Source organism: Bradyrhizobium sp. LA2.1, assembly GCF_040547725.1.
Taxonomy (GTDB): Bacteria; Pseudomonadota; Alphaproteobacteria; order Rhizobiales; family Xanthobacteraceae; genus Bradyrhizobium; species Bradyrhizobium barranii.
In genome coordinates this window covers 1-55143 of the sequence record NZ_JBEPQI010000027.1, presented here as the reverse complement: position 1 = coordinate 55143, position 55143 = coordinate 1, and the positions used below count along the sequence as shown (strand labels likewise).

Sequence of the window (55143 nt, the reverse complement as noted above, 5' to 3'; positions counted from 1 at the left end):
ACGATCACGGCGACGGGTAAGGATGTCGCGAACAACAACGTCGGCATCGCCGCGCAGGTGCAGGGCGTGGTGTCGTCCGTCGACCTGACCCAGTCGCCGCCGCTGCTCACCATCGACGGTGCCAGCTACACCCTGAGCCAGGTGAAGAGCATCATCGCCACCAGCAGCAACTAAAGGCGCGCGCCTCGCCACACACGAGATGTGATCCCCGCGAACTCAGGGGATCCATCACCGCAGGACGTCGTTTTCGCGTGAGACCGTAACCCCGAGTCGTCGTCAAACTACTCGCTGGGGTTATGGGTCCCGGGCTCGCGCTACGCGCGCCCAGGGACGACAGTTGGGGCTTCGCCGGCTCCATTCGTTAGTAAAGTATTTACGAAGACCCCGCTCGGCCGGCTCGGATCATGGTGTCCAGCCCTCCGGGCCGGCTGTGTTCCAGCCATTTTCAACGAGAATTGTATTGAAGCCTTAGGCTTAGCGGATTTTTAAGCCCGCACGCGTAGGGTTACGGCGTGAGTTCAGTGGTTGAGAGTTTGTGAGTACGCCATGACAGAACCCCATCGCCCGAGGGTAAAATACGTCATCGGGCCGGACGGCAGTCCGCTGACGATCGCAGATCTGCCCGCACCCGGCACCAAACGCTGGGTCATCCGCCGCAAGGCCGAAGTCGTCGCCGCTGTGCGTGGTGGACTTCTCTCCCTCGAGGAGGCCTGCAGCCGTTATACCCTGACGGTCGACGAATTCCTCTCCTGGCAGTTTTCCATCGACCAGCACGGTCTGGCGGGTCTTCGCACCACCCGCATCCAGCAATATCGCCAGTAAGCGATCCGGAAATCTGCAGCTTTTGACGAAAATCGGCCTCGCACCGCGAGGCCGATTTTTTTCATGTTTCCTTTTGGCGCGACTTTTGTCCCAGCTCTTAACCTTCGTTAACCATATCGAAACCATCACCTAGGCAATAATTGCCCAGTCGACCGCTCGGTTGCGGGTCGAAGCTTCGGGGCGGTTGCTTGCAAGGTCTTGCGGACTTTTTGAAGGGTATCGGCGCCGCCCGGTTCGGGGCGATGATCGCGGTCACCGCCGCGCTCATCGGCTTCTTCGCGTTCGTCATCATGCGCGTGACCACGCCGCAGATGACGACGCTGTTCACCGACCTCTCGGTCGAGGATTCTTCCGGCATTATCAAGGATTTGGAGCGACAGGGCATCCAGTTCGAGCTGCGCAATGAAGGCAGCATCATCATGGTCCCCAAGGACAAGGTCACCCGCCTGCGGATGAAGCTCGCCGAAGGCGGCCTGCCCAAGGGCGGCGGCGTCGGCTACGAAGTGTTCGACAAGTCGGATGCGCTCGGCACCACCTCTTTCGTCCAGAACATCAACCATCTCCGCGCGCTCGAAGGCGAGCTCGCCCGCACCATCCGCGCCATCGACCGCATCCAGGCGGCCCGCGTCCACCTCGTGCTGCCCGAGCGCCCGCTGTTCTCGCGCGAGGCGCCGGAGCCGTCGGCCTCGATCGTGGTGCGGGTCCGCGGCTCGCTCGAGGCCCAGCAGATCCGCGCCATCCGTCACCTCGTCGCCTCCGCCGTCAACGGGCTGAAGCCGCAGCGCGTCTCGATCGTCGACGAGGCCGGCTCGTTGCTCGCCGACGGCGCCGCGACCGATCCGGAGCAGGCGGTCGGCGACGAGCGCCGCACCGCCTTCGAGAAGCGGATGCGCAAGCAGGTCGAGGACATCGTCTCCTCCGTGGTCGGCTCGGGCCGCGCCCGCGTCCAGCTCTCCGCCGATTTCGACTTCAACAAGATCACCCAGACCTCGGACAAGTTCGATCCCGAGGGCCGCGTGCTGCGCTCGAGCCAGACCCGGGAAGAGAGCAGCCTCACCGCCGACAACAACGGCCAGGTCACCGTCAACAACGAGCTGCCAGGCAACCAGCAGAACAGCGGTCCGACGGCGAAGGACCAGAGCAAGAAGACCGAAGAGACCAACAATTACGAGATCTCCCGCACCACGAAGACCGAGGTGACCGAGGCCGGCCGGGTCAACCGCATCTCGGTCGCCGTGCTGGTCGACGGCATCTATTCCAAGAACGACAAGGGCGAGCTCGCCTACACGGACCGCACCAAGGAACAGCTCGATCGCATCGCCACCCTGGTGCGCTCGGCGATCGGCTTCGACCAGAAGCGCGGCGACCAGGTCGAGGTCGTCAACCTGCGCTTTGCCGACGCCCCCTCCACCGCCCCGATCGCCGAGCCCTCCGGTTTCCTTGGCATGCTCCAGTTCACCAAGGACGACGTCATGTACTTCGTCGAGCTCGGCGTGATGATGCTGCTCGGCCTGGTCGTGCTGTTCCTGGTGATCCGGCCGCTGGTCAAGCGCATCCTCGCCTCCGAGGAGGTCGCCGCCGCGATCTCCGGCGCCCTCGCCGGCCCCGTCGCTTCGGAGGAGACCGCGCCTGCCGGGCAGGCGCTGCTGCCGGGCGGCGCCGCGAGCGCGATCGACGTCGCCACCATTCAGGGCCAGGTCCATGCCCAGTCCGTTCATCGCGTCGGCGAGCTCGCCGAGCGCAACCCCAACGAAACCGTCGCCATCATCCGCCAATGGCTGACCGAACCCGCGAAATAATCGAGAAGTGAACTGACATGGCCGGCAACCTGCAAAACGCCAACTCCAACGACATCACCAGCGTGATCTCGACGCTCGGTGCCCGCCAGGGCAGCCGCGCGGGCGGCAAGACCGAAGCGGTGACGGGACCCAAGCGCGCCGCGATTCTGATGCTGGCGCTGGGCGAGCAATATGGCGGCAAGATCTGGTCGATGCTCGACGACGACGAGGTGCGCCAGCTCTCGCTGGAAATGTCGACGCTCGGCACCGTCGAGGTCGATACGGTCGAGGACATGCTGCTCGAATTCGTCTCGCGCATGTCGGCTTCCGGCGCGCTGATGGGCAATTTCGACGCCACCGAGCGGCTGCTGCAGCAGTACCTGCCGCCGGAGCGCGTCAACGGCATCATGGACGAGATCCGCGGCCCCGCCGGCCGCAACATGTGGGAAAAGCTCTCCAACGTGCAGGAAGAGGTCCTCGCCAACTACCTCAAGAACGAATATCCGCAGACCATCGCAGTCGTGCTGTCGAAGCTGAAGCCGGAACACGCCGCGCGCGTGCTCGGCATCTTCCCCGAGGAGCTCGCGCTCGACGTCGTCAACCGCATGCTGAAGATGGAGGCGGTGCAGAAGGAGGTGATCGAGAGCGTGGAGAAGACGCTGCGCACCGAATTCATGTCCAACCTGTCACAGACCCGCCGCCGCGACGCCCACGAGGTGATGGCGGAAATCTTCAACAATTTCGACCGCCAGACCGAAACCCGCTTCATCACCTCGCTGGAAGAGGACAACCGCGAATCGGCAGAGCGGATCAAGGCGCTGATGTTCACCTTCGACGACCTCGTGAAGCTGGATTCCGGCTCGGCCCAGACCCTGATGCGCAATGTCGACAAGGACAAGCTCGGCGTCGCGCTCAAGAGCGCCAACGAGGACGTCCGCAACTTCTTCTTCGGCAACATGTCCTCGCGCGCGGCCAAGATGCTCCAGGACGACATGGCGGCGATGGGCCCGGTCCGCCTGCGCGACGTCGACGAGGCCCAGGCGCTGCTGGTCAACCTCGCAAAAGACCTCGCCGCCAAGGGTGAGATCATGCTGACCAAGAACCGCGCCGACGACGAGCTGGTGTACTGATGGGCGCCCCGGCAAAATTCCTGTTCGACACCGACTTCGCAGCGCCGGAGCGGTCGCCGCGCGAGAAGGCTGCAACCGCCGCCGAGATCGCCCAGAAGATCGCGGAAGCCGAGGCGCGCGCCTATCAGGACGGCTTTGCCGCCGGCCAGCGCGAAGCCAAGGCCGAGAGCGACCGCCGCGTCGCGCTCGCCATGGAAGAGATCAACATCGGTGTCCGCGGCGTCGCCGCCGGCATCGGCAACATCGAGACCAAGATGGAGACCGAGGCGGTCGACGTGGCGGTGGCGGTGGCGCGCAAGCTGTGCGCCGATCTGGTCGCTGCCGAACCGCTCGGCGAGATCATGGCGCTGGTCAAGGACTGCTTCTCGCACCTTGTCGCGACGCCGCATCTCGTCGTGCGCATCAACGACGCGCTCTACGACAGCGCGCGCGAGAAGATGGAGCGGCTCGCCAAGCAGAGCGGCTTCGAGGGCCGGCTGGTCATCCTGGCCGAGCCCGATATCGCCACCGGCGACTGCCGGATCGAATGGGCCGACGGCGGCGTCGTGCTGGAGCGCGGCGCCATCGTGGCCAAGATCGACGAAATGGTCGGACGCTATATCGCGTCCCGCAGGGGGAGCTAAGCCATGAGCGACACCGACGGACAGGTCCCGCTGCCCGATCTCAACGGCCCGATGCCGCCGACCGGTACGGACGTCGGCTACAACGAGGACGAATATGCTGCGCGCGCCGCCGCCGACCTCGAAGCCGTGTTCGACGTGCCGGTGCAGGTTTCGGCCGTGCTCGGCCGCTCCAAGATGGACGTCAGCGAGCTGTTGAAGCTCGGGCCCGGCACCGTGCTCGAGCTCGACCGCCGCGTCGGCGAAGCCATCGACATCTACGTCAACAACAAGCTGGTCGCCCGCGGCGAAGTCGTCCTGGTCGAGGACAAGCTCGGCGTGACCATGACCGAAATCATCAAGACCGAACGCAGCTAGTAGCGCAAGGAATGACGCGCGGCAGCGCGACCAGACGGACAGGAGACTGACATGCGGCTTCTCATCGTTGGCACATTGAAGGGCCAGCTCACCACCGCCACCAAGATCGCGATGGAGAACGGCGCCACCGTGACCCATGCCGAGGATCACGAGCAGGCGATGCGCGTGCTGCGCGGCGGCAAGGGCGCCGACCTCCTGCTGGTCGACGTCGCCCTCGACATCCGCGACCTCGTGATGCGGCTCGAGGCCGAGCACATCCACGCGCCGATCGTCGCCTGCGGCATCACCAACGACGCCCGCGCCGCGGTCGCCGCGATCCACGCCGGCGCCAAGGAATACATCCCGCTGCCGCCGGATCCGGAGCTGATCGCCGCGGTGCTAGCCGCGGTCGCCAACGATTCCCGCGAGCTGGTCTATCGCGACGAGGCGATGGCCAAGGTGATCAAGCTCGCCCAGCAGATCGCGGGCTCCGACGCCTCGGTGATGGTCACCGGCGAATCCGGCACCGGCAAGGAAGTGCTGGCCCGCTACGTCCACACCCGCTCGGCCCGCGCCAAGCGTCCCTTCATCTCGATCAACTGCGCCGCGATCCCCGAGCATCTGCTGGAATCCGAACTGTTCGGCCACGAGAAGGGCGCCTTCACCGGTGCAATCGCGCGCCGCATCGGCAAGTTCGAGGAAGCGACCGGCGGCACGCTGCTGCTCGACGAAATCTCGGAGATGGACGTCCGCCTGCAATCGAAGCTGCTGCGCGCCATCCAGGAGCGCGTGATCGACCGCGTCGGCGGCACCAAGCCGGTGCCGGTGGACATCCGCCTCATCGCGACCTCGAACCGCAACCTGGCGGAAGCCGTGCGCGAAGGCACGTTCCGCGAGGACCTGCTGTTCCGCCTCAACGTTGTCAATCTGAAGATCCCGCCGCTGCGCGAGCGTCCCCTCGACATCCTCGAGCTCGCCCAGCATTTCGTGAAGAAATATGCCGAAGCCAACGGCGTACCGGTGCGCCCGATCTCCGCGGACGCGCGCCGCGTGCTCTCGACCAACCGCTGGCAGGGCAACGTCCGCGAGCTCGAGAACACCATGCACCGCTCGGTGCTGATGGCGCAGGGCGACGAGATCGGCCCCGACGCGATCCTCACACCCGACGGCGACCGCCTCGACCTCGCCAAGACCGCCCCGGCCGTGGCGCATGCGACCATGGCCGCCGAGCAGGTGACGCGGGCGCTTGTGGGCCGCACCGTCGCCGACGTCGAACGCGACCTGATCCTGGAGACGCTGAAGCACTGTCTCGGCAACCGGACCCATGCCGCGAATATCCTGGGCATCTCGATCCGCACGCTGCGCAACAAGCTCAACGAATATTCCGACGGCGGCATCCCGATCACACCGGCGGGAACGCCGGGCGAATATCCGCGGATGCCGATGGTGGGGGCGTAGGTCTCCACGCTGGTTGAGACTGCAAATGCCCGGGCCAACTCCCGGGCATTTTGTTTTTGTTGGTGAGGCGCGTAGTCGCCACATTCTCAGTGTCGTCCCGGCGAACGCCGGGACCCATAACCCCAGGGAGGAGTTTCGCGAAGACCCGTCGTTCGGTACTCCTACCGGCCACATCGATAGATTCCGCGGTATGGGTCCCCGCGTTCGCGGGGACGACACCGGTGGACATGGCCGCACCGCATCCGGCGACTAGGTCGCGGCCGTGCAACGCCCTATAACCCCGCCTCGGAACAACGCGAGGATACACATGTCGGAAGCTCAAATCACGGACTGGCTGGCGTCGCAGCGGCAGGCGATGATCGATCTGCTGCGCGATGTCGTGAACATCGATTCCGGATCCTACGACAAGGAAGGCGTCGATGCGGTCGGTGCGCGGTTCGAGCGGCATTTTGCCGAGCATGGCATTCCGTTCCGGCGCGAGAGCAACGCCACCTTCGGCGATGCAATCCATGCCGATGTCGCCAAACCCGGCAGCAACGAGAAGCCGGTGCTGTTGATGGGCCATCGCGACACCGTGTTCGGCAAGGGCGAGGCCGGACGGCGTCCGTTCACGATTGAGGGCAAGCGCGCCTATGGACCCGGCGTTGCCGACATGAAGTCCGGCGTCGTGATGAACATCTTCGTGGCGACCGCCTTCCACAAGTTCGGCGGCAGCCCGCATCCGATCAAGGTGCTGATCACCTCGGACGAGGAGATTGGCTCGCCATCCTCGCGCCCGGTGATCGAGCGCGAGGGACGCGCCTCACGCGCCGTGTTCAATTCCGAGCCGGGACGGCCGACCGGCAACATCGTCACCGGCCGCAAGGGCGGCATCTTCATGCACTTTGCCATCACCGGCAAAGCCGCGCATTCCGGCGCCAATTTCGCCGCGGGCGTCAGCGCGATCGGCGAGCTCGCGCACAAGATCGTCCAGATCCACGCGCTGACCGATCTCGACAAGGGCATCACGCTGAATGTCGGTCTCGTCTCGGGCGGACAGTCGGTGAACACCACGGCGCCCTCAGCCGAGGGCCAGATCGACCTGCGTTACGTCGATCCGGCGGATCGTGCGAGGATCATGGCGGCGATCGAGAGGATCATCGCGACGTCCTATGTCCCGGGTACCAGCGCGACGCTCACGGTGAAGGGCGAGTTCGTGCCGGTGGTGCAGAGCACGGAGTCGAAGGCACTGTTCGAAGGCTATCAAGCGGCCGCAAAGCAGGTCGGCCTTACCACGCTCCAGGGCGAGTTTTCCGGCGGCTGCGCCGATTCCGGCTTCACCGCTGCGGTCGGCACGCCGACCATCTGCGGCCTCGGGCCGGTCGGCGGGCTCGCGCACACGCCGGAGGAATATCTCGAGCTCGACAGTATCGTGCCGCGCGCCCAGGCGCTGGCGCTGGCGATTTTGAAGGGATGAACACAGGTGCCGTAGGGTGGGCAAAGCGAAGCGTGCCCACCAATTCGGTCGTCGCGGATAGATGGTGGGCACGGCGCAAGAGCGCCTTTGCCCACCCTACGAGACTCGTCATTCGTGGTTGCACGTGGATGGCCGGGTCAAGCCCGGCCATGACGAGTCGAGAGAGCCGTCACGAATAACTCGGCGCGTCCGGCTTGCGGAAGATGTGGATGGGGTCGCCCGGCACGATCGGCTGGCCGCTGAACATGGCATAGGCGTAGAGCGCGAGGTAGCCGATCGCGAGCGCGCCGATGGCGTAGAAGGCCCAGGTGGCGACGCGCTTCATCGTTCTGCTCCATTGCCGTCCCGGACGGGACGGCTCTGGGCGCTTCTAGAGCGATGACGGGGAAAAGGCCAGCCTGCGGCCCACCCTAGCGCAGCGATCAAACGCCGCGCAGGCCGCGGGCGGGAACGCTGACCTCGGCGAGCCTCGCCGCGTCTTCGTCCTGGTCGACCGCCACGTACTGGCCGTGCCAATAGGCCAGTGCAGCATTGCGGGTCGAATTCCTGACGCTGCTGACGCGGCCGATGACGATGCCGTGCGAATGCCGCTCGACGATCTCCTCGACCTCGCAATCGACCGCGGACAATGCACCGACCAGCAGCGGGACGCCCGAGACCGCCGTCACCCACTGGCTACCCGCAAAGCGATCGGCCCCCTTCAGCCCGCCCTTGCCGGCAAAACGCTCGGCGACGTCGAGCTGGTCGGCCGCGAGGATGTTGACGCCGAAGGCGCCGTAGCGGCGGATCAGCGGGAAGGACGAGGCATCGCGGTTGATGCTGACCAGCAGCGTCGGCGGATCGACCGCCAGCGAGGTCACCGAGGTGACCGTCATGCCGGTGATGTCCTTGCCCCGCCCGGCGGTGATGACGCTGACGCCGCCAGTGAGGTGGCGCATGGCGCCGCGGAAATCGGCGGACGAGACGGCAGTTTCAATCATGAGATCGCGAGGCACTACATTCATGGCATGGTCCCCGAAGCGGGGTTCCCCTGTATTTAGGTACGATCGTCCGCCGACAAAAGATGGCTCAGGATCGAGCCTTCGAGGCTTGCGAGCTCGGCGGAGCCACGTTCGCGCGGCCGGGCGGCGTTAACCGTAACATCATGGGCGATGCGGCCCTCGTCGATCACCAGCACCCGGTCGGCCAGCGCGACGGCCTCGGCGACGTCGTGGGTCACCAGGATCGCGGTAAAGCCCTGGTCGCGCCAGACCCGCTCCAGCAGCCGCTGCATCGAGATGCGGGTCAGCGCGTCCAGCGCGCCGAGCGGCTCGTCGAAGGCGAGCACACGCGGATGGGAGACCAGCGCGCGGGCGAGCGCAACGCGCTGCTTCTGGCCGCCTGACAGCACCGACGGCCACTGATCACGCTTGTCGGTCAGCCCAACCTCGGTCAGCGCCTTCTCGGCGCGCGCATGCGCATCACTGGATGAGCGATTACGGCCGAGACCGACCTCGACATTGGAGAGCACCCGCGCCCAGGGCAGCAGCCGTGGCTCCTGGAACATCACGCGGATGTCCTCGGGCTGGACATCCTGGCCGAAGCTGATGCTGCCGGCGTCGATCTTTTCCAGCCCGGCGATCAGCCGCAAGAGCGTGCTCTTGCCGCAACCGCTCTTGCCGACGATGGCGACGAACTGGCCGGCGGGAATGTGCAGGTCGATGCCGCGCAGCACCTCGTTGTCGCCGTAGGATTTGCGCAAGCCACGGATGCTGAGCGGCAGGCCTGTCGTCTGCGCCGGGCGCTCCTCGCGCACGACGCGTGCCTGCGGCACGAAATTGGCGCGGCTGGCGAGCTCGGTTTCGGGAAGGGCCGTACGAAGAGCTGTCTGCATGTGATCCCCAGTATTTCTGCTCAGCGTTTCTGGAAGGCGGGGTGCCAGGAGAGCGTCAGGCGCTCCAGCACGCGGGAGGCGCTGTCGGCGAGCTTGCCGAGCAGGGCGTAGATCAGGATCGAGAGCACGACGACGTCGATCAGCATGAACTCGCGCGCCTGCATCGCCATGTAGCCGAGGCCTGAAGACGCCGCGATGGTCTCGGCGACGATCAGGGTGAGCCACATGATGCCGAGCGCAAAGCGGATGCCGACGAAGATCGAGGGCAACGCGCCGGGGAAAATCACGCGGCGGAACAGCTCAGTGTCGGTCATGCCGTAGATGCGGCCCATCTCGATCAGCTGCGGATCCACGGTGCGGATGCCGTGCAGCGTGTTGAGGTAGATCGGGAAGAACACGCCGAGCGCCACCAGGAACAGTTTTGCGCTCTCGTCGATGCCGAACCACAGAATGACCAGCGGGATCAGCGCCAGATGCGGCACGTTGCGCACCATCTGCAGCGTCGTGTCGGTGAGCTTGGCCGAGAGCTGCGACAGGCCGTTGGCGAGACCGAACGCGAAACCGATGCCGCCGCCGATCAGGAAGCCGATCGAGGCGCGCCAAAACGACACCCAGATGTTGCGGACGAGCTCGCCGGTGAGCAGCAGCTTCCAGCCCGCGAGCACGACGTCGCTCGGCGCCGGCAGCACGCGAACCGGCACGAAGCCGGTGATGCTCGCGACCTGCCAGATCGCGATGATGGCGAGCGGCACGATCCACTGGATCAGGCCGTCGACCCGCGGCAGGCGGAAGCTGCGCGGAAGTGAAACGCTGTCAATCAGGCTCATGACTCGGACACTCGCTGCTGCGGACGGTAATCGCTGCCGACGGTCTCGCCAAAGGGACCGCCGTTGAAGTGCAGCTTGGTCACGTTGCTCGGCTGCTCCAGCGAGAGCAGCGGGAATACCAGCTCGGCAAAGCGATACGCCTCCTCCAGATGCGGGTAGCCCGACATGATGAAGGTATCGATGCCGATATCCTGATACTCCCTAATGCGCGCCGCTACCGTCTGCGCGTCGCCGACCAGCGCCGTGCCTGCACCGCCGCGCACGAGACCGACACCGGCCCACAGGTTCGGGGCGATCTCGAGCTTGTCGCGCTTGCCGCCATGGAGCTGCGCCATGCGCTGCTGACCGACGGAGTCCATGCGGGCAAAGTTCTTCTGCGCCAGCGCGATGGTGTCGTCGCTGACATGCCTGATCAGCTCGTTCGCGGCGCGCCAGGCCTCTTCGTTGGACTCGCGAACGATCACGTGAAGACGAATGCCGAAGGAGAGCTTGCGGCCGCGCGCAGCTGCGACCTCCCTCACCTTCGCGATCTTCTCGGCAACCAGAGCCGGCGGCTCACCCCAGGTGAGATATTTGTCGACGGCGTCGACGGCGACGTCGATGCCGGCATCGGACGAACCGCCGAAATAGAGCGGCGGCCGCGGCGACTGCACCGGCGGAAACAGCAGCTTGCCACCCTCGACATGGATGTGCTTGCCCTCGACATTGACGGTCCTGCCGGCGAGCAGGTCGCTATAGACGTTGAGAAACTCGCGGGTGACCTCGTAGCGCTCGTCATGGCCGAGGAAAATGCCGTCGCCCTTGTTCTCGACGGGATCGCCGCCGGTGACGACGTTGACGAGAAGCCGGCCGTTGGTGACGCGGTCGAGCGTCGCGGTCATGCGCGCCGCCACGCTCGGCGACTGCAGGCCGGGGCGGACAGCCACGAGGTAGCGCAGCCGCTCGGTGAACGGCGCGACCGAGGAGGCCACGATCCAGGAATCCTCGCAAGATCGCCCGGTCGGCAACAGCACGCCGTAATAACCGAGCTGGTCGGCGGCCTGCGCGATCTGGCGCAGATAGTTGAAGTTGACCTCACGGCCGCCGATGCCGGTGCCGAGATAGCGGCCGTCGCCGTGGGTCGGCAGGAACCAGAGGATGTTGGTGTTGGACTGCTTACTCATGTGCTTGCTCACGATCCTGGCTTCCGGGCCACGTCGGAAATCTTGATGGATTTGGGGATCAGGTTGAGCGCGAAGAACGCATCCGCAACCTGCTGCTGATCGGCGATGACGGCATCGGTGATCGGCTTGATGCCATAGGCCTGCCGCTTCAGCGCCACCTCGACCACAGGGACAGACAGGCCGATCGCCGGAGCCAGCTGCTCGGCGACCGCATGGATGTCGCCCTTGGCCCAATCGTCGACCGAGCTCAGCTCAGCCAGCACGGCGTCGACGATCTTCGGGTTGGTGTCGAAGAACTTCTTCGAGGCGAAATAGAACTGGTAGTTGGCGACGATGCCGGTGCCGTCGGCGAGCGTGCGCGCGCCGGCGGCGGCTTCCGCCGCGGCCTGGAACGGATCCCAGATCACCCAGGCATCGACCGCGCCGCGCTCGAAAGCGGCGCGCGCATCGGCCGGCGCCAGGAACACCGGCTCGATCTCGGAATATTTGATACCCGCCTTCTCCAGCGCCTTGACCAGGAGATAGTGAACGTTGGAGCCCTTGTTGAGCGCGACCTTCTTGCCCTTGAGATCGGCGACCGATTTCAGCGGGCTGTCCATCGGCACCAGGATCGCCTCGCCCTTCGGCGCCGGCGGCTCGTAGGCGACGTACTGGATCGGCGCGCCGGCGGCCTGCGCGAAGATCGGCGGGGCTTCACCGGTGTTGCCGAAATCGATCGCGCCGACATTGAGCGCTTCGAGCAGCGGCGGGCCGGACGGGAATTCGGTCCACACCACCTTGTAGCCGTCGGCGGCGAGCTTCGGCTCCAGCGTGCCCTTGCTCTTGAGCAGCACCAGCTTGCCGTATTTCTGGTAGCCGATGCGGACGACCTTGGCTTGGCTGTCCTGGCCGTAGGAGGTGCCGACAGCGGCGGCGACGATGCCGATCGACAGCACGATGGCCGCGATCAGACGCTGAATGATACGCCTCATGTTCAAACCCTTGTGCGTGGGAAGAGTGGTCGGCACGATCAGGCTGCCGGGTTGCGCCAGACGATGTCGCGAACGACGATCGGCTTCGGGATCAGGCCGAGCTTGTAGAAGCGGTCGGCGACGCCCTGCTGGGTCACGACGATGTCGTCGGTGACGGGGCCGACCACGAAGTTCGCGCGCTCGGCCGCGACGGCCTGGATGTCGAGCGGGACGCCGGTGACGGCGGCGAGCCATTTGGCGACCTCGCCGCGGTGCTGTTCGGCCCATTTGCCGGTCGCGGTCGTCACATCGACGATCTGCTGCAGGATGGAGCCGTGGGTCTTCGCGAACTCACGGTTGGCGATGTAGAAGGAATTGGTCTTGGTGACTTCGCGCGCATTGATCAGGATGCGGCCGCCCTGCTTGGTCTCGCCGATCGCGAAATAGGGATCCCAGATCGCCCAGGCCTCGATGCTGCCATTGGCGAAGGCGGGACCGGCATCGGGCGGCGTCAGATAGACCGGCGTGATGTCCGCATAGGTGAGACCGGCCTTCTCCAGCGTCTGCACCACGACATTGTGGGCGCTGGACCCCTTGGTGAAGCCGATACGCCTGCCCTTCAGGTCGGCGATGGAACGGATCGGCGAGTCCTTCGGCACCAGGATGCCCTGGCCGTTGGTGATGGGCTGGCCGGCGGCATAGACGATCGCGGCACCCGCGGCCTGGGCGAACACCGGCGGGGAATCGCCGACCGAACCGAAGTCCACACTACCGACGTTCATCGCCTCCATCATCGGCGGGCCCGAGGAGAACTCAACCCATTTCACGTCGATGCCTTGCGGATTGAAATGCTTTTCCAAGGAAGCCTGCTGGCGCGTGATAACCAGCACGCCTGTCTTCTGATAGCCGATACGAATTTCCTTCACCGCGGCCTGCGCGTTCGCGCGGGAGGCGAACGCCGCCGCGACTGCGGTTCCAGCGGACAATTTCAAGAAGTGACGACGCTGCATTCCAGACTCCCGGCCACACGCGGCCGTCATTCATTGAGGTCTGGGGAATGATGGTGCGGGGAGGGAAAGGTGTCGAGACGCGCGGGAAAATAGCGATGCGAGCACTACGCGTGTGGCGAAGTGCATGATTAATCTTTCAAGCGGCCGCGCTGATGCAGAGGGATTCTTTTCCGCACGCGAATGTGAGAGCCGCGGGAATCCGGCCGACGCTCGCAGCGCCGGAGCAAAAATGTCGAAAACAACCCCATGCACAGTAGCCGACAATAGTCCGATCAATTACTTGCGCATTATCCGAAGTTCGTTTGACACGTCGGGCAAAACAGGGGCATTATGGCATCATGGCAGCGCGTGGGTGGAGGCCCCCTGACAAGGCCCGGTCAGTGCTCGCGCACCCAGGGATCGGACGAGAAATAGCAATTCTCGAGCACCATGCGATCCCTGGCGCGGAAACTGACGCGACATCGACGCCACACCTTTGTCTGACGTTTGCCGTCGTCTGACGTATCGACGTCGGAGATCCACACGATCGGCCGTCGCCAGCGGTAACGTCCGTCCCGATCCCAACCGTCGCAACCGCCGCGGCCGCATGCGATGTGGACACTGGTCATCGTCCCATCTGGCCTGAAGCACCAGGTCCGCGAACCCCACTCCTTGCCGGGCGGCGTCTGGGCGTAAGGCACAAGCGAGGTCTGCGTCCAGCAGCCGGAAATGGAGGACGGTCCGGCGGCGCGCGCCGGTACGACGACCAGCAACGCGATCAGCGCCGACGCGGCAGCCAGAGACGATTCAAGCCACGGCTTGGGCCAGAACTGGATGGACATGACGCCAATGAACATGACGTCATGTGTGTCGCCGGAGAACGATGCGGTTCAATCGTCCGACGACACAAGTTCGCCGTCACGGCGACCGTCGTCTGGTCAGTGCACCCACCTCACCGGCAGGTTCAGCAGGCCGCGGAACGCCCAGCCGCCGATCCGCACAGGCTCATCGTCGGCAAGTTCGAGACGGCTCGCCCTCGCGAACACCGTCGGCAGCGCGACGTCCGCGATCATCGCGCGCGAGGCCCAGGCGCCGGCACAGAAATGCGGGCCGGCGCCGAAGGCGACGCTCTTGGACGTGTCACGCCGCACGTCGAACTGGTCGGCGCGCTCAAAATGCTTCTCGTCGCGATTGGCGGAGCCGAACATCAGGAACACGCGCTCATCTAGCTCGAAAGAGACGTCGCGGATCGTCCACGGCTTTGCGATGCGCCGCGGCGACATGCCGATCGGCGAGATCCAGCGGGCGTATTCCTCGAAGGCTTCGAGCCAGGACACCTCACCCTCGCGCACGAGATCGAGTTGCTCAGGATGGCTCAACAGCGCCCACACCGTGCCGGCGATCGCCTTGCGCGGCTCGTTCTGGCCGCCTGATATCGCGAGTTTTACATTTGCGCGCACGCTCTCCATCGGCATGCCCGCAGCGAGGAGTACGCCGAGGATACTTTGATCGGGATGCTTGCGCATCACGGGCAGAATGTCGTCGATCGCAGCATCAATGCCCGACGTCGCCGCATGACAGCGCGCCTCGACGGCGGGGTCGCCGGTGTAGTTCGCGATGCCTTCGATCATGCCTTGCGACCACGCGTCCATGTCCCGGAAGCCGATATTGGTGAGGCCGGTGATCGACTTCAGGCATTCGCCGGAAAACGGCAGCGCGAAGTCGCGCATGAAATCGATCCGCCCCGGCTCGATCGCACCGATGATGCGGTCGGCATGGGCCTGGAACAGCGCGGTCCAGTGCGCCTTCACTGTCCTCGGCGACACCGTCGGAAACATCGCGCGCCGCTCGATTTGATGCGCCTCGCCGTCCTTGCGCATCATGTTGTGGCCCATCAGCCGGTTCATCAGGCCTGCGGGCTGGTGCGAGGAGAACACGTCGATCTGCTTCTCGGAGATCGAGATGTCGTCGCGGCTCGCCAGCAATGTCGAACCGAGTTGCGGCACGAAGGCAATCGGCGCTTCCTTCCGCATCTTCGCGAGCATCGGATAGGGATCGGCCCAGAACGAAGCAGGGTCGATGTCGATGCGCGGCGCGGTGCTCAAGCGTTGCTCCCTTGTAATTTCCTCGATCCCTCAAGTTACCGTTTTCGGAGGCGTCTGTCTGTCCCCAGCGATTGGGACAAGCCGGCAAAGATTCAGCCAAGCATCGGGAAAGAATCGGGCCGCCGTAAGGACGGTCTGTATGGCCTGCGCCTACAGCTTCTCACGGCCGGGGATCGAGCCGCCATCCGCGAAGCCCACGTAAAGCATCTACCGATCGCGTCTAAGGGCCAGGGACGGACGCGGCCTTATCAAGCGAAAATCCACGATTTCGCAGAATCGTTTGGATCGTCTTGTCGTGCTGATTCAGCTTTGCGGCGGCAAGCACCTCGGCTGCAAACGCCTTTGGCGCGCTGGTCTTGGACGGGTGGTCCAACAAAGACCACCATGCCTTCATAAGAATCGGATCGATCACATCCCCAGTTAGTCGATTGCGCATTTCCCAGAACGCACCGCCCCAAATCTCGCCGCTAGTCCAGGGATCATCTTTCAAAGCCTTTGTCGTCTTGAACTTCAGCCTGTTGTCGAGGCAACGGAGATATGGCTGACCCGGGCGGATGATCTCAGCGGAAATTTCACCTACCCGTGGGTTGTTCAAGAAGCTTGCTGGAAAGTAGTCGGCAAGACCCGACTCGATTCCGGCGAAGTTTCCCGTCCATGGATTGTTGGTTTTGGACGTTAGAGCGTGATGGCTATATTCTCGCAAGGCCACAAAAACATCGCGGGCGATCCTGGAGTCAATTTCGAGCGTGTTGTTTTGGTACTGGGCATAGTGCCCGGGCACCGCACCAATCTTGATCTTCGCCTGAACCAAGTCGGGCGGCGAACCAATCTTGTCGAGGTAAGCAATGTATGCCTCGAGTTTTCCCTGTAGCTCGGTTTGAATGTCGGCCGTCAGATCAGTTGTAGACTCAAAGGCAAATCGTCCCGGCGATGGTAGCGACGGACCTTTGCCCGGCTGCCGACGATCAAGATATTGTCGAAGAGAGATTGCCTGGTCCTTCTCAACGACCAAGCCTGCTCCGAGCAAGAATTCCAAGTTCTTGGCCGCGGCTTCCGTGTCGCCGGTCTTGATCATTTCAAGAATGCGCGTGGACTCCGCCTTGCTCGTCTCAAGCTTTAGCTGGGTCCTCCCGTTGAAAAAGGTGACCAAGAGGTTTCCCAATGCAGCCAGAGCGGCGGCGCAAATCGCGACAAAGAGAGGATTGAACCATTTAGAGCTGACTTGCTCGCCTTCCCGAAGCGAAAGCTCCCGCTCCTTTAGAGCAAGCTCGCGCACCCGCATCTCACGTTCGTCGCGCCATTTTTCCTTGTCGAGTTCAAGCCGAAGGGCCTCAGTACTCGGCTCGTTCTTGGCTGCCTGTGCAAGGCTTTTGGAATTCGCAAGGGCAAGGACAAGCGCCGCGATTGGCAAAGCCGCCACCGCACCGGCTAGTTGCGTGACAAACTCGCGACGTCTCATGTCGGGACTCGCTCCTCTCAGGAGTTGACAATGCGCGCGTAGATCTGTCTGCGAAATGCCTCACATTCCGAGGGCCGTAAGCGGGGCATTTGAAACCTAAATCTTCCAATTCAAATGCCGGCCTTACCCGTCACCCCTCGATAGGGCGGGGATGATACGATGCTATCCCAAGTCATCGAAGCGATAAACCGCTCGCTTTAGTCGATTCGCGATTCCCCGACGGCGGACATCGGCAAGCGCATGAGCGAACGTTCGTTAAGTGCCCGCAACTGACTTAAACGCGACGACTTGAATTGCCTCCTTGTCCTCGGTTGCAGACCGAGGACCGAGGACTGAGTTACCGGGCTTCGGCGATCTTCGGTCCGGATGACAACATCTGCGCGTTAGCCGCCAGGGGCCGCTTCGACGGCGATGCCGGGTCCGGCAACCGGAAAGCGGCGTCGGCTGGCGCTCCCTGGGAGGGCCTGCGGGCGGCGGTTGCCGGAAGCACGATCACTTTCGCTCCGATCTTCACCCGCTCGTAAAGGTCCGCGACGTCGTCATTGGTCAGCCGGATACAGCCGGACGAAACCTTCTTCCCGATCGTATCGGGATTGTTGGTGCCGTGAATGCGATATTCGGTCTCGCCGAGATACATCGCCCGGGCGCCGAGCGGATTGCCCGGACCGCCCGCCATGAACCGTGGCAGATAAGGCTGACGCGAGACCATCTCCACAGGCGGATGCCAATCCGGCCATTCTGCCTTACGGGCCACAGTCTGTTCACCGGACCATGTGAAACCTTCGCGGCCGACACCGATGCCGTAGCGCATCGCCTGCCTGTCGTTCAGAACGAAATAGAGGAATGTGTTTCCGGTATCGATGATCACGGTGCCCGGCGCCTGACGGCTGGCGTAGTCAACCACCTGCCGGACAAGTGCTCCGGGAACGCCAGCGTCGGCTTTGGGTGGTTCGACCAGAGGCGCCGGGGCCGGGATCGGAGCCGGGACCGGAATCGCAGCCGGAGCTGGCGCTGATGCACGAACTGGAGTCGACACGTAAACCGGAGTTGACGACGCCTGGGCCTGTTGTGCGGACGGTTTTCGTATCGGTTGCACGTCCGCCGGGCTAGACAGCAAGCTATACCCCACGACGGCGACGGCCACGGCGCCAATCGCAACTCTCGCGGCCATGGGGATTGCGAGGGCCTCTGCCTTCTTACGTTTGGCCCGCTTACTCATGTCTTTCCCCAGGTCACCATGCCTGGAAGAGGTACCCGGCAAAATTTAAGAAACTTCGAAGCGATGTCGCTCAGACTGGAACCGTTGGCGATGGTTAACGCCCAACTCTTGTTCGGCGACGTGAAAATTGGGCGTACCGCTTGATATTGAGGTTGCGATGCGGACGACGCGCTTCTCATCGCGGAACGCGTCGGGGTCTGAATCGCCGGGCGGAGCGAACGCGCTCCGCTCCTTCATTGACGGCGGCTTCGGGCCACGAGCGGAAGTTGTTCAGACGGACTTCCCGCATCTATCCGCCGCCATTCGGCCGTCGTCGCAGACCTACAGGCTGTGCGACTCCGCGCGGTCAGTTTTCCGCTTTCTTGGCCTCGTTCAACGCACTAATGATTGCCTTGATGGTGCCTTCCGCAGCCGCGGCATTGTATCCGACATGGTAGCCATGGAAAACGTGGATTGGCTCGTGATCTTCGAAGCTGTGGTTCGCCCCCTTCCACAGCACCGTCTTCACGGGAATCGACCGCTTGCTCTCGGCCATCTGGCCGCAGAGGATGGGGCTGGTCGCCTCGTCCTTCTCTGCTAGGAAGAGATGGACCGGGGCGTAGAACTCGACGTTCTTCATCAAATAACAGGACGGCTGCATCGCGAAGCCGCCCGCGAACATGTGCTCGTGCAGGTCGCCGATCGCCCGGTTCATGATGATCAAGGTCGTGGTCGCACCGTTGCTGCGGCCAAGGACGTAGACCCGCTTGGGATCAGCGATCCTCTGTCCGATGAGCCAGTCCAGCGCCGCATACGCATCGTCAGCCCGGCGCCGAGCCCAAGTCAACTGGCTGGGATCCGAGCAGACGCCGTCGGGTCCCAATCCCCGGCTGCCGAAGCTGTCGAGCAGGAGAACACCATAGCCTGCCCCGACCAATCTGCCGCCGTAGTCGCGCCCCCATTTCCTCTCGACCCGGCCGAACCCGTCGCAGCCGTGCAGCATGATCACGAAGGGGATTGGTCCCTTGGCGCCCTGCGGCCGCATAATGTCCGCCGACAGTTCGCCCTCGGCCCTTACCTTACCCTTTTCCTCGACGGTGCCGTCCATGAAGTTTTTCGACCTGCCGTCGATGTATTCGTTGCCGGGAATCCAAGGCAAGGACTGCGCTGAAGTATGCCAAGGTATCTTGACCATCTCAGCACGCGCAGATGAGAACGACAAAACAGCGACTATTGAGAGTATGATTTGCCTCATTGGAAATTGCACCTTTGCCCCCTTGATTCTGGTCAACACCATATCCGACTTGGGAAAGCGTAAGTATCCTTGAAGAGGATTCGCGCCGCGGATGTCGGCTTCGCGTCAAAAGGCGACGATCCCCGTGGGCGGACCGCATGTCCGCTTTGCCCTCGGAAGCGGATATCGCGGACTTAGTATCCCCTCAGTTCAGACCGCGCGGACCCGCGAGCAGGCGCAGCACAATCGCAAACAATTCGTTCTGCGAGGAGATGCCGAGCCGCTCATAGGCGCGCTTACGGTAGGTCAGGGTCGAATGCAGGCTGATGCCCAGCGCCTGCGAGATCGCCTCGGAGCTGAAGCCAAGCAGGATGCGGCGGCAGACGTCCTGCTCGCGCGGCGTCAGTGCGGAGAGGGGCGCGCGCGTTGCGAACAACGCGGCGAGGTTCTGGTCGAGCGTCGCGGTGGCCGCCTGCTGGAAATGACGCGCAACGCTGGCGCCGATCGCAGGCGCAATGGCCTGAAGCCGCGCACGCTCGACGTCGCCAAAGCGGCCCTGGGCCGTAATGCGGTAGAAATTGACATAGAAGCAGGTGTCGCCGACCCAGATCGCCGTCGCATATTTGTCGACGATATCAGAGTCGTTGAAGAAGATTTTCCGGTAGCGCGCGCCATACATGCGCGGCGCGAACGACGGCAGCATGATCGGCGCGCTGCCCTCGCCTTCGAACAGCGCATCACGATTGGGGTCGGATTCGTGGAACTGACCGGCATAGGCCGCGCCGAGATCGCTGCCGATCGGGATGTTGCCGGCATCGAGCAGACAGCTCGCCGCGCCGGTGCGCGTCAGCGCGAACACCATGCAATGGCCGACGCCGGCCTGCCGGCGCAACGTGTCGATCAGGACATTCGGGAAATCAGGTCGGCCGATGGCGAGCACCGCCGGCGCGATGTCGTTCGCCGCTGGAGTTGGGGCCATGCCGTGGGGCCGCATTGGTTTCCTCCGCAAAAGTTCTTTTGGCGGACGATATCAGCAGCCGGGTTTGACCGAAAGTCGGAGACGGCGGCTTATGCCGCTTCCGGGTCCCGGCTCTGCGCAGCAACGGTGCGCTGCTGAGCCGGGGCCCATGCCGCCGCAGCGGGACTACCCCTACCCCGCCGCGGCCTTCGCCGGCGCGACGTTGATCGCGAGCTTGCCGTAGCGATCCGTAAACGCCTCGGTGTCGATCTCCTCCAGCTTGATCTCGCCGCTCATGACACCCTGCTTCCACGCCGCCTGGGCCGGATCGTTCTGGAACTCCGGCATCACCTCACGGCCGAACAGCTCGAGCGATTCGCAGATGTGCTCGTGGCTGTTCTTGCCGGCCTGGTTGAGCAGGATGACCTGGTCGATATGGGAGGACTGGAAGCGCTTCAGCTTCCTGCGGATCGTCTCGGGCGAGCCGATCAGGCCGCCGCGCAGCGCCGCCTCCTGTGCTTCCGGATTGTCGCGCTTCCACTTGTTGTACTCGTCCCACATGTTGACGGTGTAGGGCGCGGGACGCTGGCGATTCTGCGAGGCGCCGTAGAAGCGCAGCGCGAACTGGAAGAAGGTGGCGCCGTCGGCGCGCGCACGCGCCTCCTCGTCGGTCTTGGCGCACATGAAGAACGAGACCAGCGCCATGTTCGGGTTGATCTCGTAGTCGGCGAGCTTGTGCAATCGCTTGGTCATTGCATTGTAATAGGCGTGCACCCAGGCATGCGCGGCATCCGCGCTGACGAACTGGAAGCCCAGCGCGCCAAAGCCGTGGCGGCCGGCGCGTTCGATGGTCGGCAGTTGCGAGCACGCCATCCACAGCGGCGGATGCGGCTTCTGCACCGGCTTCGGCACGACATTGCGCAAGGGAATGTCGAAGTACTTGCCGTGGTGCTCGCTCCCCGCATCCCTGAACATCGGGAAGATCGCCTGCACGGCCTCCTCAAAGACCTCCTTCTTGGTCTCCATGTCGCGGCCGAACGGCGTCAGCTCGGTGATGGAGGCACTCTCCCCCATGCCGAATTCGCAGCGGCCGTTGGAGAGCAGGTCGAGCACCGCGACGCGCTCGGCGACGCGCGCCGGATGATTGGTGGTGAGCTGGAGGATGCCGTGGCCGAGCCGGATGTTTTTCGTGCGCTGGCTGGCGGCGGCGAGGAACGATTCCGGCGAGGGTGAGTGCGAGTACTCTTCGAGGAAGTGATGCTCGACGACCCAGGCGTGGTCGTAGCCGAGCTTGTCGGCAAGTTCCATCTGCGAGAGCGCGTTCTGGTAGAGCTTCAGCTCGTCGCCGGCCACCCAGGGCCGTGGCAGCTGCAGCTCATAGAAGATGCCGAACTTCATGACGCCTCTCCCGCTTATTCTTGTTGCGCTCATCTTAGTGAGCGGGGAGGCGCTGTCTACGCGGTCGCAATTCCGCCGCGCGGGAGAACGCGCTTTTCGGCGCGGCGGCCATTCAGCACCACGCCGATGAAGGTGAAGCGCACCAGCAGATGATAGCTCGCCAACATCGGGAGAATCGCGACGACGAGAATGATGGCGAACTTGATCGGCCCGGGCCAGTCGAGCTGCGACAGCACGACCTGCAGCGCCATCACGATCGGCATGTGGATCAGATAGAGCCAGTAAGACGCATCGGCGAGGTAGCGCCGGGTCGGGCTGAAGCCGGACATGAAGCGAAGTGCGAGGCCGAGGACCGCGAAGGTCGATATCCATATCGCCGGTGCATACAGGATGGCGGAGACAAGCCTGAGCGTGGCGAAACTAACCGGCAGTTTCGGCGCACCCGGCACGGACATCATCACCCCGACAAGCACGAAACTGATCAGAATGAGGCCGAGCGCCGGCAAGAGATTCCACAGCCAGCGTCGCTCCAAAATCCGCAGTAGATCGGTCTGCCGATGCAGCAACCAACCGAAGCCGAAGGCAGTGCCGAAGCCGACCCACGCCTGGAGGTTCGTGACGAGCGATTGATCCGGCGTCCTCACGCCCATCACATTGATCCATCTTTGATCGAGGCAGAAAGCGATGCCGATCGGGATCGCCAGAACCAGGGGCGCCAGCGGATTTCGCATAATCTGCGCAAAGAGGCGGTCGACAACCGTTCGCAGCGTGCCTGATACATCGAGCCAGACAATTGCGCCGCGCAGCAGGAGCATGGCGACATATAGCTCCAGCAGCACATAGAGAAACCAGAGATGGGTCAGGGGGAAATTCGGCAGCACCGGCGGCCAGCGAGGTGCGCCGGGGATCGGGCCGCCGTTCGGAAAGCCCGCGGCCCATATGACCACCAGGGCCATCGGCGTAAACACGATCGGCCAGCCGACCACTAGCGGCAGTCCGATCCTCTGCAACCTGTCCGTGACGAAGCCCCAGATTCCCCGGCGATGAAAGCTCATGCGAGCGAAGAAACCCGCCATCAGGAAGAAGGTCGTCATCCGGAAGACGTGGATGACGAAGAACAGCAGGCCCAGGGCCAGGCTTTGATGGGTATCCTGTATGATCCAGATCCTGGTCGGGGCCGGCACGAACGACAGGGTTGCGTGCAGGACGATGCCGAGCAGCAGGGCAAAACCCCTGACCGCGTCGAGCGCGTGCAACCGTTCCGATGCGGGGGCGATGGCGGTTGATCGGGACATGGACGGACTCGGCTTGCTGGTGAAAGGCTTGTTTCCGGCAATCTGCCCGATCAAGACGGGCGAGGGATCAAGGACACACCGACTGGCCGCCAACCCGCGCTTGCCGTGATCGACCGTGGACTACGATCATGGCGATGCTGGTATTGATATGACTTGCACCGAGACGTTCATCCGGCTGAATGCATCCGCCGGACCATCCCACGTCCCGGAAAGCGGAGAGGCCCTTTCCTGTTCGCGCGTCACGGCGACGGGTATGTGTTCACTGCCGACGATCTTGTTGTTGGTGGGATCATAGCCGCGCCACCCGGCTCCGGGGATATAGATCTCGGTCCAGGCGTGCGTGGCGCCGTGTTGTCCCTCGGCCATCTGGATGTAGCCGGTGACAAAGCGCGCACCAAATCCCCAGTAGCGGGCAGCTTCCATCATGAACACCGCATAGTCGCGACAGGTCCCGCTGCCGAGCCGCAGCGTTTCGTTGGGTGATTGAACCCCGAGAGCCTCGCGGGAAACGTATTTGAACGATCGGTAGATGTGAGTATTCAAATTGTTCAGAAGGTCCAGCGTGCCGATCAACTGACCGGGTTTGTAGAGATCGCGCAACCATTCGAGCAGGGCGGTGGCGTCGTAGAGATAGCTCGGGAGACGATACACCGTCAGCTCAAGCTGCTCCTCCGGGGGATATTGGAAGGGAAATGAACTGGCGAATGGCGCAATCCGCCATTCAATGGGGTCGTCGTGGTAAAGGTCGACGTCGACCTCGCTTGCGATCCTGAGCGTGTCGGATAATTCCAAAAAGGTCACGACTGCGATGGCATTGTCGTAATTGTCGCGCAACCAGCGAACTTCGGCGTTCGGCTCGATATCGATCGACCCTCTCACGATGTGGACGTCATGTCCCTCGCGAGGCCGCATCATGGCTCGATGAGTGCCGAAGGTGACCGGCTGATTGTAAAAATATTCGGTCTTATGAATGATTCGGATTCGCCTCATATGTAGCTCCCGCCACGTTGCAGCGATGGATGTTGCGGCGCCCGCTACCACTGGTAGTAGGTCGCGGGCATTTCCGAGGCAAGAGAAGATGTATGCGGCCTGACCCCCGAGCCGCAAAGCATCTTCGCTTTTGGGTAACGATCGTTGCCGCTTGCTTCTCTCGCGCGCACGGAGCGCCGCGGCTCGGTCCGTTGGCCGCGCCGCGACATCCGGTCAAGTCGACGGGTTGATCCAGATCAACGCGTTAGCAGCCCTGCTCCATTTAAAGTGCAGCAAGGCAACGGCCCGGATGCCGTCCCGATTCCAGCACCATTTCAGAGAGACCGAATATGTCGGCCCCTGACGACACGACTTCGCGCGTGCGCCGTAAGCGCATGGAGATTTTCGCTTTCCTGTTCCTGACCGCGGTCGTGATGCCCGTCCTCGCGGTCGGAACGGTCGGCTCATACGGGCTCGGCGTCTGGATCTACCAGATGTTCGCCGGTCCTCCCGGCCCGCCACCCTCCCCGCATTGACCTCCGAACAGCGAAAGACAGGCATCATGGCCCAATCCACACTCAACCGCCGCGCATTGATCACCGGCCGGGTGCTCACCGCCGACCGCGTCGTCGCGCCGCCAGGTTGCGAGATCGCCAGCATCATCGTGCAGGCCCGCCCCGAGCGCCTGGACGAACTGGAAGCCGAGATCGCCGCGATGCCCGGCTGCGAGATCCACGGCCGCGACCCGCGCGGAAAACTCGTCGTCGTGACCGAAGCGCCGGATGCCGGCAGCCTCGGCACCCTGCTCAACACCATCCAGTCGCTGCCCAACGTCTATTCCGCGGCGCTGGTCTTCCACGCCATCGAAACCGCCTAACGGACGGGAGAGCCATCATGACATCGCCGAAGCTCGACCGCCGCCAGATGCTGAAGCTCGAGGCCGCCGCGATAGCGGCCGCCGCTGCGGGCATGCCGGCACCGGCGCTCGCCGCCAATCTCGTCGCCGAGCGCGACAACAGCGAACTGAAATGGGACAAGGCCGCCTGCCGCTTCTGCGGCACCGGCTGCTCGGTGATGGTCGCGACCAAGGACAACCGCGTCGTCGCCACCCATGGCGACATCAAGGCCGAGGTCAATCGCGGCCTCAACTGCGTCAAGGGCTACTTCCTTTCCAAGATCATGTACGGCCACGATCGGCTGACGCAGCCGATGCTGCGCAAGACAGGCGGCAAGTACGACAAGAACGGCGAGTTCACGCCAATCAGCTGGACCGAAGCCTTCGACATCATGGAGGTGAAGTGGAAGGAAACGCTGAAGAAGCGCGGGCCCAACGGTCTCGCCATGTTCGGCTCCGGCCAGTGGACGATCTGGGAAGGTTACGCCGCCTCGAAGCTCTACAAGGCCGGCTTCCGCACCAACAACATCGACCCCAATGCGCGGCACTGCATGGCCTCCGCCGTCGCCGGCATGATGCGCACCTTCGGCATCGACGAGCCGGCCGGCTGCTATGACGACATCGAGGCCACCGACGCCTTCGTGCTGTGGGGCTCCAACATGGCGGAGATGCATCCCATTTTGTGGACGCGCCTCGCCGACCGCCGGCTGTCCGCGCCGCATGTCCGCGTCGCCGTGCTGTCCACCTTCGAGCACCGCTCGTTCGACCTCGCCGACATCGGCATGGTGTTCAAGCCGCAGACCGACCTCTACATCCTCAACGCCATCGCCAACCACATCATCAAGACAGGCCGGGTCAACAAGGATTTCGTCGCCGCGCATACGATTTTCAGGCGCGGACAGACCGACATTGGCTATGGATTGCGGCCCGAGCATCCGCTCCAGAAAAAAGCGACGGGCGCGGCGAAAGCCAACGACTCCACCGACATGAGCTATGACGAATTCGTAAAATTCGTCTCGGACTACACGCTGGAGAAAGCTGCCGAGATGTCCGGCGTGCCGATGAACCGGCTGGAGGCGCTCGCCGAGCTCTACGCCGATCCGAAGACAAAAGTGGTCTCGTTCTGGACCATGGGCTTCAACCAGCACACCCGCGGCGTCTGGTGCAACAACCTTGTCTACAACATCCATCTCCTGACCGGAAAGATCTCCTCGCCCGGCAACAGCCCGTTCTCGCTGACCGGCCAGCCTTCGGCCTGCGGCACCGCGCGCGAGGTCGGCACCTTCTCGCACCGCCTGCCGGCCGACATGGTCGTCACCAACAAGGAGCATCGCGACAAGGCCGAGCATCTCTGGCTGCTGCCGGAAGGCACCATTCCCGACAAGAACGGCGCCCACGCCGTGCTGCAGAGCCGGATGCTGAAGGACGGCCTGATCAACGCCTATTGGGTGCAGGTCAACAACAACCTCCAGGCCGGTCCCAACGCCAACGAGGAGACTTATCCGGGCTTCCGCAACCCCGACAATTTCATCGTGGTCTCGGACGCCTATCCGTCGGTGACGGCGCTGGCCGCCGATCTGATCCTGCCGACCGCGATGTGGGTGGAGAAGGAAGGCGCCTACGGCAATGCCGAGCGGCGCACGCAGTTCTGGCACCAGCTCGTCAACGCGCCCGGCGAGGCCAAGTCCGATCTCTGGCAGCTCATGGAGTTCTCCAAGCGCTTCAAGATCGAGGAAGTCTGGCCGGAGGAGCTGATCGCCAAGAAGCCGGAGGTTCGCGGCAAGACGCTGTTCGACGTGCTCTACAAGAATGGCCAGGTCGACAAGTTTCCGACCTCGGAGATCGAGGAAGGCTACGCCAACACGGAATCCAAGGCGTTCGGCTTCTACGTGCAGAAGGGGCTCTTTGAAGAGTACGCCTCGTTCGGCCGCGGCCACGGTCACGACCTCGCGCCGTTCGAGGCCTATCACCGCGAGCGCGGCCTGCGCTGGCCCGTCGTCAACGGCCAGGAAACCAAATGGCGTTTCCGCGAGGGCAGCGACCCCTACGTCAAGCAGGGCACCGACGTGCAGTTCTACGGCTATCCCGACGGCAGGGCGCGCATCTTCGCCCTGCCCTACGAGCCGCCGGCGGAATCGCCCGACAGCGAATATCCGTTCTGGCTCTCGACGGGCCGCGTGCTGGAGCACTGGCATTCCGGCACCATGACGCGCCGCGTTCCCGAGCTCTACAAGGCGTTCCCAGAGGCGGTCTGCTTCATGCATCCCGACGATGCGTCGGAAGCAAAACTCCGGCGCGGCGACGAGGTGAAGGTGGAATCCCGCCGCGGCTTCATCCGCGCCCGCGTCGAGACCCGCGGCCGCGACCGGCCGCCGCGTGGCCTCGTGTTCGTGCCGTGGTTCGACGAATCCAAGATGATCAACAAGGTGACGCTGGACGCCACCGATCCGATCTCGCTGCAGACCGATTACAAGAAATGCGCCGTGCGCATCGAGCGGGTGAACCTGTCATGATGAAACGATTTGGCATAGCCCTGCTCGCGGTCGCGATCGCCGCGGGCGCGAGCTCTCTCACCGCACAGACGGTGACGTCAGGCCTGCGGGGCCCGGCCCCCCTCAATGACGAGGGCGCGGCGCCACCGATGCTGCCGAACCGCAATACGTCCGAGAGAGAGGTGCGCAACTACCCGGAGCAGCCGCCGGTGATCCCGCACACCATCGACGGCTACCAGATCGACCTCAACGGCAACAAATGCCTGTCCTGCCATGCGCGGGCACGCATCGCGGAATCGCAGGCGCCGATGGTTTCGATCACGCATTTCATGGACCGCGACGGCCAGTTCCTGGCCTCGATCTCGCCGCGGCGCTTCTTCTGCACGGAATGCCACGTGCCACAGAACACCGCCACGCCGCCGGTGAGCAACGATTTCATCGACATCGACACACTGCTGTCGCGCGCCAGCCCCGGTGGCCGACGATGACGACGGCTGCCGACGAGCCCAAGGGAAAGGTGGAAGCCAAGCGTAGTTTTATGCTGCGTTGCTGGGACTTCGCGCGCGAGCTCTGGCAGGTGCTGATCCGGCCGAGCTCGGTGTTCGGGCTCGGCGTGCTGGTGCTCGCGGGCTTTGCGGCCGGCGTGATCTTCTGGGGCGGCTTCAACACCGCGCTGGAACTGACCAACACCGAAAAATTCTGCACCGGCTGTCACGAGATGCGCGAAAATGTCTTCGCCGAGCTGAAATCGACGATCCACTTCACCAACCGCTCCGGCGTGCGCGCGACCTGCCCGGACTGCCACGTGCCGCACAACTGGACCGACAAGATCGCGCGCAAGATGCAGGCCTCCAAGGAGGTCTGGGGCAAGATCTTCGGCACCATCGACACCCGCGAGAAATTTTTGGACCACCGGCTCGAGCTCGCCGCGCATGAATGGGCGCGTTTCAAGGCCAACGATTCCCTGGAATGCCGCAACTGCCACAGCGCCGATTCCATGGACATCACCAAGCAGTCGCCGCGGGCCTCGGTGGCGCACCAGCGCTTCCTGTTCACCAAGGAAAAGACCTGCATCGACTGCCACAAGGGCATCGCCCACCACCTGCCCGACATGCGCGGCGTTCCCGGCTGGCAATAGGGGCGGCTGGGCCGCTTGAACCCTTGGGCCGAATGGTTAGTTTCGAGGGATGGCGAATCGCCTCGATTCTGCCCTTCCTCAAGACAGACATGGCCACTTTCACCCCGCATCAGGATGCCGCGCTAAAAGCCGTTGCCGACTGGCTCAAGGCAAAACCCGGCCGCAACGGCACGCCGCCGGTGTTCCGCCTGTTTGGCTTTGCCGGCACCGGCAAGACCACGCTGGCGCGGCACATCGCCGAAGGCGTCGACGGCGAGGTGAAGTTCGCCGCCTTCACCGGCAAGGCGGCGCTGGTCATGCGCAACAAGGGTTGCGACGAGGCCTCCACCATCCACTCGCTGATCTACCGCGCCCGCGAATCCGGCGAGGAGCAGCCGAGCTTCGAGCTGTGGGACGACGCGCCGGCCTCCAAGGCCAAGCTGATCGTGATCGACGAATGCTCGATGGTCGACGCCGAATTGGGCCGCGACCTGATGTCGTTCGATTGCCCGCTGCTGGTGCTCGGCGACCCCGCGCAGCTGCCGCCGATCCAGGGCGGCGGCTTCTTCACCAACACCGAGCCGGACGCGATGCTGACCGAAGTGCATCGCCAGGCCCAGGACGACCCGATCGTGCGGATGTCGATGGATGTGCGCGAGGGCCGCGAGCTCGACATCGGCCGTTACGGCGAGAGCGAGGTGGTGTCGCGCAAGGAGCTCGACCCCGACCGCGTCATGGGCGCCGACCAGGTGCTGGTCGGCCGCAACAACACGCGCCGCGCCTACAACATGCGGGTGCGCCAGCGCCAGAACATCGAGGATGTCTTCCCGGTCGCCGGCGACAAGCTGGTGTGCCTGCGCAACAACCGCAAGAAGGGCCTGTTCAACGGCGGCCTGTGGCGCGTGAAGTCGCGCAACACCTCGCGCTCGAAATCGCGCATCCTCAGCATGCGGCTGTCGCCGGATGAAGACTTCGGTCACAAGGTGACAAAGGTCTCGGTGCGCGCCGATTGCTTCGAGGGCGGCGTCGAGGCGATTGCCTGGGAGCAGCGCAAGCCGTATGACGAGTTCGACTACGGCTATGTGCTGACCGTGCACAAATCGCAGGGCTCGCAATGGGACGACGTCGTGCTGTTCGACGAGAGCTTTGCGTTTCAGGATAGCCGGGCGCGGTGGCTGTACACGGGGATTACGCGGGCGGCGAAGCGGTTGAGCATCGTTGTTTGACGCTGCCGTAGGGTGGGCAAAGGCGCAACGCGCCGTGCCCACCGTCTCTCCACACATTCAATAGAAATGGTGGGCACGCTTCCGCCTTCGCTCTTCGAACTACGGCGGACAAGTCGCTTTGCCCACCCTACGGCACTGTTGTAGCCCGGATGGAGCGAAGCGTAATCCGGGGGTTCGGGTCCGCGCTCGCGATTCCCGGATTTCGCTGCGCTCCATCCGGGCTACGGTCTCTGCAAGACCTCACTTCCCCGCCACGAAATAAAAATCCTCGCGTCCCGGCGGCGAGCCGTATGAAAACGGCTGCTGCTCGTGCTTGGTGGCGGACCAGACGTCATCGCGGACGATGTCGAACAGTTTCCGGATCTCGACCTTCGGCACCTTGATCTCGCGGGCGAGCGCGGTGGCGAAGGGGCTGTCGGCGCCGCCATCACCGTCCAGCGCGGTCTCGCCGTGCTTGGCGGCGTAGACCACCATGAAGCCGGCGCCGGGCTCGATGTTGGAAAAGCCCTTGTCCACCAGCTTGAGCGACAGCGTGCGCTGCATGGCCGGCGCAAAGGGATTGTCGCGGCAGGCATCCAGCATCACCAGACGCACTTTTCTCGCAGCGCCCACCGCGGCGATCACCTGCTCCAGCGCAACCGCCTGGGTCTCGGCGTCCCTGTCGGCGGCAAGCTTGGCGTCAACAGGGACGAGATAGTTGACGCCGCCGATCTCGAAACCGTGGCCGGCGTAATAGACCACCGCCCAATCCGCATTCTCCGCTTCGGTGGCAAACGTCTGCAGCGCTTCGAAGAACTTGTCGCGGGAGAGGTCGTTGACGGAGATCACGGTCTGGAAGCCGACATCGCGCAGCACGTTTGCAATCATTTTCGCGTCGCGCGGCGGATTGGGCAGGGCGTGGACGTTCTTGTAGGCGCCGTTGCCGATCACGAGCGCCACGCGGCGCCCGGTGGACCCGGCCGGCGCCTGCGGCGTCAGTGCGGCCAAGCGCTCCTGCGCGATGGCGCGGGCCCGCGCGACGTCGGGCTCGTCAAACTTCGTCAGCGAATAGGCCGCCGCGCGGTAGTCGGCGCGGGCCTGGGCGAGATCTTTCCTGCGCTCGTAGATCTGGCCGCGGCCGGAATGGGCGCGCACACTGTTCGGATTGAGCTGGATGACCGTGTTGTAGTCCTTCAGCGCGGCGTCGAGGTCGCCCTTCATCACGTTGACCTCGGCGCGATTGTTGATCGCGAAGGTATTTTTGGGCTGCTTCTGGATCAGGCCGTCGCAGTCGGCGAAAGCCTGGTCGTACTTGCCCATCATGCCGTAGGTGATGCAGCGGTTGCCGGCGATCTGCGGCGCGGCCGGGTCGATCTTCTCGGCTGCCGCAAAGTCGGCAATCGCGCCGTCGAAATCCTTGTTCAGCGTGCGCATGCGGGCACGATTGGTCCAGCCGAGCAGGAACGTGGGCGTGTATTTGATCGACAGGTTGAAGTCGTCGAGCGCGCTTTGCAGCGCGCCGCGGCGCAGATGGATGGTGCCGCGATTGTTGTAGGCATAGCCGAAATTCGCGCGCTTCAGGATGGCGAGATTGTAGTCGGCCATGGCGAGATCGTCCTCGCCCTTGCGCTCATGGGAGAGCCCGCGCAGGTTGATGGCGCCGACATTGTCCGGATCGAGATCGATGGCGGACGACAGCGCCTCGATGGCGCGGTCATAGTCGCGCTTGTTGATCAGCGCATTGCCACGCACGACGAGCGCGAGCGACTTGTCCTTGCCGCCGAGCTTATCGGCCTTCAACAGATTGTCGCAGGCCGTCGCGCGGGCCTGGGCCTCCGCCTGGCGGTCGCGACAGGTGGCGAGGTCCTCGCCGGCTTGCGGCTCGGCCGCGGCGATGGCGGCATTTGAGATCAGGATGGCGAGGGTCAGGGGAATGACACGCAGCATGTTGTCAGGTCAGCTCCAGCCACCACATGATTGAGTCGAGCGCGATCGCGCGCGTTCATCTAGCCCGGAGTTCCCGGCCTCGCCAAGCCGCGCCGTCTGAGGCTATTTTTCACAGACTCGTGTCCGTTTCCCCGTAACAATCGCCGTCTGCGCCCGTATCTCAGATGTCCGAAAACGCGGCCAAACGGGCTGTTCGCCCGTCCCCGGTCGCCCTACACTGTCAGACCTTCCGAAGAGGATCGCCATGCGCCGCACCGCCCTCGCCTCGCTGCTCGCCGCCACCACCGCACTGACGCTGGCCTTCGCCGTACCGTCCAGGGCCGCGGAGGATGCCGTCGTGATCCCCGCGCCCACCGTGGATGCGTCGCCCGCAACCGGGATCCAGACCGCCGTCATCGCGGGCGGCTGCTTCTGGGGCGTCCAGGGCGTCTTCCAGCACACCGCCGGCGTCGTCAATGCAGTCTCCGGCTATGCCGGCGGCACCAAGGCGACGGCCGATTACCAGACGGTCTCGAGCGGCCGGACCGGCCATGCCGAGTCGGTCGAGATCAAGTTCGACCCGAAGAAGATCTCCTACGGCAAGATCCTCCAGATCTACTTCTCGGTGGCGCACGACCCGACCCAGCTCAACCGGCAGGGCCCCGACACCGGCACGCAATATCGCTCGGCGATCTTCACCACCTCCGACGAGCAGAAGAAGGTGGCGGACGCCTATATCGCCCAGCTCAACGGCGCCAAGGTATTCAGCAAGCCGATCGTGACCAAGGTCGGCGCGCTGGAAGCGTTCTACCCGGCGGAGGCCTATCACCAGGACTATCTGACGCTGCACCCGAACCAGCCCTACATCGCCTACAACGACATTCCGAAGGTCGAGAACCTGAAAAAGCTGTTCGCGGATAACTACATTGAAAAGCCGACGCTGGTGAGCGCCAGCAAGGCCACCAACTGATCGCAAGATCACCGAAAACAAGTTCACCAAACAAACGGGAGACCCATGCCCGACACCAAGACGAAAACCACCGACGACAAGGTCATCAAGAGCGAAGAGCAGTGGCGCAGCGAATTGTCGCCGATGCAGTACGCGGTGCTGCGCGAGAAGGCGACCGAGCGTCCCTTCTCCGGCGAATATGAGCACGACCACCGCGCCGGCACCTATGTCTGCGCCGGCTGCGGCAATGTGCTGTTCGAGTCCGATGCCAAGTTCGATTCCGGCTGCGGGTGGCCGAGCTTCACCCAGCCCGCGGTCGATAGCCATGTCGACGAGGAGCACGATGCCAGCCACGGCATGGTCCGCACCGAGGTGCTGTGCTCCAAGTGCAGCGGCCATCTCGGCCACGTCTTCCCCGACGGCCCCGGCCCGACCGGCCTGCGCTACTGCATCAACTCGGCCGCGCTGAAGCTCGAGCCCAAATAACATTGCGCGCCGCCCGGTTCCGTCATGGAACCCGGCGGCGCGATGTGCTTTTCTCTTCTGGCGGTGCGGCCGATGCGCGCAATCCGGCAGCCGCCAGGGAGGATGCCATGACGCTTGGGACCATCCTGATCATCCTGGTGATCATCTATCTGCTGGGCGGCATGTCCGGCCGGTTCGGTGGTTACGGCTATGGCATGGGCCATTCCGGCATGGGGATCGGCGGCGTCGTGCTGGTGGTCCTGGTCGTGCTGCTGCTGCTTGGCAAACTGTAAACCATCTAACATATTGAAATTATTTGGTTTACGGCGCTCGCGGAGCTGCCATGCGCGGATTCATCATCTCCCATCGCGGGGGTCGCATTTCTGTCAAAACAGCCTATATTAGAGGGCGAAAATGACATGTGCGGCGGGCCCACTCGATGGTGGCCCCTGCCTTTCAAAACCCCACGCGCTTAAAGCCCCAGACAAGATCACGAGGTCTTTGACCATGCGTCCACTGCGTCCGTTCAACTTCAACACTTCTGCCGAGCTCTTCCCCGCCGCAATCCGCAAGAAGAAGCGTGCAGGCTTCACTTATCGCCGGTTCGGCACCGCGGCCGAAGCCGTGCAGTTCGCGATGGAGCAGTTGCCGACGGATTCGCTGAACGGCGCCTATCTTCAGGTCGAGGAAGCGCGCTTCGACCAGAACGGCATCCGCTCGCTCTACGAGAGCGAAGCCTTCCCGCTGCCCCGCCGCCCCCGGCCGGCGCCGGCCCCCGAGACCGACGCCGACGCGGCGTAAGTTTTCGCCAAGCCCGATGTGCGCTGAAAGCGCGATGGCCGAAAGGCCGTCGCGCTTTTTGCGTTTGGAGGCTCTGTCTTCTCTCTCTTCCCGCAAGCGGGGAGAGGCGAAGAAAGAAGCGCCACGCTAAATCCGCGGCTGCTTGTCGAGCCAGCGGCGGAGCAGGCGGACGTTGCGCATGTTGGCGCGGAACATGACGTCGAAGGCATCGCCCGCGAACGGCACCATGCCGACCACGCCGTCGACCGCGACATTGCCGAGCATGCGCGCGGTGAGATACCACGGCGCGCCCAGCGCGCGGGCCTCGCGCACCAGCCACAGCGAGATCGCGGTGGTGATGATGTCGCCGACGATCGGGATCAGCCCGATCAGGCCGTCGATGCCATAGCGGATATTCGTGCCGGGCAGGATGAAGGCGACATCGAGCAGCCTTGCGATCGCCTCGATCCGCGCCACCCGCTGCTCCCGCGTCAGATTGCCGAACGGGTTTCCCTGGCCGAACTCGAAGCGAAACTCGCGAAACCCCTGCTCCAGTGTTTCGGGACGGATCTCATGGCCGTCCTGGTCGATGATCGGCCCGCGCGCTTCGGTGTCCGAAAAACTCCCGCGCGCGCGGGACCCGGAACGGGGTCTGTGCGGAGCAAGAGTGTCGTCATCGGACATGGTCATGGCCTTTGGAAAACGCACTGGTGTGGCGGAAGTTGCCGCCCCTCGCCCGAACGTCGCGCGTTCAGGTCTAAGCCGCAGCCGGCTGCGGCTCCTCGACATATCTATGCACGAGCCAGGATGAAAGCACCGCCGGCACGAATCCGACGAGGCCGTACAGGATGAATTGCACCGTGCCCGAATCCGGCCCGCGCGAGCTGTAGGTCAGCGACGCCAGCACGAAGGCGAACAGGCCGACCAGGAGCATCCGCAGTGCCGGGCCGATCCGGCGGACATGGATCAGGATGTCGTCGACCGCACCGATCATCAGCGAGGGCAGGAAGCCGAACAGATAGCTGTATTGCAGCGATTTGAAGAACACCGCGAACAGCTTGCCGACCTCGCCGAGATTGGTCTGGGCCCAATAACCGGACTGATAGGTCGTCGTCAGCAGCAGCAGGAACCCGCCGACGAACGGACCGACCAGCGCAAACACCAGATAGCGTTTCATCAAGTATCCTCATCCTTCGCCGCAGTTATAGCAGCGACGCGGGAACCTTGAATAGCGGGGCGCCGGCCCGTCCTGACGGGAACAAGCGGCAAGGCGACGAGTTCAGACAGGACTGAAATTCATACCTGCAGTCAGATTGGAGTTTGTCGATGTCCCGGAAATCCGTCCTTATGGCGACGCTCGCCCTGACAGCCCTGAGCGGCATGTCGATCACGCCTGCTCTCGCGCAGGGCCACATGGGTACGCCGCAGGAGCAGAACGCCTGCTCGCGTGACGCCTCGCGGTTCTGCCGGAAGGACCTCGGCAATGACGGCGCTGTGCAGGCGTGCCTGCAGGCCAACCGGGCCAAGCTGTCGAAGTCCTGCAGCAAGGTGTTTCAGAGCCACGGCATGTAAGGCCGGGAACGATCCCCGGCGCACGGAGAGTGAAGCCATGTTGCGCGAGGAACAGCTCTCGATCCTGCGGGACATCAGCCAGTCGGTCGCCTTTGCCGACGACCGGCACGGCAAGATCGGCGAGCTGATCGCCGACGGCTACGTGATGAAGGACGGCGATCTGTTCGAGCTCACTGCGAAAGGCGTCACGGCCGTCGAGGAACACCCCGCAGCATCAGGCGCGAGCGATGCGGAAGAAGCGAACGCGTCGTCCGATCGGTTGATCTGATCTCGCGCCGCATGCTGCGTGACGGACACGCAACAACTGCGAATTCATTCGAGCGGACCATTGCAGCCGTGTGACAATCGCGCATACTCGAATCGGGCGGCGCAGCACTTTTCGATTCGAACACCACGAGAGATCGAGCGACCACATGCGGGACCAAAGTTCCCGGCGTGAAGGCTGTGACATGCGGCAGATCAAGCCGCGTGCGGCGCCCCAAAACCAAGTGGTCCAACCCACGGAACTCGGGGACGCATTCGTCATGACACGCTACACGACCATCGTTTCGCTCTTCGCTTTCGCAACCACCGCCATCGTACTCCAGACATCGCCCGGCCTCGCCTTCTCGTCCGAAGCACAGCAGATGTGCACAGGTGATGCGATGCGGCTGTGCTCCAGTGAGATTCCCGACATCTCGCGCGTCAGGGCCTGCATGGTGCAGAAGAAGGCGCAGGTCAGCCCTGGCTGCCGCGCCGTGATGGACCGCGAGCACGCCGCCGCGCGCAAGCGGGAGGCAGCGGCGCAATAGCGCCAGCCATCCTTAGTGTCATGGCCGGGCTTGTCCCGGCCATCCCCGCCTTAGACCGCGGCACGAAGACCGTGGATGCCCGGGACAAGCCCGGGCATGACGACCTCTCTCGACAGGAAGAGAGGAGCCCTAATCGCCCCACTGCGCGAACGCATCGTTGAAGGCGCGCTCGCCGGGTGCGCCCTTCTCGATGGCGATGATGGCGCGGCGCTGGTTGGCGTAGACCAGCGGCACGTCGAACCATGAGCGCTCTTTCAGGAGCTGGACGTTACGGGCGCGGTCGGCGTCGACATTGGAGAGGCCGACCAGGAAGAAGCCGTCGGTGACCTTGACCGCGAGACCCGCGAGCGGCGTGCCGCGCGCCTGCTCGTTCGACTTCATCAGGATGCCCGGCACGTTGGAGATGCTGCCGCCCGGAAAGTCCGGCGGCAGGATGAAGGTCAATTCCGCGGTGTGGCTCGCCGGCAGCGACGAGTCGGTGTTGCGGCGGAACGACATCGTCATCTTGAACTTGCGGTCGGGGATCTCGATGTCGGCGCGCACGGCGACGTCGGCCTTCTGGTTGCCCGAGGCCTTGATCGGTTCGAGCCGCCACACCACCGAGCCGACATATTGCTTGCCCTTCGGGTCGGACGGATCCTCGTCATAGAGCACGACCTTCTGCGCCACCGGCGCGACCGGCTGGTCGCTGGCCGAAGGCTGGCCGACGCGATCCGGAATCTTGGGCTTGCTCTGCGGCTGGGCCGGATCCTTCGGCGCCTCCACCACCTGGGTCGGCGAGGACTTGAACAGGCCGCTCACGGTCTGGATCAGGGGCTTGCCCCAGAGGATCCCGGCGCCGACCAGGATCAGCACGATGCCGACGGCGATCGCGCTCTTGAACGGGAAGGCGGAGCCGGTGCGGGCGCGCTTCTTGGCTTCGCGCTCGGGCGCGACGCGCGGACGCGACGATGGCGGCTGCGGCGTGTAGCGCTCGGCCTCCTCGATCGACTCGTCGTAGGAATAGGGCGCGTCCTGCTCGCCGGCGCGATTTTCCAGGCTCGGCTCCAGCCGGTCGAACTCCGGCGAGGGCGAGGGCACATTGGCGTAGGTGCGACGCGCGGCGCGGTTGGCCTGCGCGGCAGCGCCGCCGAGATCGTTCACGTCGGCCGTGATGTCGCGAAAACCGCGTACGCCCGGTGCCGGCGGCTGAGGCGGTGGCGGTCCGATGTCGGGCGGACGGCGCCCGGGCGGGCGATCACGTCCGGCCGGCGGAGCAGCCGGCGGCTCCGGCATCGGCGGCGCTGCCGGGGGACCCGGCTGGCGCGGCGCGTCGAAACGCGGGGCCCGCGGCGCGCGAGGGGCGTCGCCCTGGTCATCGACATTGAAGGACGGGCGGTCGGCACGCGGCGGCGGTGGAGCCGGACGGGTGCGTGGAGCGGTCGGCTGAGACGGCGGCGGGTTGCCTTCGGCGGCGCGGGTGCTGGCCCGGCGGAAGGCGTCTCCGCTGCCGCTGCTGCGGGCGCCGCCACTGGGGCCACCGGGGCGCGAGGCCTCCCGGGCGCGCTGGGCGGCCTCCGATTCGACCTTGCGGACGGCCTCTTCCAGCGACAGCCGTTCGCGGGTGATCTCGGATTCGGAGAGCGGCGGCTGCACGCTGCGGAGCTGCGCGATCAGGGCCGTGCGCGCGCGCTCATAGAGCGCGCGACGGCTTTCGCCGGGAGCGTTGGGGTCCAGGGCGGAAATAGCGCGGGCGATCAGCGGATAGTAATCAGCCATTTCAACTCAACTAGCGCACGTCCCGGTAAGATATCGTTAAGCCTCAAACGGATTTTGCACCAGAATAGTATCCTCGCGTTCGGGGCTGGTGGAAAGCAGTGCGACCGGGCACCCCACCAATTCCTCGATCCGGCGGACATATTTGATGGCCTGGGCCGGCAGGTCCGCCCAGGAGCGGGCGTTGGCGGTCGGCTCCTTCCAGCCCTCGATGGTCTCGTAGATCGGCTCGACCCGGGCCTGGGCGCCCTCGCCGGCCGGGAAGTGGTCGATCTCCTTGCCGTCGAGCTTGTAGCCGGTGCAGACCTCGATCGTGTCGAAGCCGTCGAGGATGTCGAGCTTGGTCAGCGCCAGGCCGTTGATGCCGCAGGTCCGGACCGCCTGGCGGACCAGCACGGCGTCGAACCAGCCGCAGCGGCGCGGACGGCCGGTGTTGGTGCCGAACTCGCGGCCACGCTCGCCGATCTTGCGGCCGGTCTCGTTGTCCTGCTCGGTCGGGAACGGGCCCTGGCCGACGCGGGTCGTATAGGCCTTGCACAGGCCGAGCACATAGCCGACCGCACCGGGGCCGAGGCCCGAGCCGGTCGCGGCCTGCGCCGCCACCGTGTTGGACGAGGTGACGTAGGGATAGGTGCCGTGGTCGACGTCGAGCAGCGCGCCTTGCGCGCCCTCGAACAGCATGCGCTTGCCTTCGCGCCGCTTGATGTCGAGCAACCGCCACACCGTCTCGGCATAAGGCAGCAGCTCCGGCGCCAGCGCGGTCAATTCCTTCAGGATCACCTTGCCGTCGAACTCCGGCAGGTTGAGGCCGCGGCGCAGCGCATTGTGATGCGCCAGCAGCCGGTCAATCTTGTGCGGGAGCGTGTCGAGATCGGCGAGATCCATCAGGCGGATGGCACGGCGGCCGACCTTGTCTTCATAGGCCGGTCCGATGCCGCGGCGGGTGGTGCCGATCGCGGTTGCCGCATTGGCGGATTCGCGGTGCGCGTCGAGCTCACGGTGCAGCGGCAGGATCAGGGTGACGTTCTCGGCGACGCGCAGATTGTCCGGCGAGATCGCGACGCCCTGCGAGCGCAGCTTGGTGACCTCGTCGAGGAAGGCTTGCGGATCGAACACCACGCCGTTGCCGATCACCGACAACTTCTGGTCGCGCAGCACGCCCGAGGGCAGCAGCGCGAGCTTGTAGGTCTTGCCGTTGATGACCAGCGTGTGGCCGGCGTTATGACCGCCCTGGAAGCGGACGACGATGTCCGCCTGCTCCGACAACCAGTCGACGATCTTGCCCTTCCCTTCGTCGCCCCACTGGGCTCCGACGACGACAACGTTGGCCATTCGCGGGTAATCCTCTGAAGATTTTAGATGCGCCAGCCCAGCTGACGGCCGGAGCCGTTCGCACGCGAGGCAGCCAACCGGATAAAGGAAGCAGCCTCTCTAGGCAAGCAAGAACGGGGCTTTTTCGGGGCTCAAGACGCACTTTAACCCTTTGATATCCCCGTAAAATCCAGAAGCCTTCCATGGCCATTTCGTAAGCTTCGGCCAAAGCGCGAGGCTGATCCGCCGCTGCATGGTCGCGATGCGTCCGCCCCCCGTTGATGCCACTTCGATTTCCGTGTCTTTGGGCATGCCGGGCTATCAGCCGGCCCGAGCTTGCCGGGCCGGTGCCTCGGCGTACTCCACGCGGGGGCCATAACAACCACAATGTCCGCCACCGGCCAGACCACGGGCTCCGAATCATCCAGTCACAGCTGGATCGCCAACCAGCCTTATCTGCTCCTCAGCATCACCGCGCTGTGCTGGGCCGGCAACGCCATTGTCGGGCGGCTCGCCGCCGGCCACATCCCGCCGGTGACGCTGTCGTTCCTGCGCTGGACCTTCGCCTTCCTGCTGGTGCTGCCGTTCGCCTGGAAACATCTCGCCCAGGACTGGCCCGCGATCCGCAGCAGGCTCGGCCTGATGATCGTGCTGTCGATCACCGGCATCGGCGCCTTCAACACGCTGCAATATTGGGCGCTGGAACATACCCAGGCGCTCAACACGCTGCTGCTGCAGTCGGCCGCGCCGCTGGTCGTGGCACTGTGGTCGCTGGCGATCCTCGGCGTCCGCCTCACCGCGGCACAGGCGTTCGGCGTGGCTCTCTCGATGTGCGGCGTGCTGACGATCCTGCTGCATGGCGATTTCACCACGCTGTCGAACATCGCGTTCAACAAGGGCGACCTCATCTTCATCGTCGCGCTGATCATCTTCGCGCTGTATTCGGTGCTGACCCTGAAGCGGCCGCCGATGCACGGCCTGTCGTTCCTCGCGTTCACATTCGGCGCCGGCGCCGCCTGCCTGATTCCGCTCGAGATCTGGGAGCTGTCCGCGCGTCCGGTGATGAAGCTCGACGGGCCGAACCTGCTGACGCTGTTCTATGTCGCGGTGTTCCCGTCGACGCTCGCCTATCTCTGCTTCAATCGCGGCGTGCGCCTGATCGGCGCCAACCGCGCCGCGCCGTTCTTCCACGTCGTGCCGGTGTTCGGCTCGATCATGGCGATGGCCTTCCTCGGCGAACACCCGCAGGCGTTCCACTTCATCGGCTTTGCGCTGGTGCTGGCCGGCGTATTCGTGGCGTCACGGAAGCAGGCGACTTAACTCAACATCGTAGGGTGGGCAAAGCGAAGCGTGCCCACCATGCCAGTTGAAACGGGAAGGATGGTGGGCACGGCGCGCGAAGCGCGCGCCTTTGCCCACCCTACGAATCTCGGTGTGAACTCATCCTGAACTTGCTGTACGCTTCGTTCGTCGCGATGATCACGTGCTCGGCGCAGCCGTTGACGCGATGCGGATCGGCCTGCGTCTCGTAAGCCTCCGACGTCATCATGTCGATGAAAGCTGCAACCGTTGGGTAATAGACCAGCGCGACGAAATCCCAGTCGTTGCCATCGTGCGGGCCAAGCGCGACCGCCTTCGCTTCGCCGGTCCACAGCAGCGTGCCGCCGCGTGCCCTGATCATGGGCACCGTGATCGCGCTGTAACGAAGATATGCGTCCCAGCCCGAACCGTCGCCATCGCGCGAGTGCGCGTGGAAGCGCATCAGGTTCAGCATCACCACCGGCGCATTTGCATCGAGCCGCTCCAGGCCCTCGATGTTCAACATATTAACCGCCAATGACACCTCCTCAAGCCATGCCTGCATTGTAGCCTTGCGGCCGCGAGACTTGTGTCACAACAAGAATCCAGCGCAAGGTCGCATCCAACGCCAATGACGATCGCTTCGCCCGCGCCAAAGGCCTCGAATCCGGCCAGTTGGCTCAACAACCAGCCTTACCTGCTGCTCAGCATGAGCTCGCTGTTCTGGGCCGGCAACATCGTGCTCGCGCGCCATGTCGGCGCGCATGTGCCGCCGCTGACGGTGACCACGATCCGCTGGTTCGGCGTGTTCCTGATCCTGTTGCCGTTCGCGTGGCCGCATCTGAAGCGCGACTGGCCGAATTTGCGCAAGAGCCTGCCGCTGATGCTGTTCCTGTCGCTGGTCGGCTTTGCCTTCAACAACGCGATCTCGTACTGGGCGATGCAATACACCGAGGCGCTGAACGCGCTGCTGATCCAGTCGGCCGGACCGCTGTTCGTGGCGCTGTGGTCGCTGGCGCTGTTCGGCGTACGGCTGACGGGTGCGCAGCTCGCCGGCATCGCGATCTCGCTTCTCGGCGTGCTGATCATCATCCTGCGCGGCGATCTCGCCGCGCTCGCGAGCATCAGCTTCAACAGGGGTGACATCATGTTCGCCTCTTCGCTGGTGGCGTTCGGGCTCTACTCCGCCTTCATCCCGCGCCGGCCGAAGATCCACCAGCTCTCGTTTCTCTCCTTCACCACCTTCTGTGGCGCGACGATGCTGCTGCCCGCCGCGATCTGGGAAGCCCTCAGCGGCCGTGTCCTGCAACTCGACGGGGTGACGCTGGCGACGCTGGGTTACATCCTGATCTTTCCCTCGACGCTGGCCTATCTCTTCTTCAACCGCGGCGTGGCGCTGATCGGCCCGAACCGCGCCGCGCCGTTCTTCCACCTGGTCCCAGTGTTCGGCTCGGCGATGGCGATCCTGCTGCTCGGCGAAAAGCTCCAGCCGTTTCATCTGATCGGCTATGCGCTCGTGCTCGCCGGCGTCGTGTTCGCCTCTCGCCAGGGTTCTGCGGTGAAGTAATTCCGCGAGGTGGGCGGCAAACTCCCGTCTTCCGATTTTTGCGAAGAGAAGCTAGGTTCCCCGCCAACGAAAAAGAGGGAACGTCCAGACATGCTGTCATCACTGATCCGCGCTCTGCGCACGGCCGGCGCAGCCGCACTTTGTCTCGCCGCCGCATCCGCCGCGCAGGCCGACAATTATCCGAGCCGCAACATCACGCTGGTGCTGCCGTTCGCGGCCGGCAGCGGCACCGACACCACGACGCGGCTGATCTCGCAGCATTTGTCGCAGGCGCTCGGCGTCGGCATCGTGATCGAGAACAAGGCCGGCGCCAACGGCATGATCGCCGCGACCTTTGTGGCGCGCGCCGCCCCCGACGGCTACACGCTGCTGGTGACGACCAACACCACGCATTCGGCCAATCCCTACCTGCTCAAGAGCCTGACCTACGACCCTGTCAAGGACTTCACCCCGATCGCGCGCACCGGCGACCTGCCCTTCATGCTGGTGATTCACCCGGAGGTGCCGGCCAAGACCGTCGGCGAGCTCGTCGCCTACGGCAAGGCCAATCCGGGCAAGCTGAGCTACGCGTCGGGCTCGTCCTCGGCGATCGTGTCGGGTGCGACCTTTGCGCACAATGCCGGGCTCGATCTCCTGCACGTGCCCTACAAGAGCTCGCCGCCGGCGCTCAACGACGTCATGGGCGGCCGAGTCTCGATGATGTTCGTCGATATCCTGACCGGCCTGCCCCACGTCAACGGCAACGCGCTGCGCGCGCTCGCCGTCACCACCAAGGACCGCTCGCCGCTGGTGCCGAACCTGCCCTCGATGCAGGAGGCCGGCGTGCCGGATTTCGACATCTCGTCGTGGCAGGGCTATTTCGGCCCCGCCGGCATGCCCAAGGAGATCGTGACCAGACTCAACGCCGAGATCAGGAAGATCGTCGAGAAGCCCGAGATCAAGGCCCAGCTCGCTACGCTCGGCATGGACGCCTTCTCCGGCACGCCGGAGCAGCTCGGCACGTTCGTGAACGAGCAGCTGGTGCTGTGGGAGAAGCTGATCACGAACGCGAAGATCGAGAAGCAGTAGGGGGGTCTAGGAAGGTGTCATCGCCCGCCTTGTGCGCAATTGCGCACTGGGGCGGGCGATCCAGTATTCCGAGACGTTGGTGATTGACCCGATGGGCCGCGGCGTACTGGATGCCCCGCCTTCGCGGGGCATGACAGCCGAAAAGTTGAAAAAGAAAAAAGGTGGGCACGACGCTTGCGCGTCTTTGCCCACCCTACGAGTTCAGCGCAAGAACTTACGCCGCGCGGACCTTGGCGAGGAAGCCGTCGACGGCGCTGCGCAGCGCGCCGGACTGGCTGTCCAGCTCGCGGGCGTTGGTGAGCACGTCGGTGGCCGCGGTGCCGGTCGCCTCCGCGGCCGAGGTGACGCTGCCGATATTGGCGTTGATCTCGTTCGAGCCGGCCGCAACCGACTGGATGTTGCGGGCGATCTCGCGGGTCGCTTCGCCCTGCTGCTCGATCGAGGCGGAAATGCCGGCGGTGATCTCGCTCATTTCGGCGATGGTCTGGGTGATGCCGGAGATCGCCGTGACCGCGTCGCTGGTCGAGGTCTGCATCGCCGCGACCTGGGCGGAGATTTCCTCGGTTGCCTTCGCGGTCTGGTTCGCCAGCGCCTTGACCTCGGAGGCCACGACCGCGAAGCCGCGGCCGGACTCGCCGGCGCGCGCCGCTTCGATGGTGGCGTTGAGCGCGAGCAGGTTGGTCTGCGCCGCGATCGAGTGGATCAGCTTGACGACCTCGCCGATCTTCTCGGCGCCGGTCGAGAGCACCTGTACGGTGGCGTTGGTGCGCTCGGCATCGCTGACGGCCCGGCTCGCGACTTCGGTCGAGCGCGTGACCTGGCGGGAGATTTCCGCAACCGAGCTCGACAATTCTTCGGCGGCTGCGGCAACCGTGCCGACATTGCCGGAGGCTTTTTGCGAGGCGGCGCCGACCGTCGCCGCACGCGACGAGGCGTCGCTGGCCGTCGCGGTCATCGACTGCGCCGTGCTCTGCATGCCGGCGGCGGCCGAGGAGACCGAGCGGACGATGCCGTTGACGCTGCGTTCGAAATCGCTGGCGATGCCCTCCATCGCGCTGCGACGTTCCGCCGCGGCACGCTCTTTGGCATCGGCCTCGGTCTTCTCGAGGCCGCGGATGCGGACCGCGTTGTCCTTGAAGATCTGGACGGTCGAGGCCATCGCGCCGACCTCGTCGCCGCGACCAACCCCGGGAATCTCATCCTCGAGCTTGCCGTCGGCGAGATCCTTCATGCGGGCGCCGAGCAGCTCCAGCGGGCGGCTGATGCCGCGGCTGATCAGCCAGGCAACGCCGCCGGCGACGATGACGATGCCGAGCATGGCAAGACCTAGCAGCCAGTAGACCGGGCCCATCTTGGCGTCGATGTCGCTGAGATAGGCGCCGGTGCCGAGATACATGTCGAAACCGGGCACCGCGACGGCGTAACCGATCTTGCTGATCGGCGTCTCCTGGCCGGGCTTCACGTAATCATAATAGAGCAGGATCGAGCCGTTGGCCTTGACGCCGTCCATCAGCTCGACGGAGAGCTTGCGGCCGTTGGTCACGACATCCATGCGGTTGCTACCGATCTGCTTCGGATCGGGCGCGAGCTGGGTGATGCCGTCATAGGACGTGCCGAACAGATAGCCCGAGCCGTTGTCGTAGGTCATCGCGTTGCCGTAGCGGCGAAGGTCGGCCAACGCCGCATCCTTGGTCAGCTCGCCGGCATCGACGCGTTTCTTCAGCGCCGCGGCGTAGTTGCGACCCAGGTCGACGATCGACTTGGCCTGGTCGATGCGCGCATTCACCATCTCGCGCTTCATCAGATAGCCGGCGAGAACACCGGAGAGGCAAAGGCCGAACAGGGTGACGCCGACAAGGATACCGAGCTTGGGGGCGATCTTCAGATTGCTCAACTTCACGGGACAGCTCCGGCAATAATGGGATACGGGCGCGCAAGGGAATCGAAAAATTTGAATCAACTTTTAGTGGGCGACCTCTTATCAACCTGTTACGGACGGCTCCGTAGAAGCCCGGACGGAAGGCCGAAACAGTCGAATAAATCGCCGCAGCGGCAACCGACGATTGTACGCGACCGCTCCGATTTCGCGTAAAAGACGCAAAGGCCCGCCCACAAGGTGCGGGTCACAACAAGAACCGACAGACCAAATCGGGAGCAGGAAATGCCGAAATACAGGGTGGTGACGCCGAAAGGCGCGAGCTTCACGGTCGCAGGCAGCGACTATTCCTATGAGCGTGAGGCGCTCGATCCGATCGATGCCGAGATCATCGAGGCGCCGGCCAATGAGGCCGAATTCATCGCCGCCGCGAAAAACGCCGATGCCATCTATGCCAAGGGCATCCCGATCTCCAAGACCATCATCGACGCGCTGGAGAGCTGCAAGGTCATCACGCTCGGCTCTGTCGGCGTCGACAGCGTCGACGTGAAGGCCGCGACCGCCCGCGGCATTCCCGTCACCAACATCCCCGACACCTTCATCGAGGAGGTCGCCGACCACGCCATGATGCTGCTGCTCGCCGGCTTCCGCCGCCTGGTCGAGCAGGACAGGATGGTGCGCGATGGGCGCTGGGCCGAGGGCCGGCCAGCGCTGTTGAAGATCCCGCGGCTGATGGGCCAGACGCTCGGCTTCGTCTCGTTCGGCCGCGTCGCGCGTGCAGTTGCGAAGCGCGCCGCCCCGTTCGGCCTGCGCATGATGGCCTACGATCCCTTCATCCAGGAAACGCTGATGTACGACCACGGCGTGATCCCGGCGACGCTGAACGAGGTGCTGTCGCAATCCGACTTCGTGTCGATGCACGCTCCCGCCCGGCCCGAGGTGCATCACATGCTCACCGAGAAACATTTTCGGCAGATGAAGAAGGGCTCGGTCTTCATCAATACCGGCCGCGGCGCCACCGTTGACGAGGAAAGCCTGATCAAGGCGCTCCAGGAGGGCTGGATCGCCCACGCCGCCCTCGACGTGCTGGAGAAGGAGCCGCCGTCGCACAACAATCCCATCCTCAGCATGGAGAACGTGACGCTGACCGCCCATGTCGCCTCGGCCTCGGCACGGTTCGACGAGGCGCGCAAGCGCCGCGTGGGCTACGAATTGTCACTGGTGCTTCAGGGCATGTGGCCGGTAAGCTGCGTCAATCCGTCGGTGCTGCAGAACACCGCGCTCCGCCGCTGGCAGCCCGTCAGCATGGATCGCGGACCGAACAGCTAGGCGGCCGGCGCCAAGCGCGCCGGGAATCGGAACGGCCCTTCACCGGCGATCAACGCCGGGAAGGGAGACATCATAGGGAGGAACTGATGAGGAACGACATCACCCGTCGTGATGCCTTGGTGCTGGGCCTATCCGCTACGGCGCTCGCGGCAACCGGTGTTGCAGCGCACGCCCAATCCACGATCAAGGCCGCGGACGTCCCCGCACCGAAACTGCCGATCGAGAAGGGTGCAACCCTGCGCATGCTGCGGCCGGTGCGCTTCGTCCAGGCCGACGAAGACGTATTCCGCGCCAACGCGGCTAAATTCACCAAGGAGACCGGGGTCGAGGTCAAGGTCGATTTCGTCGGCTGGGAGGACATCAACCAGCAGACCGCGGTGACCTCAAATTCCGGCGCCGGCCCCGACATCATCATCGGCTTCTCCGACGCGCCGCACATCTATGTCGACAAGCTGATCGAGCTGACCGACGTCGCCGACTATCTCGGCAAGAAGTATGGCGGCTGGCAGAACCTTGCGAAGGCCTACGGCAAGAAGGCCAAGAGCGATACCTGGATCGGGCTCCCGTTCGGGGCCACCGCCGGTCCCCTGATCTATCGCAAATCCATCCTCAAATCCGTCGGGTTCGACAAGGCGCCGGACGATCATGCCGGGCTCCTGGACCTCTGCAAGAAGCTGCAGAAGGCCGGCAAGCCCGCTGGCTTTGCGCTGGGCAATGCCGTCGGCGACGGCAACGGCTTTGCGGACTGGATGATGTGGTCGCACAATGCCTCGCTGCTGGATGAGGAAGGCAATGTCACCATCAACAGCAAGGAGACCATCGCGGCGCTGAATTTCGTGAAGGAGCTCTACCCGACCTTCATCGCCGGTACGCCGTCCTGGAACGACGTCAGCAACAATCGCGCCTATTCCTCGCAGGAAATCGGGCTGACGGCGAACGGCGTCTCGCTGTATTTCTCGCTGAAGAACGATCCGGCGACCGCGGCGATCGCCGAGGATTCCGAACATCAGCTGCTGCCGAAGGGCCTTGCACCGATCTCGCCGATGTCGGGACTGACGCTGAACGCCATGGTGTTCAAGCACAGCCAGTATCCGAACGCGGCGAAGGCCTTCCTGCAGTTCATGCTGGAGAAGGACCAGTACGAGCCGTGGCTCAACGCCAACAGCGGTTACTGGTCGCAACCGCTTGCGGCCTACGCCGATGCGGCGGTGTGGAAGGGCGATCCCAAGGTCGCGATCTTCAGGGACACCATGAACAGCACGTATTACGCCGGCTACAAGGGTCCGATTTCGACCGCCACCGGTGCTGTTCGCGCGGACTATGTGACGGTGCAGATGTTCGCCTCGGTCGCGACCGGTGCGGCGACGCCCGAAGCCGCGGCTGCGGAAGCGGAACAGCGCTGCAAGCGGTACTTCCGCAGACAGAGGTAGCGGCCGACGACAACGCGGCCGTCATTGCGAGGAGCGACGCGACGAAGCAATCCAGACTGCAACTGCGGAGACAGACTGGATTGCTTCCGCCTTCGCCAAAGCTACGGCGGACAAGTCGCTTCGCTCGCAATGGCGGTGTGGTAACAGCCTAGAACAGGACAACGACCCGATGTCCGTGACCACCCTCTCCTCCCCCGTACTGGCGCACCGGCAGCAATCCTGGCTGGTGCGGTTGTTCGACTACAAGCCGTTCCTGATCGTGATGTGCCTGGCGCCCGCGATCGGGCTCCTCGCCGTGTTTCTGACCTATCCGCTCGGTCTCGGCATCTGGCTCGCCTTCACCGACACCACGATCGGCCGACGTGGCGTCTTCGTGGGCCTTGAGAATTTCCAGTATCTGCTCACCGATCCCCTCTGGTGGGGCGCGGTGTTCTACAGCGTGTTCTATACGGCGGTCGCGACCTTCGGAAAGTTCGCGCTCGGCTTCTGGCTCGCGCTGCTGCTCAACAACCATTTTCCGTTCAAGAGCCTGCTCCGCGCCATCGTGCTGCTGCCCTGGATCGTGCCGACGGTGCTCTCGGCGCTCGCGTTCTGGTGGATCTACGATCCGCAATTCTCGATCATCTCCTATTTGCTGGTCGACGTGCTGCATTGGCGCACCACCAACATCGACTTCCTCGGCGCGCCCTGGCCGGCGCGCTTCTCGCTAATCGCGGCGAATATCTGGCGCGGCATTCCCTTCGTCGCGATCTCGCTGCTCGCGGGCCTGCAGACCATTTCGCCCTCGCTCTACGAGGCCGCGATGCTCGACGGCGCCAGCGCCTGGCAGCGCTTCCGCTACATCACCTTCCCGATGATGATGCCGATCCTCGCCATCGTCATGACCTTCTCGATCATCTTCACCTTCACCGACTTCCAGCTCGTCTACGCCATCACCCGCGGCGGTCCGGTGAACTCGACCCATCTGCTGGCGACGCTCGCGTTCCAGCGCGGCATTGCCGGCGGCGAGCTCGGCGAAGGCGCCGCGATCGCGGTATCGATGATCCCGTTCCTGGTGTTCGCGACGCTGTTCTCATATTTCGGCCTGGCGCGCCGCAAATGGCAGCAGGGAGAGGCCAATGACTGATACTGTCGCGCAGCCGGCCGCCGTCGCCAACACACCGCCCGACACCATGGCCTGGGATTCCGGGCTGCGGCGGCTGATGATGATCTACCTGCCACTCGGCTGCTTCGTGCTGATCCTGCTGTTTCCGTTCTACTGGATGGCGATCACGTCGTTCAAGCCGAACGCAGAGCTGATGAATTTTAAGGATCACAACCCGTTCTGGATCACCTCGCCGACGCTGGCGCACGTCAAGCACCTGCTGTTCGACACCGCCTATCCGCGCTGGCTGTGGACAACGATGATCGTTGCGATCGGGTCGACCACGCTGTCGCTGATCGCGAGCACGCTCGCCGCCTACGCCATCGAGCGGCTGCGCTTCCGCGGCAGTCCCTATGTCGGCCTCGGCATTTATCTCGCCTATCTGGTGCCGCCGTCGATCCTGTTCATTCCGCTCGCCACCGTCGTGGTGCAGTTCGGCCTGTTCGACTCACCGATGGCGCTGATCCTGGTCTATCCGACCTTCCTGGTGCCGTTCTGCACCTGGCTCCTGATCGGCTATTTCAAGTCGATTCCCTACGAGCTCGAGGAATGCGCGCTGGTCGACGGCGCGACGCGGCTCCAGATCCTCCGCCGGATCACGCTGCCGCTGGCGGTGCCCGGGCTGATCTCGGCCGGCATCTTCTCCTTCACGCTGTCCTGGAACGAGTTCATCTACGCGCTCGCCTTCATCCAGAGCGGCGCCAACAAGACCGTGCCGGTCGCGATCCTGACCGAGCTCGTCACCGGCGACGTCTACCAGTGGGGCGCGCTGATGGCGGGATCACTGCTCGGCTCGCTGCCGGTTGCGATCTTCTATTCGCTGTTCGTGGATTACTACGTGTCCTCGCTGACCGGCGCGGTGAAGGAGTAACACGAGCTAAGCAAGCCGCTCCTTAAGGCGCGGCGTGGCCCAGTCGAGAAAAGATCGGAGCTTGAGTGGCTCGGGTTTGCGCTCCGCGTAGACGATATGCACCGGCCATGGCGCCTGTTCGAATGGCTCCAGCATCAAAACGAGCTTTCCGGCGCGCCGTGCGGCTTCCATCTTGTACGACATGACGCGAGTGATGCCGGCACCCGCGATCGCGGCTTCGACCGCAGCCTCGGAGTCGCTCAAAGTCAATCTCGACCGGATCGGCACCGCTACTTCGCGGCCGTCGATGACGAACTTCCAGTTCCGCTGAGCCGCGAGGCTGTCGATACTGATACAGTCATGAGCAGCCAGATCGGCAGGCACCTTCGGTTGGCCGTGCTTGGCAACATAACCGGGACTCGCACAGAGCACGAACCGGACCGAGCCGACTCGGGTCGCGATCAGGTTGCTGTCCGGGAGGTTGCCGATGCGAACCGAAATGTCGATATTCTCCTCGGCCGTGTTGACAATGCGGTCGGTCAGGACGAGCCGTAGCGCGATGTCTGGAAAGGCATCCATGAATTCGAGCGCGATCGGCAACAGGTGCATGTGTCCGAGCCCCCAGGGCGACGTGACCGCGAGATCTCCTTTCGGAATCCTGTACTCGCCGGAGACCTCGCGCTCCGCGTCGTCTACCTGCCCGATAATGCGCTTGCAGGCTTCGATGTAGGATCGTCCGACATCGGTCAGCTTCATCTGGCGCGAGGATCGCTGAAATAGTTGGGCCTTCAACCGCGCCTCCAGCTCCGCGACCGTGCGGCTGACTGTCGCGACCGGCGTGTTGAGGCGCCGCGAGGCGGCTGAAAAGCTTCCTGTCTCAGTGACCGCGACGATCACCGACATTGCCTCCAACCGGTCCATCGGATACGCTTTCCATATCTTGAGAAGGTGCTTCTCAAGCATACCGTCTGCTCCCCACAGCGACAATCGGCTACGCGGTGGATATGCGCAAAGCCGCCGTGCGTTTTGAATGCCGTCGCCCGGCCGTCAATCGAGGACGCTATGGAGTTAGAGACCAGAGCCCTGCTGTCGCGCCGCAATTTCTGTCTCTGCTGCCTGAGCGGCGCGACGATTGCCGCTACTAACGGGTGGCTTTCGCCGCGGCAGGCCTACGCTGAAGCGCGAGGCCTTGTCAGCCTGATCAAGGACAGTGCGGCGACATCGCCGATCACCACGCACAAACTCCGAGGCAACATAGCCGTGCTCGAAGGCTCCGGCGGAAATGTCGCGGTCCTGACCGGTCCCGACGGCAAGGTTTTAGTCGATGCCGGCATCCGCGTCTCGCGTCCCCAGCTCACCAAAGCGATGGCCGATCTCGGCGCCGATCCCGTCACCCATCTCGTCAACACCCACTGGCATTTCGATCACGCCGATGGCAATGAATGGCTACATTCCGCTGGCGCCAGGATCATCGCGCAGGAGAACACGCGAAAGTACCTCCTCGAAGTTCAGCGCGTAGAGGACTGGGACTACAATTTCCTTCCGCTGGGACCAGGCGGCATCCCCAGCGACGTATTTTCCAGCACCCATGAGCTCAGACTCAACGGAACCTCGATCGGCCTGAAATATTACGGGCCCGCGCATACCGACAGCGACATCTCCGTCACCTTTGCAGAAGCCAACGTCGTTCATGTCGGCGATACCTTCTGGAACGGCATCTATCCGTTCATCGACTACTCGACCGGCGGCAGCATCAACGGGATGATCGCGGCTTCCGAAGCCAATCTCGCGGCGACCGGACAGGATACGATCGTGATCTCCGGTCATGGCAAGCCGGTTGGCAACAGAGCCGAACTCCAGGCGTTTCGCGACATGTTGGTGACGATCCGCGACAACGTCGCCCGTCTCAAGAGCCAGGGACGAACGCGGGACGAAGCCGTGGCCGCCAAACCGACCGCGGCCTTCGATGCGATATGGGGGCAGTTCGTGATCGACCCCGGCTTCTTCACCCGGCTGGTCTACCAGGGCGTTTGAAGCCGCGGACGACTGACGTCCGCAAAGCCACCGATTCTGGACAGGGAGATCGACATGAAAAGTGCAGAGGTCACGCCGCCACAAACCCGTATCGATCGTCGTTGCCTGGTCCTTGGATTGTCCGGAATCGCCGTTGCCACCACTTCGCCGGATGCATCGGCGAAACCGCAGCGTGACGGCCGCGGCGCCACCGGTTCTTATCCGGTCGTCTACCATCGAACCAAATCCGTCGACGGGATCAAGATCTTCTACCGCGAAGCGGGGCCCAAGGATGCACCGGTGGTGCTGCTGCTGCACGGTTTTCCGACCTCCTCGCACATGTTTCGCAACCTGATCCCGGCTCTGGCGGACCGCTATCACGTGATCGCTCCCGACTACCCCGGCTACGGCCAGAGCGACATGCCGCCGCGCACGTCGTTCAAATACACCTTCGATCGCTTCGGCGAACTCGTTGACGGCCTGCTCGGCCAGCTCGGGGTCACCCGCTATGCGATGTACGTCATGGATTACGGCGCCCCGGTCGGCTGGCGGCTGGCGCTCAAGCATCCCGAGCGCGTCAGCGGCCTGATCGTGCAGAACGGCAACGCCTATGACGAAGGGCTGAAGGAGTTCTGGAATCCGATCAAGCAATACTGGGCCGACGGGTCCGATACCAGTCGACAGGCATTGATGAAGCTGGTGACGCTGGAAACGACGAAATTCCAGTACACCGACGGCATGTCGGACGTAAGTCGGATTTCACCCGACAATTGGGTACAAGATCAGGCGCTGCTCGACCGGCCCGGCAACAGCGACATCCAGATGGACCTGTTCTACGATTACCGGACCAATCTGCCGCTGTATCCCGCGGTGCAAGCCTACTTCCGCAAGCACAAGCCGCCGACGCTGATCGTCTGGGGCAAGAACGATTTCATCTTCCCGGCCGACGGCGCCCATCCCTACAAGCGCGACCTGCCGCAAGTGGAGTTTCACCTGATCAACACCGGTCATTTCGCGCTTGAGGACAGGTTCGACGAGATGGTTCCGCTGATCCGCGACTTCCTCGCCCGCAAGATCGCCTGATAACCTGGAAGGAACGAACATGAACGCGGCCCTCCACGTCGTGGCCGCTCTGGCGGTCTCCACAATGTTTGCGGCAGCCGCCGTCGCCCAAAGCGCCCGCGACGTGCGCGGGCCCTCTCCGCTAGTTGCCATCGACAAGCAGGCGCCCGCCCGCCTGATAGTCGATCCACCGCTGGCCGAACAACTGGCGCAGGGCCTCGTCTTCATCCAGTACACCACGGAAAATCTCCGGATCGTGCCGGTGTTCGGCAAGGGCGCGCTCGACGTGTCGCCGCGCATCGGTCACGTCCACATCACGGTCGATGATGCGCCCTGGCATTTTGTCGATGCCAGTGGCGAGACCGTGATCGTGGTCGGACTGCCTCCGGGCCCGCACAAGGTACTGTTCGAGTTGGCCGATCCCACGCACCGCGTGATCGACAGCAAGACCATCAGCTTCGAGATTCCGGCGCGCTCTCCGGCACCGCCGAAACAATAGCTGCTGCGGCGTTTCGCCCGGTTTCACAAAACTGCAACATGCGATCCGCATAAGGCGTCGTCCGCTAACAGGAGACGCACATGCGCGCGACTTTTCTTGCCTCCGTCGCAACGATCATTCTCACCGCGAGCACCGCGCTTGCACAGAACGAGGGTGAATTCCCGGCGAAGCTCGCCGGCCACGTGGTGATGCCGGCCGCGACCTTCATCGACGCGCCGGCCGACGCGCCTGCCGATCTCAAGACCTCGGGCAAGTACACCACCGGCAAGCGCGTCGACGCGCTCGGCACCGTGATGGGCAAGTCCTATGAGCGTGCGACCGGCGTGTCGCTGCCGTTCAAGGGCCAGCCGTTGCAGGGCCACTCCGGCATCAAGCACATGCCCGACGGCAGCTACTGGGTCATCACCGACAACGGCATGGGCGCGCGCGCCAACTCGCCGGATTCGATGCTGTACCTGAACCGCTACAAGATGGATTGGGCCAGCGGTAAGATCGAGCGCCAGGAAACCATCTTCCTGCACGATCCCGACAAGAAGGTGCCGTTCCGCATCGTGCATGAGGACACCCAGAAGCGTTACCTGACCGGCTCCGACTTCGACACCGAGGGCTTCCAGATCATCGGCGACACCTTCTGGATCGGCGACGAGTTCGGCCCCTATATCCTGAAGGCCGACAAGACCGGCAAGATCCTCGGCGTGTTCGAGACGGTTGCCGACGGCAAGCCGGTGCGCTCGCCGGACAACTGGGCCGTGGCGACGCCGGGCGCGCCGGGCGCGACCTATACCAACGTCAACCTCCGCCGCTCCAAGGGCTATGAGGGCTTTGCGTCGTCCAAGGACGGCAAGTTCCTCTACGGCCTGCTCGAGGGGCCGCTGTGGGACGCCGACAAGAAGGACTGGGAGAAGGTCGACGGCAAGGAAGCCTCCCGCATCCTCGAATTCGACGTCGCTGCCGAAAAATTCACCGGCCGCTACTGGCAATATGTGTTCGAGCAGAACGGCAACGCCATCGGCGACTTCAACATGATCGATCAGGCCTCCGGCCTCATCATCGAGCGCGACAACGGTGAAGGCACCGCCGACAAGGCCTGCCCGCAAGGCACCCGCGGCGAAAACTGCTTCCCTGACGCCGCCAAGTTCAAGCGCGTCTACAAGATCGAGCTGACCGACGCCAATGTCGGCAAGCCCGTGCGCAAGATCGGCTATATCGACCTGATGAAGATCCAGGACCCCGACAAGAAGGCCCGCAAAGCCCTCAATGACGGCGTCTACACCTTCCCGTTCTTCACCATCGAGAACGTCGATCGCGTCGACGAGACCCACATCATCGTCGGCAACGACAACAACCTGCCGTTCTCGTCCAGCCGCGATCCCAACAAGGCCGACGACGACGAGTTCATGCTGCTCGAAGTCGCGGATTTCCTGAAGGCGAAGTAAGCCGACGCTCTCTCCTTCCCTCTCCCCGTTCTTACGGGGAGAGGGAAGGAACCGACAGTGGCGCCTCACCCTCCGTCATTGCGAGCGCAGCGAAGCAATCCAGAGTCTCTCCGCAGAGGCAGTCTGGATTGCTTCGCTGCGCTCGCAATGACGAGGATAGAACTCCATTCCCGCACTCTCGATGAGTGCGCGGAGACAGCCCCTTGTAAGTCGAAGCGCCGCAGGTCTGCTATTGTAGACGTTGCGGTGACGGACGGGAGCCCGCAAACCCCCAGGTCGTTGCAGGCCGTGGGT

57 protein-coding genes (1 of these 57 only partly in view) are annotated in these 55143 nt (G+C 64.0%); 33 read left to right on the top strand and 24 right to left on the bottom strand.

Annotated features, from left to right (window positions below):
• The 8 genes from ABIB95_RS37635 to ABIB95_RS37600 form a co-directional block, all read left to right on the top strand.
• Positions 1-174: the final stretch of a flagellar hook assembly protein FlgD gene (locus tag ABIB95_RS37635; protein ID WP_085399144.1), read on the top strand. The gene continues 534 nt to the left of window position 1, outside the view; only the last 174 of its 708 coding nucleotides appear in the window; its start codon lies beyond the left edge, outside the window; it ends in the stop codon at positions 172-174.
• A 372-nt stretch (positions 175-546) separates the two neighbouring features.
• A complete protein-coding gene (gene sciP, locus ABIB95_RS37630) occupies positions 547-822 on the top strand; it encodes a CtrA inhibitor SciP (RefSeq protein ID WP_002714638.1) in 276 nt (91 codons plus the stop codon).
• Between the two features lie 188 nt (positions 823-1010).
• Complete coding sequence (fliF, locus tag ABIB95_RS37625) at positions 1011-2621, top strand: flagellar basal-body MS-ring/collar protein FliF (protein WP_354247343.1); 1611 nt, start codon at positions 1011-1013, stop codon at positions 2619-2621.
• A gap of 17 nt (positions 2622-2638) precedes the next feature.
• The gene (fliG, locus tag ABIB95_RS37620) at positions 2639-3730 is read left to right on the top strand and encodes a flagellar motor switch protein FliG (protein WP_028153248.1); all 1092 of its coding nucleotides are present in this window, start codon (positions 2639-2641) and stop codon (positions 3728-3730) included.
• Positions 3730-4353: a FliH/SctL family protein gene (locus tag ABIB95_RS37615; RefSeq protein WP_063981200.1), complete on the top strand. Its 624-nt coding sequence runs from the start codon at positions 3730-3732 to the stop codon at positions 4351-4353. The genes fliG and ABIB95_RS37615 overlap by 1 nt, the downstream gene beginning before the upstream one ends.
• Before the next feature lie 3 nt (positions 4354-4356).
• Entirely contained in the window at positions 4357-4707 is a 351-nt protein-coding gene (gene fliN / locus ABIB95_RS37610) for a flagellar motor switch protein FliN (RefSeq protein ID WP_018318401.1), read from the top strand.
• 51 nt (positions 4708-4758) lie between these two features.
• The gene (gene flbD, locus ABIB95_RS37605; RefSeq protein WP_354247340.1) at positions 4759-6144 is read left to right on the top strand and encodes a sigma-54-dependent transcriptional regulator FlbD; all 1386 of its coding nucleotides are present in this window, start codon (positions 4759-4761) and stop codon (positions 6142-6144) included.
• Between the two features lie 307 nt (positions 6145-6451).
• Positions 6452-7600, top strand: a complete 1149-nt coding sequence (locus ABIB95_RS37600; RefSeq protein WP_354247337.1) for a M20 family metallopeptidase — start codon at positions 6452-6454, stop codon at positions 7598-7600.
• A gap of 169 nt (positions 7601-7769) precedes the next feature.
• Here the strand turns inward: ABIB95_RS37600 and ABIB95_RS37595 are convergent, their stop codons facing one another.
• The 12 genes from ABIB95_RS37595 to ABIB95_RS37540 form a co-directional block, all read right to left on the bottom strand.
• Entirely contained in the window at positions 7770-7925 is a 156-nt protein-coding gene (locus ABIB95_RS37595; RefSeq protein ID WP_028160973.1) for a hypothetical protein, read from the bottom strand.
• Positions 7926-8022: 97 nt separating this feature from the next.
• On the bottom strand, positions 8023-8604 hold the full coding sequence (locus ABIB95_RS37590) for a flavin reductase family protein (protein WP_354247334.1): 582 nt from the start codon (positions 8602-8604) through the stop codon (positions 8023-8025).
• A gap of 32 nt (positions 8605-8636) precedes the next feature.
• The gene (locus ABIB95_RS37585; RefSeq protein ID WP_354247331.1) at positions 8637-9473 is read right to left on the bottom strand and encodes an ATP-binding cassette domain-containing protein; all 837 of its coding nucleotides are present in this window, start codon (positions 9471-9473) and stop codon (positions 8637-8639) included.
• Between the two features lie 20 nt (positions 9474-9493).
• A complete protein-coding gene (locus ABIB95_RS37580) occupies positions 9494-10300 on the bottom strand; it encodes an ABC transporter permease subunit (RefSeq protein ID WP_354247328.1) in 807 nt (268 codons plus the stop codon).
• Positions 10297-11463, bottom strand: coding sequence for an FMNH2-dependent alkanesulfonate monooxygenase (gene ssuD, locus ABIB95_RS37575; protein WP_354247325.1), 1167 nt, complete (start codon positions 11461-11463; stop codon positions 10297-10299). The genes ABIB95_RS37580 and ssuD overlap by 4 nt, the downstream gene beginning before the upstream one ends.
• Positions 11464-11471: 8 nt before the next feature.
• Positions 11472-12434 carry a sulfonate ABC transporter substrate-binding protein gene (locus tag ABIB95_RS37570; RefSeq protein WP_354247322.1) on the bottom strand — a complete coding sequence of 321 codons (963 nt, stop codon included), beginning with the start codon at positions 12432-12434 and terminating at the stop codon, positions 11472-11474.
• A 38-nt stretch (positions 12435-12472) separates the two neighbouring features.
• Positions 12473-13423 carry a sulfonate ABC transporter substrate-binding protein gene (locus ABIB95_RS37565; protein WP_354247319.1) on the bottom strand — a complete coding sequence of 317 codons (951 nt, stop codon included), beginning with the start codon at positions 13421-13423 and terminating at the stop codon, positions 12473-12475.
• 377 nt (positions 13424-13800) lie between these two features.
• On the bottom strand, positions 13801-14259 hold the full coding sequence (locus ABIB95_RS37560; protein WP_354247316.1) for a hypothetical protein: 459 nt from the start codon (positions 14257-14259) through the stop codon (positions 13801-13803).
• Positions 14260-14340: 81 nt separating this feature from the next.
• Positions 14341-15507 carry a cytochrome P450 gene (locus ABIB95_RS37555; RefSeq protein WP_354247313.1) on the bottom strand — a complete coding sequence of 389 codons (1167 nt, stop codon included), beginning with the start codon at positions 15505-15507 and terminating at the stop codon, positions 14341-14343.
• Between the two features lie 220 nt (positions 15508-15727).
• Positions 15728-16966: a hypothetical protein gene (locus ABIB95_RS37550; RefSeq protein WP_354247310.1), complete on the bottom strand. Its 1239-nt coding sequence runs from the start codon at positions 16964-16966 to the stop codon at positions 15728-15730.
• Between the two features lie 337 nt (positions 16967-17303).
• The gene (locus tag ABIB95_RS37545) at positions 17304-18185 is read right to left on the bottom strand and encodes a L,D-transpeptidase (RefSeq protein ID WP_354247307.1); all 882 of its coding nucleotides are present in this window, start codon (positions 18183-18185) and stop codon (positions 17304-17306) included.
• 346 nt (positions 18186-18531) lie between these two features.
• Complete coding sequence (locus tag ABIB95_RS37540; protein WP_354247304.1) at positions 18532-19272, bottom strand: dienelactone hydrolase family protein; 741 nt, start codon at positions 19270-19272, stop codon at positions 18532-18534.
• On the opposite strand from ABIB95_RS37540, the gene ABIB95_RS37535 reads away from it, so the two are divergent.
• Positions 19271-19492 carry a hypothetical protein gene (locus ABIB95_RS37535; RefSeq protein ID WP_166080608.1) on the top strand — a complete coding sequence of 74 codons (222 nt, stop codon included), beginning with the start codon at positions 19271-19273 and terminating at the stop codon, positions 19490-19492. The two genes, ABIB95_RS37540 and ABIB95_RS37535, sit on opposite strands and share 2 nt — an antisense overlap.
• Positions 19493-19603: 111 nt before the next feature.
• On the opposite strand, the gene ABIB95_RS37530 is transcribed toward ABIB95_RS37535, so the two are convergent.
• The 4 genes from ABIB95_RS37530 to ABIB95_RS37515 form a co-directional block, all read right to left on the bottom strand.
• On the bottom strand, positions 19604-20392 hold the full coding sequence (locus tag ABIB95_RS37530; protein WP_354247300.1) for a helix-turn-helix transcriptional regulator: 789 nt from the start codon (positions 20390-20392) through the stop codon (positions 19604-19606).
• Positions 20393-20548: 156 nt separating this feature from the next.
• A complete protein-coding gene (locus tag ABIB95_RS37525) occupies positions 20549-21754 on the bottom strand; it encodes an LLM class flavin-dependent oxidoreductase (RefSeq protein WP_304491325.1) in 1206 nt (401 codons plus the stop codon).
• Positions 21755-21810: 56 nt separating this feature from the next.
• Entirely contained in the window at positions 21811-23049 is a 1239-nt protein-coding gene (locus ABIB95_RS37520; protein ID WP_354247296.1) for an acyltransferase family protein, read from the bottom strand.
• Between the two features lie 126 nt (positions 23050-23175).
• The gene (locus ABIB95_RS37515) at positions 23176-24039 is read right to left on the bottom strand and encodes a transglutaminase family protein (RefSeq protein WP_063981184.1); all 864 of its coding nucleotides are present in this window, start codon (positions 24037-24039) and stop codon (positions 23176-23178) included.
• 329 nt (positions 24040-24368) lie between these two features.
• On the opposite strand from ABIB95_RS37515, the gene napE reads away from it, so the two are divergent.
• From napE to ABIB95_RS37485, 6 genes are all read left to right on the top strand, one after another.
• On the top strand, positions 24369-24554 hold the full coding sequence (napE, locus tag ABIB95_RS37510; protein WP_027532529.1) for a periplasmic nitrate reductase, NapE protein: 186 nt from the start codon (positions 24369-24371) through the stop codon (positions 24552-24554).
• Between the two features lie 26 nt (positions 24555-24580).
• Positions 24581-24895: a chaperone NapD gene (locus ABIB95_RS37505; protein ID WP_354080745.1), complete on the top strand. Its 315-nt coding sequence runs from the start codon at positions 24581-24583 to the stop codon at positions 24893-24895.
• A gap of 17 nt (positions 24896-24912) precedes the next feature.
• Positions 24913-27426, top strand: a complete 2514-nt coding sequence (gene napA, locus ABIB95_RS37500) for a nitrate reductase catalytic subunit NapA (protein ID WP_354247292.1) — start codon at positions 24913-24915, stop codon at positions 27424-27426.
• Complete coding sequence (locus ABIB95_RS37495) at positions 27423-27893, top strand: nitrate reductase cytochrome c-type subunit (RefSeq protein WP_028151035.1); 471 nt, start codon at positions 27423-27425, stop codon at positions 27891-27893. The genes napA and ABIB95_RS37495 overlap by 4 nt, the downstream gene beginning before the upstream one ends.
• Positions 27890-28543 carry a NapC/NirT family cytochrome c gene (locus ABIB95_RS37490; RefSeq protein ID WP_085398940.1) on the top strand — a complete coding sequence of 218 codons (654 nt, stop codon included), beginning with the start codon at positions 27890-27892 and terminating at the stop codon, positions 28541-28543. The genes ABIB95_RS37495 and ABIB95_RS37490 overlap by 4 nt, the downstream gene beginning before the upstream one ends.
• Before the next feature lie 89 nt (positions 28544-28632).
• Positions 28633-29748, top strand: coding sequence for an ATP-dependent DNA helicase (locus ABIB95_RS37485; protein WP_063981179.1), 1116 nt, complete (start codon positions 28633-28635; stop codon positions 29746-29748).
• A gap of 240 nt (positions 29749-29988) precedes the next feature.
• On the opposite strand, the gene ABIB95_RS37480 is transcribed toward ABIB95_RS37485, so the two are convergent.
• Positions 29989-31674: a caspase family protein gene (locus tag ABIB95_RS37480; protein WP_354247288.1), complete on the bottom strand. Its 1686-nt coding sequence runs from the start codon at positions 31672-31674 to the stop codon at positions 29989-29991.
• Between the two features lie 244 nt (positions 31675-31918).
• Here ABIB95_RS37480 and msrA point away from each other — a divergent pair, with 244 nt between their 5' ends.
• The 4 genes from msrA (at position 31919) to ABIB95_RS37460 (ending at position 33868) form a co-directional block, all read left to right on the top strand.
• Complete coding sequence (gene msrA / locus ABIB95_RS37475) at positions 31919-32623, top strand: peptide-methionine (S)-S-oxide reductase MsrA (protein ID WP_166344335.1); 705 nt, start codon at positions 31919-31921, stop codon at positions 32621-32623.
• Between the two features lie 45 nt (positions 32624-32668).
• Positions 32669-33088 (top strand): peptide-methionine (R)-S-oxide reductase MsrB, encoded by a 420-nt coding sequence (msrB, locus tag ABIB95_RS37470; protein ID WP_085398941.1) that lies wholly within the window; start codon positions 32669-32671, stop codon positions 33086-33088.
• A gap of 107 nt (positions 33089-33195) precedes the next feature.
• On the top strand, positions 33196-33360 hold the full coding sequence (locus ABIB95_RS37465; RefSeq protein ID WP_014492503.1) for a DUF3309 family protein: 165 nt from the start codon (positions 33196-33198) through the stop codon (positions 33358-33360).
• Positions 33361-33574: 214 nt separating this feature from the next.
• Complete coding sequence (locus ABIB95_RS37460) at positions 33575-33868, top strand: hypothetical protein (RefSeq protein ID WP_063981175.1); 294 nt, start codon at positions 33575-33577, stop codon at positions 33866-33868.
• 126 nt (positions 33869-33994) lie between these two features.
• On the opposite strand, the gene ABIB95_RS37455 is transcribed toward ABIB95_RS37460, so the two are convergent.
• Both ABIB95_RS37455 and ABIB95_RS37450 read right to left on the bottom strand, forming a co-directional pair.
• Positions 33995-34537: a DUF4112 domain-containing protein gene (locus ABIB95_RS37455; protein WP_354247283.1), complete on the bottom strand. Its 543-nt coding sequence runs from the start codon at positions 34535-34537 to the stop codon at positions 33995-33997.
• A gap of 67 nt (positions 34538-34604) precedes the next feature.
• On the bottom strand, positions 34605-35024 hold the full coding sequence (locus tag ABIB95_RS37450; protein WP_354247280.1) for a DUF5413 family protein: 420 nt from the start codon (positions 35022-35024) through the stop codon (positions 34605-34607).
• 149 nt (positions 35025-35173) lie between these two features.
• Between ABIB95_RS37450 and ABIB95_RS37445 the strand changes: the two genes are divergently transcribed.
• The 3 genes from ABIB95_RS37445 to ABIB95_RS37435 all read left to right on the top strand — a co-directional run bounded on the left by ABIB95_RS37445 (position 35174) and on the right by ABIB95_RS37435 (position 36210).
• On the top strand, positions 35174-35419 hold the full coding sequence (locus ABIB95_RS37445; RefSeq protein ID WP_071909803.1) for a cysteine rich repeat-containing protein: 246 nt from the start codon (positions 35174-35176) through the stop codon (positions 35417-35419).
• 37 nt (positions 35420-35456) lie between these two features.
• Positions 35457-35687 carry a hypothetical protein gene (locus ABIB95_RS37440; RefSeq protein ID WP_071909802.1) on the top strand — a complete coding sequence of 77 codons (231 nt, stop codon included), beginning with the start codon at positions 35457-35459 and terminating at the stop codon, positions 35685-35687.
• A gap of 256 nt (positions 35688-35943) precedes the next feature.
• Positions 35944-36210, top strand: coding sequence for a hypothetical protein (locus tag ABIB95_RS37435; protein ID WP_028151045.1), 267 nt, complete (start codon positions 35944-35946; stop codon positions 36208-36210).
• Between the two features lie 129 nt (positions 36211-36339).
• On the opposite strand, the gene ABIB95_RS37430 is transcribed toward ABIB95_RS37435, so the two are convergent.
• Both ABIB95_RS37430 and ABIB95_RS37425 read right to left on the bottom strand, forming a co-directional pair.
• Positions 36340-37968, bottom strand: a complete 1629-nt coding sequence (locus ABIB95_RS37430) for a hypothetical protein (RefSeq protein WP_354247276.1) — start codon at positions 37966-37968, stop codon at positions 36340-36342.
• Positions 37969-38004: 36 nt separating this feature from the next.
• Positions 38005-39297: an adenylosuccinate synthase gene (locus ABIB95_RS37425; RefSeq protein ID WP_085398944.1), complete on the bottom strand. Its 1293-nt coding sequence runs from the start codon at positions 39295-39297 to the stop codon at positions 38005-38007.
• 366 nt (positions 39298-39663) lie between these two features.
• On the opposite strand from ABIB95_RS37425, the gene ABIB95_RS37420 reads away from it, so the two are divergent.
• Positions 39664-40596, top strand: coding sequence for a DMT family transporter (locus ABIB95_RS37420; RefSeq protein WP_354247273.1), 933 nt, complete (start codon positions 39664-39666; stop codon positions 40594-40596).
• Positions 40597-40696: 100 nt separating this feature from the next.
• On the opposite strand, the gene ABIB95_RS37415 is transcribed toward ABIB95_RS37420, so the two are convergent.
• Positions 40697-41101, bottom strand: coding sequence for a DUF1330 domain-containing protein (locus tag ABIB95_RS37415; RefSeq protein WP_231143475.1), 405 nt, complete (start codon positions 41099-41101; stop codon positions 40697-40699).
• Positions 41102-41206: 105 nt separating this feature from the next.
• Here ABIB95_RS37415 and ABIB95_RS37410 point away from each other — a divergent pair, with 105 nt between their 5' ends.
• Together ABIB95_RS37410 and ABIB95_RS37405 are read left to right on the top strand one after the other, a co-directional pair.
• Positions 41207-42142 carry a DMT family transporter gene (locus tag ABIB95_RS37410; RefSeq protein WP_354247270.1) on the top strand — a complete coding sequence of 312 codons (936 nt, stop codon included), beginning with the start codon at positions 41207-41209 and terminating at the stop codon, positions 42140-42142.
• A 90-nt stretch (positions 42143-42232) separates the two neighbouring features.
• Positions 42233-43210 carry a Bug family tripartite tricarboxylate transporter substrate binding protein gene (locus ABIB95_RS37405; protein ID WP_354247267.1) on the top strand — a complete coding sequence of 326 codons (978 nt, stop codon included), beginning with the start codon at positions 42233-42235 and terminating at the stop codon, positions 43208-43210.
• A 214-nt stretch (positions 43211-43424) separates the two neighbouring features.
• Here the strand turns inward: ABIB95_RS37405 and ABIB95_RS37400 are convergent, their stop codons facing one another.
• Positions 43425-45110 carry a methyl-accepting chemotaxis protein gene (locus tag ABIB95_RS37400; RefSeq protein WP_354247264.1) on the bottom strand — a complete coding sequence of 562 codons (1686 nt, stop codon included), beginning with the start codon at positions 45108-45110 and terminating at the stop codon, positions 43425-43427.
• A 261-nt stretch (positions 45111-45371) separates the two neighbouring features.
• On the opposite strand from ABIB95_RS37400, the gene ABIB95_RS37395 reads away from it, so the two are divergent.
• The 4 genes from ABIB95_RS37395 to ABIB95_RS37380 all read left to right on the top strand — a co-directional run bounded on the left by ABIB95_RS37395 (position 45372) and on the right by ABIB95_RS37380 (position 49860).
• Positions 45372-46415, top strand: a complete 1044-nt coding sequence (locus ABIB95_RS37395) for a C-terminal binding protein (protein ID WP_354247261.1) — start codon at positions 45372-45374, stop codon at positions 46413-46415.
• 86 nt (positions 46416-46501) lie between these two features.
• On the top strand, positions 46502-47845 hold the full coding sequence (locus tag ABIB95_RS37390) for an ABC transporter substrate-binding protein (RefSeq protein WP_354247258.1): 1344 nt from the start codon (positions 46502-46504) through the stop codon (positions 47843-47845).
• Positions 47846-48014: 169 nt separating this feature from the next.
• Complete coding sequence (locus tag ABIB95_RS37385) at positions 48015-48971, top strand: carbohydrate ABC transporter permease (protein WP_071909793.1); 957 nt, start codon at positions 48015-48017, stop codon at positions 48969-48971.
• A complete protein-coding gene (locus ABIB95_RS37380; RefSeq protein ID WP_028151054.1) occupies positions 48964-49860 on the top strand; it encodes a carbohydrate ABC transporter permease in 897 nt (298 codons plus the stop codon). The genes ABIB95_RS37385 and ABIB95_RS37380 overlap by 8 nt, the downstream gene beginning before the upstream one ends.
• Positions 49861-49866: 6 nt before the next feature.
• On the opposite strand, the gene ABIB95_RS37375 is transcribed toward ABIB95_RS37380, so the two are convergent.
• Positions 49867-50760 carry a LysR family transcriptional regulator gene (locus tag ABIB95_RS37375; RefSeq protein ID WP_085398962.1) on the bottom strand — a complete coding sequence of 298 codons (894 nt, stop codon included), beginning with the start codon at positions 50758-50760 and terminating at the stop codon, positions 49867-49869.
• Between the two features lie 141 nt (positions 50761-50901).
• Between ABIB95_RS37375 and ABIB95_RS37370 the strand changes: the two genes are divergently transcribed.
• From ABIB95_RS37370 to ABIB95_RS37355, 4 genes are all read left to right on the top strand, one after another.
• The gene (locus ABIB95_RS37370; RefSeq protein ID WP_135216983.1) at positions 50902-51873 is read left to right on the top strand and encodes an MBL fold metallo-hydrolase; all 972 of its coding nucleotides are present in this window, start codon (positions 50902-50904) and stop codon (positions 51871-51873) included.
• Between the two features lie 54 nt (positions 51874-51927).
• Positions 51928-52935 carry an alpha/beta fold hydrolase gene (locus tag ABIB95_RS37365; RefSeq protein WP_354247253.1) on the top strand — a complete coding sequence of 336 codons (1008 nt, stop codon included), beginning with the start codon at positions 51928-51930 and terminating at the stop codon, positions 52933-52935.
• A 19-nt stretch (positions 52936-52954) separates the two neighbouring features.
• On the top strand, positions 52955-53413 hold the full coding sequence (locus tag ABIB95_RS37360; protein ID WP_085398951.1) for a DUF6130 family protein: 459 nt from the start codon (positions 52955-52957) through the stop codon (positions 53411-53413).
• Positions 53414-53493: 80 nt separating this feature from the next.
• A complete protein-coding gene (locus ABIB95_RS37355) occupies positions 53494-54849 on the top strand; it encodes an esterase-like activity of phytase family protein (RefSeq protein ID WP_354247249.1) in 1356 nt (451 codons plus the stop codon).
• The last annotated feature ends 294 nt before the right edge of the window (positions 54850-55143 follow it).

Excerpts from the sequence above, each read along its gene's own strand:
- sciP (WP_002714638.1), top strand. The coding sequence starts at position 547 with ATGACAGAACCCCATCGCCCGAGGGTAAAATACGTCATCGGGCCGGAC.
- fliG (WP_028153248.1), top strand. The coding sequence starts at position 2,639 with ATGGCCGGCAACCTGCAAAACGCCAACTCCAACGACATCACCAGCGTG.
- ABIB95_RS37615 (WP_063981200.1), top strand. The coding sequence starts at position 3,730 with ATGGGCGCCCCGGCAAAATTCCTGTTCGACACCGACTTCGCAGCGCCG.
- fliN (WP_018318401.1), top strand. The coding sequence starts at position 4,357 with ATGAGCGACACCGACGGACAGGTCCCGCTGCCCGATCTCAACGGCCCG.
- flbD (WP_354247340.1), top strand. The coding sequence starts at position 4,759 with ATGCGGCTTCTCATCGTTGGCACATTGAAGGGCCAGCTCACCACCGCC.
- ABIB95_RS37600 (WP_354247337.1), top strand. The coding sequence starts at position 6,452 with ATGTCGGAAGCTCAAATCACGGACTGGCTGGCGTCGCAGCGGCAGGCG.
- ABIB95_RS37595 (WP_028160973.1), bottom strand. The coding sequence starts at position 7,925 with ATGAAGCGCGTCGCCACCTGGGCCTTCTACGCCATCGGCGCGCTCGCG.
- ABIB95_RS37590 (WP_354247334.1), bottom strand. The coding sequence starts at position 8,604 with ATGAATGTAGTGCCTCGCGATCTCATGATTGAAACTGCCGTCTCGTCC.
- ABIB95_RS37585 (WP_354247331.1), bottom strand. The coding sequence starts at position 9,473 with ATGCAGACAGCTCTTCGTACGGCCCTTCCCGAAACCGAGCTCGCCAGC.
- ABIB95_RS37580 (WP_354247328.1), bottom strand. The coding sequence starts at position 10,300 with ATGAGCCTGATTGACAGCGTTTCACTTCCGCGCAGCTTCCGCCTGCCG.
- ssuD (WP_354247325.1), bottom strand. The coding sequence starts at position 11,463 with ATGAGTAAGCAGTCCAACACCAACATCCTCTGGTTCCTGCCGACCCAC.
- ABIB95_RS37570 (WP_354247322.1), bottom strand. The coding sequence starts at position 12,434 with ATGAGGCGTATCATTCAGCGTCTGATCGCGGCCATCGTGCTGTCGATC.
- ABIB95_RS37565 (WP_354247319.1), bottom strand. The coding sequence starts at position 13,423 with ATGCAGCGTCGTCACTTCTTGAAATTGTCCGCTGGAACCGCAGTCGCG.
- ABIB95_RS37560 (WP_354247316.1), bottom strand. The coding sequence starts at position 14,259 with ATGTTCATTGGCGTCATGTCCATCCAGTTCTGGCCCAAGCCGTGGCTT.
- ABIB95_RS37550 (WP_354247310.1), bottom strand. The coding sequence starts at position 16,966 with ATGAGACGTCGCGAGTTTGTCACGCAACTAGCCGGTGCGGTGGCGGCT.
- ABIB95_RS37545 (WP_354247307.1), bottom strand. The coding sequence starts at position 18,185 with ATGAGTAAGCGGGCCAAACGTAAGAAGGCAGAGGCCCTCGCAATCCCC.
- ABIB95_RS37535 (WP_166080608.1), top strand. The coding sequence starts at position 19,271 with ATGAAGTTTTTCGACCTGCCGTCGATGTATTCGTTGCCGGGAATCCAA.
- ABIB95_RS37540 (WP_354247304.1), bottom strand. The coding sequence starts at position 19,272 with ATGGACGGCACCGTCGAGGAAAAGGGTAAGGTAAGGGCCGAGGGCGAA.
- ABIB95_RS37530 (WP_354247300.1), bottom strand. The coding sequence starts at position 20,392 with ATGCGGCCCCACGGCATGGCCCCAACTCCAGCGGCGAACGACATCGCG.
- ABIB95_RS37525 (WP_304491325.1), bottom strand. The coding sequence starts at position 21,754 with ATGAAGTTCGGCATCTTCTATGAGCTGCAGCTGCCACGGCCCTGGGTG.
- ABIB95_RS37520 (WP_354247296.1), bottom strand. The coding sequence starts at position 23,049 with ATGTCCCGATCAACCGCCATCGCCCCCGCATCGGAACGGTTGCACGCG.
- ABIB95_RS37515 (WP_063981184.1), bottom strand. The coding sequence starts at position 24,039 with ATGAGGCGAATCCGAATCATTCATAAGACCGAATATTTTTACAATCAG.
- napE (WP_027532529.1), top strand. The coding sequence starts at position 24,369 with ATGTCGGCCCCTGACGACACGACTTCGCGCGTGCGCCGTAAGCGCATG.
- ABIB95_RS37505 (WP_354080745.1), top strand. The coding sequence starts at position 24,581 with ATGGCCCAATCCACACTCAACCGCCGCGCATTGATCACCGGCCGGGTG.
- napA (WP_354247292.1), top strand. The coding sequence starts at position 24,913 with ATGACATCGCCGAAGCTCGACCGCCGCCAGATGCTGAAGCTCGAGGCC.
- ABIB95_RS37495 (WP_028151035.1), top strand. The coding sequence starts at position 27,423 with ATGATGAAACGATTTGGCATAGCCCTGCTCGCGGTCGCGATCGCCGCG.
- ABIB95_RS37490 (WP_085398940.1), top strand. The coding sequence starts at position 27,890 with ATGACGACGGCTGCCGACGAGCCCAAGGGAAAGGTGGAAGCCAAGCGT.
- ABIB95_RS37485 (WP_063981179.1), top strand. The coding sequence starts at position 28,633 with ATGGCCACTTTCACCCCGCATCAGGATGCCGCGCTAAAAGCCGTTGCC.
- ABIB95_RS37480 (WP_354247288.1), bottom strand. The coding sequence starts at position 31,674 with ATGCTGCGTGTCATTCCCCTGACCCTCGCCATCCTGATCTCAAATGCC.
- msrA (WP_166344335.1), top strand. The coding sequence starts at position 31,919 with ATGCGCCGCACCGCCCTCGCCTCGCTGCTCGCCGCCACCACCGCACTG.
- msrB (WP_085398941.1), top strand. The coding sequence starts at position 32,669 with ATGCCCGACACCAAGACGAAAACCACCGACGACAAGGTCATCAAGAGC.
- ABIB95_RS37465 (WP_014492503.1), top strand. The coding sequence starts at position 33,196 with ATGACGCTTGGGACCATCCTGATCATCCTGGTGATCATCTATCTGCTG.
- ABIB95_RS37460 (WP_063981175.1), top strand. The coding sequence starts at position 33,575 with ATGCGTCCACTGCGTCCGTTCAACTTCAACACTTCTGCCGAGCTCTTC.
- ABIB95_RS37455 (WP_354247283.1), bottom strand. The coding sequence starts at position 34,537 with ATGACCATGTCCGATGACGACACTCTTGCTCCGCACAGACCCCGTTCC.
- ABIB95_RS37450 (WP_354247280.1), bottom strand. The coding sequence starts at position 35,024 with ATGAAACGCTATCTGGTGTTTGCGCTGGTCGGTCCGTTCGTCGGCGGG.
- ABIB95_RS37445 (WP_071909803.1), top strand. The coding sequence starts at position 35,174 with ATGTCCCGGAAATCCGTCCTTATGGCGACGCTCGCCCTGACAGCCCTG.
- ABIB95_RS37440 (WP_071909802.1), top strand. The coding sequence starts at position 35,457 with ATGTTGCGCGAGGAACAGCTCTCGATCCTGCGGGACATCAGCCAGTCG.
- ABIB95_RS37435 (WP_028151045.1), top strand. The coding sequence starts at position 35,944 with ATGACACGCTACACGACCATCGTTTCGCTCTTCGCTTTCGCAACCACC.
- ABIB95_RS37430 (WP_354247276.1), bottom strand. The coding sequence starts at position 37,968 with ATGGCTGATTACTATCCGCTGATCGCCCGCGCTATTTCCGCCCTGGAC.
- ABIB95_RS37425 (WP_085398944.1), bottom strand. The coding sequence starts at position 39,297 with ATGGCCAACGTTGTCGTCGTCGGAGCCCAGTGGGGCGACGAAGGGAAG.
- ABIB95_RS37420 (WP_354247273.1), top strand. The coding sequence starts at position 39,664 with ATGTCCGCCACCGGCCAGACCACGGGCTCCGAATCATCCAGTCACAGC.
- ABIB95_RS37415 (WP_231143475.1), bottom strand. The coding sequence starts at position 41,101 with ATGTTGAACATCGAGGGCCTGGAGCGGCTCGATGCAAATGCGCCGGTG.
- ABIB95_RS37410 (WP_354247270.1), top strand. The coding sequence starts at position 41,207 with ATGACGATCGCTTCGCCCGCGCCAAAGGCCTCGAATCCGGCCAGTTGG.
- ABIB95_RS37405 (WP_354247267.1), top strand. The coding sequence starts at position 42,233 with ATGCTGTCATCACTGATCCGCGCTCTGCGCACGGCCGGCGCAGCCGCA.
- ABIB95_RS37395 (WP_354247261.1), top strand. The coding sequence starts at position 45,372 with ATGCCGAAATACAGGGTGGTGACGCCGAAAGGCGCGAGCTTCACGGTC.
- ABIB95_RS37390 (WP_354247258.1), top strand. The coding sequence starts at position 46,502 with ATGAGGAACGACATCACCCGTCGTGATGCCTTGGTGCTGGGCCTATCC.
- ABIB95_RS37385 (WP_071909793.1), top strand. The coding sequence starts at position 48,015 with ATGTCCGTGACCACCCTCTCCTCCCCCGTACTGGCGCACCGGCAGCAA.
- ABIB95_RS37380 (WP_028151054.1), top strand. The coding sequence starts at position 48,964 with ATGACTGATACTGTCGCGCAGCCGGCCGCCGTCGCCAACACACCGCCC.
- ABIB95_RS37375 (WP_085398962.1), bottom strand. The coding sequence starts at position 50,760 with ATGGACCGGTTGGAGGCAATGTCGGTGATCGTCGCGGTCACTGAGACA.
- ABIB95_RS37370 (WP_135216983.1), top strand. The coding sequence starts at position 50,902 with ATGGAGTTAGAGACCAGAGCCCTGCTGTCGCGCCGCAATTTCTGTCTC.
- ABIB95_RS37365 (WP_354247253.1), top strand. The coding sequence starts at position 51,928 with ATGAAAAGTGCAGAGGTCACGCCGCCACAAACCCGTATCGATCGTCGT.
- ABIB95_RS37360 (WP_085398951.1), top strand. The coding sequence starts at position 52,955 with ATGAACGCGGCCCTCCACGTCGTGGCCGCTCTGGCGGTCTCCACAATG.
- ABIB95_RS37355 (WP_354247249.1), top strand. The coding sequence starts at position 53,494 with ATGCGCGCGACTTTTCTTGCCTCCGTCGCAACGATCATTCTCACCGCG.